The organism is Arthrobacter sp. Y3223151 (genome assembly GCF_059091125.1).
This window is the reverse complement of record NZ_JBNHGI010000008.1, coordinates 113,691-168,575: the sequence shown is the minus strand read 5'-3', so window position 1 is coordinate 168,575 and position 54,885 is coordinate 113,691. Positions and strand designations below refer to the sequence as shown.

At 68.9% G+C, this 54,885-nt stretch carries 45 protein-coding genes (1 of these 45 cut by a window edge); 22 read left to right on the top strand and 23 right to left on the bottom strand.

The features are described from left to right. The 6 genes from AC5RUP_RS12640 to AC5RUP_RS12615 form a co-directional block, all read left to right on the top strand. Window positions 1-1,219: HNH endonuclease (locus tag AC5RUP_RS12640; RefSeq protein WP_494158603.1), on the top strand; the 1,219-nt coding region annotated here is incomplete at its 5' end. Between the two features lie 126 nt (window positions 1,220-1,345). Further along, window positions 1,346-2,005, top strand: a complete 660-nt coding sequence (locus tag AC5RUP_RS12635) for a DedA family protein (RefSeq protein ID WP_494132589.1) — start codon at window positions 1,346-1,348, stop codon at window positions 2,003-2,005. Window positions 2,006-2,565: 560 nt separating this feature from the next. Then, entirely contained in the window at window positions 2,566-2,955 is a 390-nt protein-coding gene (locus AC5RUP_RS12630) for a GntR family transcriptional regulator (protein ID WP_494067165.1), read from the top strand. Then, a complete protein-coding gene (locus tag AC5RUP_RS12625) occupies window positions 2,952-3,878 on the top strand; it encodes an ABC transporter ATP-binding protein (RefSeq protein WP_494154801.1) in 927 nt (308 codons plus the stop codon). Before AC5RUP_RS12630 ends, AC5RUP_RS12625 begins: the two co-directional genes overlap by 4 nt. Further along, window positions 3,875-4,564, top strand: a complete 690-nt coding sequence (locus AC5RUP_RS12620) for a hypothetical protein (protein WP_494154802.1) — start codon at window positions 3,875-3,877, stop codon at window positions 4,562-4,564. Before AC5RUP_RS12625 ends, AC5RUP_RS12620 begins: the two co-directional genes overlap by 4 nt. A gap of 110 nt (window positions 4,565-4,674) precedes the next feature. After that, complete coding sequence (locus tag AC5RUP_RS12615; protein ID WP_494067162.1) at window positions 4,675-5,691, top strand: 3'-5' exonuclease; 1,017 nt, start codon at window positions 4,675-4,677, stop codon at window positions 5,689-5,691. Between the two features lie 40 nt (window positions 5,692-5,731). Here the strand turns inward: AC5RUP_RS12615 and AC5RUP_RS12610 are convergent, their stop codons facing one another. Together AC5RUP_RS12610 and AC5RUP_RS12605 are read right to left on the bottom strand one after the other, a co-directional pair. After that, window positions 5,732-6,658 (bottom strand): SDR family NAD(P)-dependent oxidoreductase, encoded by a 927-nt coding sequence (locus tag AC5RUP_RS12610; RefSeq protein WP_494158602.1) that lies wholly within the window; start codon window positions 6,656-6,658, stop codon window positions 5,732-5,734. Between the two features lie 4 nt (window positions 6,659-6,662). Further along, on the bottom strand, window positions 6,663-7,736 hold the full coding sequence (locus AC5RUP_RS12605) for an ADP-ribosylglycohydrolase family protein (protein WP_494158605.1): 1,074 nt from the start codon (window positions 7,734-7,736) through the stop codon (window positions 6,663-6,665). A 266-nt stretch (window positions 7,737-8,002) separates the two neighbouring features. Here AC5RUP_RS12605 and AC5RUP_RS12600 point away from each other — a divergent pair, with 266 nt between their 5' ends. From AC5RUP_RS12600 to AC5RUP_RS12585, 4 genes are all read left to right on the top strand, one after another. Next, entirely contained in the window at window positions 8,003-9,049 is a 1,047-nt protein-coding gene (locus AC5RUP_RS12600; protein WP_494158601.1) for an MIP/aquaporin family protein, read from the top strand. Window positions 9,050-9,140: 91 nt separating this feature from the next. Beyond that, the gene (locus AC5RUP_RS12595; protein WP_494154938.1) at window positions 9,141-10,301 is read left to right on the top strand and encodes an exonuclease SbcCD subunit D; all 1,161 of its coding nucleotides are present in this window, start codon (window positions 9,141-9,143) and stop codon (window positions 10,299-10,301) included. Further along, window positions 10,298-13,336 (top strand): AAA family ATPase, encoded by a 3,039-nt coding sequence (locus AC5RUP_RS12590; RefSeq protein ID WP_494158600.1) that lies wholly within the window; start codon window positions 10,298-10,300, stop codon window positions 13,334-13,336. The genes AC5RUP_RS12595 and AC5RUP_RS12590 overlap by 4 nt, the downstream gene beginning before the upstream one ends. A gap of 82 nt (window positions 13,337-13,418) precedes the next feature. Then, on the top strand, window positions 13,419-14,732 hold the full coding sequence (locus AC5RUP_RS12585; RefSeq protein WP_494154954.1) for an MFS transporter: 1,314 nt from the start codon (window positions 13,419-13,421) through the stop codon (window positions 14,730-14,732). Between the two features lie 86 nt (window positions 14,733-14,818). Here the strand turns inward: AC5RUP_RS12585 and AC5RUP_RS12580 are convergent, their stop codons facing one another. After that, complete coding sequence (locus AC5RUP_RS12580) at window positions 14,819-15,532, bottom strand: IclR family transcriptional regulator (RefSeq protein WP_494067155.1); 714 nt, start codon at window positions 15,530-15,532, stop codon at window positions 14,819-14,821. Between the two features lie 356 nt (window positions 15,533-15,888). Here AC5RUP_RS12580 and AC5RUP_RS12575 point away from each other — a divergent pair, with 356 nt between their 5' ends. Then, window positions 15,889-17,271, top strand: a complete 1,383-nt coding sequence (locus tag AC5RUP_RS12575; protein WP_493979756.1) for an MFS transporter — start codon at window positions 15,889-15,891, stop codon at window positions 17,269-17,271. Between the two features lie 96 nt (window positions 17,272-17,367). On the opposite strand, the gene AC5RUP_RS12570 is transcribed toward AC5RUP_RS12575, so the two are convergent. Beyond that, a complete protein-coding gene (locus AC5RUP_RS12570; RefSeq protein WP_494158599.1) occupies window positions 17,368-18,036 on the bottom strand; it encodes a phosphoribosyltransferase in 669 nt (222 codons plus the stop codon). A 370-nt stretch (window positions 18,037-18,406) separates the two neighbouring features. Here AC5RUP_RS12570 and AC5RUP_RS12565 point away from each other — a divergent pair, with 370 nt between their 5' ends. Then, window positions 18,407-19,966 (top strand): MFS transporter, encoded by a 1,560-nt coding sequence (locus AC5RUP_RS12565; protein ID WP_494154466.1) that lies wholly within the window; start codon window positions 18,407-18,409, stop codon window positions 19,964-19,966. 5 nt (window positions 19,967-19,971) lie between these two features. Here AC5RUP_RS12565 and AC5RUP_RS12560 read toward each other — a convergent pair whose 3' ends face one another. From AC5RUP_RS12560 to AC5RUP_RS12540, 5 genes are all read right to left on the bottom strand, one after another. Beyond that, window positions 19,972-20,820 (bottom strand): Rieske (2Fe-2S) protein, encoded by an 849-nt coding sequence (locus AC5RUP_RS12560; protein WP_494154467.1) that lies wholly within the window; start codon window positions 20,818-20,820, stop codon window positions 19,972-19,974. 181 nt (window positions 20,821-21,001) lie between these two features. Beyond that, a complete protein-coding gene (hpaD, locus tag AC5RUP_RS12555) occupies window positions 21,002-22,099 on the bottom strand; it encodes a 3,4-dihydroxyphenylacetate 2,3-dioxygenase (protein ID WP_494154468.1) in 1,098 nt (365 codons plus the stop codon). Between the two features lie 29 nt (window positions 22,100-22,128). After that, the gene (gene hpaE, locus AC5RUP_RS12550; protein WP_494025654.1) at window positions 22,129-23,658 is read right to left on the bottom strand and encodes a 5-carboxymethyl-2-hydroxymuconate semialdehyde dehydrogenase; all 1,530 of its coding nucleotides are present in this window, start codon (window positions 23,656-23,658) and stop codon (window positions 22,129-22,131) included. 107 nt (window positions 23,659-23,765) lie between these two features. Then, entirely contained in the window at window positions 23,766-24,455 is a 690-nt protein-coding gene (locus AC5RUP_RS12545) for a GntR family transcriptional regulator (protein ID WP_494067150.1), read from the bottom strand. Then, window positions 24,431-25,903, bottom strand: a complete 1,473-nt coding sequence (locus AC5RUP_RS12540; protein ID WP_494154961.1) for a fumarylacetoacetate hydrolase family protein — start codon at window positions 25,901-25,903, stop codon at window positions 24,431-24,433. Before AC5RUP_RS12540 ends, AC5RUP_RS12545 begins: the two co-directional genes overlap by 25 nt. Window positions 25,904-26,226: 323 nt before the next feature. Between AC5RUP_RS12540 and AC5RUP_RS12535 the strand changes: the two genes are divergently transcribed. Next, window positions 26,227-28,068 (top strand): HNH endonuclease signature motif containing protein, encoded by a 1,842-nt coding sequence (locus AC5RUP_RS12535; RefSeq protein ID WP_494158598.1) that lies wholly within the window; start codon window positions 26,227-26,229, stop codon window positions 28,066-28,068. A gap of 138 nt (window positions 28,069-28,206) precedes the next feature. On the opposite strand, the gene AC5RUP_RS12530 is transcribed toward AC5RUP_RS12535, so the two are convergent. The 6 genes from AC5RUP_RS12530 to AC5RUP_RS12505 form a co-directional block, all read right to left on the bottom strand. Further along, the gene (locus tag AC5RUP_RS12530) at window positions 28,207-29,202 is read right to left on the bottom strand and encodes a serine/threonine-protein kinase (protein ID WP_494154241.1); all 996 of its coding nucleotides are present in this window, start codon (window positions 29,200-29,202) and stop codon (window positions 28,207-28,209) included. Between the two features lie 88 nt (window positions 29,203-29,290). Next, the gene (locus AC5RUP_RS12525; RefSeq protein WP_494092338.1) at window positions 29,291-30,097 is read right to left on the bottom strand and encodes an alpha/beta fold hydrolase; all 807 of its coding nucleotides are present in this window, start codon (window positions 30,095-30,097) and stop codon (window positions 29,291-29,293) included. 2 nt (window positions 30,098-30,099) lie between these two features. Beyond that, window positions 30,100-30,432 carry a biotin/lipoyl-containing protein gene (locus AC5RUP_RS12520; RefSeq protein WP_493979765.1) on the bottom strand — a complete coding sequence of 111 codons (333 nt, stop codon included), beginning with the start codon at window positions 30,430-30,432 and terminating at the stop codon, window positions 30,100-30,102. Then, window positions 30,425-31,399 (bottom strand): alpha-ketoacid dehydrogenase subunit beta, encoded by a 975-nt coding sequence (locus AC5RUP_RS12515; protein ID WP_494154244.1) that lies wholly within the window; start codon window positions 31,397-31,399, stop codon window positions 30,425-30,427. Before AC5RUP_RS12515 ends, AC5RUP_RS12520 begins: the two co-directional genes overlap by 8 nt. 118 nt (window positions 31,400-31,517) lie before the next feature. Next, window positions 31,518-32,564 (bottom strand): thiamine pyrophosphate-dependent enzyme, encoded by a 1,047-nt coding sequence (locus AC5RUP_RS12510; RefSeq protein ID WP_494158597.1) that lies wholly within the window; start codon window positions 32,562-32,564, stop codon window positions 31,518-31,520. A gap of 181 nt (window positions 32,565-32,745) precedes the next feature. Further along, entirely contained in the window at window positions 32,746-34,152 is a 1,407-nt protein-coding gene (locus tag AC5RUP_RS12505; RefSeq protein ID WP_494158596.1) for an amino acid permease, read from the bottom strand. A 100-nt stretch (window positions 34,153-34,252) separates the two neighbouring features. On the opposite strand from AC5RUP_RS12505, the gene AC5RUP_RS12500 reads away from it, so the two are divergent. Then, a complete protein-coding gene (locus tag AC5RUP_RS12500) occupies window positions 34,253-34,726 on the top strand; it encodes an Lrp/AsnC family transcriptional regulator (RefSeq protein ID WP_493979767.1) in 474 nt (157 codons plus the stop codon). On the opposite strand, the gene AC5RUP_RS12495 is transcribed toward AC5RUP_RS12500, so the two are convergent. Together AC5RUP_RS12495 and AC5RUP_RS12490 are read right to left on the bottom strand one after the other, a co-directional pair. Then, window positions 34,665-35,255: a hypothetical protein gene (locus AC5RUP_RS12495; RefSeq protein ID WP_494158595.1), complete on the bottom strand. Its 591-nt coding sequence runs from the start codon at window positions 35,253-35,255 to the stop codon at window positions 34,665-34,667. The genes AC5RUP_RS12500 and AC5RUP_RS12495 overlap by 62 nt on opposite strands. A gap of 73 nt (window positions 35,256-35,328) precedes the next feature. Continuing rightward, window positions 35,329-35,541: a hypothetical protein gene (locus AC5RUP_RS12490; protein WP_494155040.1), complete on the bottom strand. Its 213-nt coding sequence runs from the start codon at window positions 35,539-35,541 to the stop codon at window positions 35,329-35,331. An 853-nt stretch (window positions 35,542-36,394) separates the two neighbouring features. Between AC5RUP_RS12490 and AC5RUP_RS12485 the strand changes: the two genes are divergently transcribed. The 6 genes from AC5RUP_RS12485 to AC5RUP_RS12460 all read left to right on the top strand — a co-directional run bounded on the left by AC5RUP_RS12485 (window position 36,395) and on the right by AC5RUP_RS12460 (window position 43,150). Next, complete coding sequence (locus AC5RUP_RS12485) at window positions 36,395-37,102, top strand: NUDIX hydrolase (protein WP_494012390.1); 708 nt, start codon at window positions 36,395-36,397, stop codon at window positions 37,100-37,102. 103 nt (window positions 37,103-37,205) lie between these two features. Continuing rightward, the gene (gene nadA / locus AC5RUP_RS12480; protein WP_494131774.1) at window positions 37,206-38,534 is read left to right on the top strand and encodes a quinolinate synthase NadA; all 1,329 of its coding nucleotides are present in this window, start codon (window positions 37,206-37,208) and stop codon (window positions 38,532-38,534) included. After that, window positions 38,531-40,237, top strand: coding sequence for an L-aspartate oxidase (nadB, locus tag AC5RUP_RS12475; protein ID WP_494158594.1), 1,707 nt, complete (start codon window positions 38,531-38,533; stop codon window positions 40,235-40,237). Before nadA ends, nadB begins: the two co-directional genes overlap by 4 nt. Beyond that, window positions 40,234-41,136 (top strand): carboxylating nicotinate-nucleotide diphosphorylase, encoded by a 903-nt coding sequence (gene nadC, locus AC5RUP_RS12470; protein ID WP_494155140.1) that lies wholly within the window; start codon window positions 40,234-40,236, stop codon window positions 41,134-41,136. Before nadB ends, nadC begins: the two co-directional genes overlap by 4 nt. Then, on the top strand, window positions 41,133-42,275 hold the full coding sequence (locus tag AC5RUP_RS12465) for a cysteine desulfurase family protein (protein ID WP_494158593.1): 1,143 nt from the start codon (window positions 41,133-41,135) through the stop codon (window positions 42,273-42,275). The genes nadC and AC5RUP_RS12465 overlap by 4 nt, the downstream gene beginning before the upstream one ends. Before the next feature lie 98 nt (window positions 42,276-42,373). Further along, entirely contained in the window at window positions 42,374-43,150 is a 777-nt protein-coding gene (locus tag AC5RUP_RS12460) for a hypothetical protein (RefSeq protein WP_494158592.1), read from the top strand. 86 nt (window positions 43,151-43,236) lie between these two features. On the opposite strand, the gene AC5RUP_RS12455 is transcribed toward AC5RUP_RS12460, so the two are convergent. From AC5RUP_RS12455 to AC5RUP_RS12430, 6 genes are all read right to left on the bottom strand, one after another. Further along, complete coding sequence (locus AC5RUP_RS12455) at window positions 43,237-43,695, bottom strand: MarR family winged helix-turn-helix transcriptional regulator (protein WP_494131769.1); 459 nt, start codon at window positions 43,693-43,695, stop codon at window positions 43,237-43,239. Next, window positions 43,688-44,797 carry an LLM class flavin-dependent oxidoreductase gene (locus AC5RUP_RS12450; protein WP_494131768.1) on the bottom strand — a complete coding sequence of 370 codons (1,110 nt, stop codon included), beginning with the start codon at window positions 44,795-44,797 and terminating at the stop codon, window positions 43,688-43,690. The genes AC5RUP_RS12455 and AC5RUP_RS12450 overlap by 8 nt, the downstream gene beginning before the upstream one ends. A 120-nt stretch (window positions 44,798-44,917) precedes the next feature. Continuing rightward, on the bottom strand, window positions 44,918-46,057 hold the full coding sequence (locus tag AC5RUP_RS12445; protein ID WP_494154728.1) for an FUSC family protein: 1,140 nt from the start codon (window positions 46,055-46,057) through the stop codon (window positions 44,918-44,920). A gap of 32 nt (window positions 46,058-46,089) precedes the next feature. Continuing rightward, the gene (locus tag AC5RUP_RS12440) at window positions 46,090-49,392 is read right to left on the bottom strand and encodes an efflux RND transporter permease subunit (RefSeq protein ID WP_494158591.1); all 3,303 of its coding nucleotides are present in this window, start codon (window positions 49,390-49,392) and stop codon (window positions 46,090-46,092) included. A 42-nt stretch (window positions 49,393-49,434) separates the two neighbouring features. Next, window positions 49,435-50,928, bottom strand: coding sequence for a malate:quinone oxidoreductase (locus AC5RUP_RS12435; RefSeq protein WP_494154449.1), 1,494 nt, complete (start codon window positions 50,926-50,928; stop codon window positions 49,435-49,437). A gap of 203 nt (window positions 50,929-51,131) precedes the next feature. Further along, window positions 51,132-52,811, bottom strand: a complete 1,680-nt coding sequence (locus tag AC5RUP_RS12430; protein ID WP_494131764.1) for an ABC transporter substrate-binding protein — start codon at window positions 52,809-52,811, stop codon at window positions 51,132-51,134. A 127-nt stretch (window positions 52,812-52,938) separates the two neighbouring features. Between AC5RUP_RS12430 and AC5RUP_RS12425 the strand changes: the two genes are divergently transcribed. Both AC5RUP_RS12425 and AC5RUP_RS12420 read left to right on the top strand, forming a co-directional pair. Beyond that, window positions 52,939-54,669 (top strand): ABC transporter ATP-binding protein, encoded by a 1,731-nt coding sequence (locus AC5RUP_RS12425; protein WP_494154450.1) that lies wholly within the window; start codon window positions 52,939-52,941, stop codon window positions 54,667-54,669. After that, window positions 54,659-54,885 carry the 5' portion of a hypothetical protein gene (locus AC5RUP_RS12420; protein WP_494091384.1) on the top strand. The gene runs 85 nt beyond the window's last position, so the window shows 227 of its 312 coding nt (coding positions 1-227); its start codon is at window positions 54,659-54,661; its stop codon lies beyond the right edge, outside the window. The genes AC5RUP_RS12425 and AC5RUP_RS12420 overlap by 11 nt, the downstream gene beginning before the upstream one ends.

Genomic DNA, 54,885 nt, shown 5'->3' with positions numbered 1-54,885 from the left:
CCCGGAGCACCGGGCCCGCGTGGACCGGGAACTGGCCGGCAACCGGGACCGGCTGCACGGGCTCGGGAACCGGGCGCTGCGGGCCGAAGCCAAGCGCCTGGCCTACCGGCTCGATCCCCGCTCGGTGGTGGAGCGGGCGGCGAAGGCCGAAGCGGACCGGCATGTGTCCTCCCGGCCCGAGCCCGACACCATGGTCTCCGTCCGGACCCTGCTGCCGGTCATCCAGGGGGTGGCGGTGATGGCAGCCCTGCACCGGGAGGCGGACCGGCTGCGCACCATGGGCGACCCCAGGTCGCGGGGCCAGATGATGGCCGACACCGTGTTCGAACGCGTCACCGGGCGCAGCACCGCCGACCCCGCCCGGCTGGAAATCCAGTTGGTGATGACCGACCGCACCCTGCTCCATGGCCAGAACGAACCGGCCTGGCTGACCGGGCACGGCATCGTCCCGGCCCGCTACGCCCGCAACCTCGCCCGCCCGCCAGAACCGCAGGCACCGGCACAACCACCGGCAACCACCACCGACGGCAGCCCGCCCGGCCGGAACGCTGCCGACCCCGGCCGCCTGGACAGCAAGCTGCCGGCGGCAGGACCAATAGGTTGCAGCCCGCCGGGTGGGGTCGGGCAGAAGGCGCCGCCGGCCGGGACCGAACCGGGGTGGAAGACCGCCCGCGAGCAGGCCCAACGCAACAAGGTGTTGAAACAGGCCAGCGTGGAGGACATCTGGGTCCGCCGCCTCTACACCGCCCCGGGGACCGGGCAGCTGTTGGGGATGGACTCGGCCGCACGGAAGTTCCCCGACGGGATGCGCCGGATGATCCACGCCCGCGACGCGGTCTGCGTCAAGCCCTGGTGCGACGCCCCGATCCGGCACATCGACCACATCGTGCCCTGGTCACACGGCGGCAAAACCACCATGGCCAACGGCCAAGGACTGTGCGAACAATGCAACCAGTCCAAGGAAGCCGAAGGCTGGTCCAGCCGCCCTATTGACGGACCGCACCACGCGGTGGAGACCACCACACCCACCGGACACACCTACACCTCCACCCCGCCACCACTACCAGGCACACTCGCTGCAGGTGGTGCCTTTAGGTCCGCGTTCGCCGTCGAAGCGGCTCTAGGGGAGCAGACTGGGCGGGCACGCCGTCGTCGACGCTTCCGACTGATGTGTAGGCGCAGTTCCGCACATCCAGCAAAGACGGCAAGGAACTTATAGCTGCGCGGATTGCGAGCGAACTGCACCTCTTCGGGTGCTTGACCGCCCAGACCCGACGCCCGGTTCGGTCTTGATGGGGGCGGTAAGGCAGACTTGTACACGATGAGCACGCTGATCCCCTCCTTGATGTCCGGTCCCCGCCCTGCCCAGTCCGCAGATAATACCTCTGCCCTCACCGGGGTGGCCGAGTGGGCCGTGGGGCTGATGGAAGGCATCGGGGCACCAGGCGCGGGTCTGGCGATCGCGCTGGAAAATCTTTTCCCGCCGCTGCCTAGTGAAGTAGTGCTCCCGCTGGCAGGCTTCACGGCCAGCCGCGGCAACTTCAGCCTTGTCGAGGCGCTGGTATGGACCACGCTGGGTTCGATTATCGGCGCGTGGGTGCTTTACGGGCTGGGCGCTTGGCTGGGCCGAGGGCGCATGCGCGCCATCGCCGATAAGCTTCCGCTGATCGATTTGGAAGACGTGGACAAGGTGGAAGCCTGGTTCAACCGCCATGGGTACAAGGCAGTCTTCTTTGGCCGTATGATCCCGATCTTCCGCAGCCTGATTTCCATCCCCGCCGGCATCGAGCGCATGCCAATGGGCAAGTTCCTCTCACTGACCGCAGCCGGGAGCCTGATCTGGAACAGCATCTTTGTGCTGGCCGGCTTCTACTTGGGGGAGAACTGGCACATCGTGGAGGAGTACGCCGGCGTCTTCCAGAAGATCGTGATTGTCGTCGTCGTTGTTGCGGGTCTGTACTGGTTGACCACCAGGATCCGCAAGATCAGGAACCGGCGGGCGTAGGTAGCTGCTAAGGGCTGATCCTCCCATCGGTCAGCTTTGTTGACGGCCCTGTAGACCATCCGCTCCGCCGCCAGCTCCTCCGCACCAAGATTCCCGCCCTAGCCTCTAGTGGCGCCCCACCGGTCCTTGCGGCGACGGACGCCACTCCGCTGACACCCCGCTGCCCTCACACCTTTGGCGGGCCGCCGGCCGCCGCCGTGCTCCCCTCACGCCATTGGCGGGCCGCCGGCCGCCGCCGTGCTGCCCTCACGCCATTGGCGGGCCGCCGCCGCCATCGTGCTGCCCTCACCTTTGACGGGCGGCCCGATCGCCACCGTGCTCCCTCACATCCTTGACTGGCCCCGCGCCGCCACCGTGATGCCCTTGAGGTACACCGCCGCGGTGTTGACGAGTCCTGCCTGACGTCCGCCCCGGGAGCTCCGTTTCGAGCCGGCCGGAAGCCGGCGCCACCCGCCACCCTCGCGTATTGACACATACTCCACCTGTTGTATGGTTAGCTACATAAGTAATGAACCCCTTCACCGAGCAAGCGGTGCAATGGGCCGGGAGAAGGAGCGGCAGTGATCGACGACTCGAAGCCGATCTTCCTCCAGATCGCCGAACGCATTGAGAACGACATTGTGGACGGGACGCTGGCCGAGGAAGGCCAAGTGCCGTCCACCAATGAGTTCGCCGCCTTCTACCGGATCAATCCCGCCACCGCGGCCAAAGGCGTCAACCGCCTGGTCGATGACGGGATTCTGTACAAAAAGCGGGGGATCGGCATGTTCGTAGCCGCCGGAGCCCGCTCCCGCTTAGTGGCCCGCCGGCGCGACGACTTCTACCGCGAGTACGTTCAGCCGATGGCCCGGGAAGCACGAAAACTGGGTATCAGCACCGAACAGCTGACCGCAATGCTCCACCGCACCGAGTCCACCAGCGACATGACAGAGGGAAGCGTGTCCCCATGAACTACCAGAACACACCCGCCATCGAACTGAGGCAGGTGAGCAAGTCCTACCGTGATGCCAAGGCACTGGACAACGTCAGCCTGCGTCTGGAGGGCAACCGGATCTACGGGTTGCTGGGCCGAAACGGCGCCGGCAAGACCACCCTGATGTCGGTGCTCACCGGCCAAGGCTTCCAGAGCAGCGGTGAAGCACTGGTCTTCGGGCAGCAACCGTATGAAAACGACGCCGTGCTGTCCCGGATCTGCTTCATCCGGGAATCACAGAAGTACCCGGACGATTTCACCCCCCGGCAGGCGTTCAAGTCCGCCGCCCTGTTCTTCCGGAACTGGGACCAGGCCTACGCGGACCGGTTGGTCGAGGATTTCCAGCTCCCGCCCAAGCGGCGGATCAAGAAGCTTTCCCGCGGCCAGCTCTCCGCCGTCGGCGTGATCATCGGGCTGGCGTCCCGCGCGGAGATAACATTCTTCGACGAGCCGTATCTGGGGCTCGACGCCGTGGCCCGCCAAATCTTCTACGACCGGCTGGTCGAGGACTTCGCCCACCATCCGCGCACCATCATCCTTTCCTCGCACTTGATCGACGAGGTTGCGAACCTGCTGGAGCACGTCGTGCTGATCGACCGCGGCCGGATCATCATGGACGACGACGCCGAAGCAATCCGCGGGACGGCCTTCACCGTGGCCGGCAGCGCCGCAGCCGTCAGGTCCTTCGCGGCGGGGCGCAAAGTGCTGCACCGTGAATCGCTGGGCTCGCTGGCCTCGTGGACCATCGACGGCAGGCTCTCGGACGCCGACCGCGCCCAGGCTGCGGAACTCGGAGTGGACTTGGCGCCGGTGTCGCTCCAACAACTGGTAGTGCGGAAGACCACTGCGGCAACCGATGCCGTCGCCAATGCCGACTCAGAGCTGGAGGTCCTGAAATGAACCGCGTCATCAATGTAGCGCGCATGCAGTTGATCAATAAGTGGACCTTCCTGGGTATCCCCGCCGTGATCCTGCTGGGTTCGTTCCTGGTTACCCTGGCCATCTGGGCGATGATCCCTGCCAGCGGCCAGACGTTACACTCCGGGACGGCGCAAGCGGTGATGTGGTACTTCTTCGCGCTGGGCATCCAATCGCTGACCATGACGTTCCCGTTCTCGCAGGCGATGAGCGTGAGCCGCCGTACCTTCTACCTCGGCACCGTCGGCCTGTTCGCCGTGGTCGCCCTGGCCGTCAGTGTCCTGTACTACCTGCTGGGACTGCTGGAAGTTGCCACCGGCGGCTGGAGCTTCAACGGCCGGCTGTATGCCCTGGGCTGGATCGCCGACAGCAGCCCCGTGGTGCAGATCCTGTTCTACTTCATCGTCATGGTGGCGTTGTTCATGATCGGTTTCTGGTTCGCCACCATCTACAAACGCTGGCAGGCGACCGGGATGTTAATCACATGGGTCGCGATCGCCGTGGTCCTGATCGGCCTGCTCGGCCTGATCGCACGGCAGGGGTGGTGGCCGGCCGTGGGCGGGTGGCTGGTGGCCCAGACCCCGCTGAGCACCTCCGGCTGGACGGCGCTGTTCTGCGCGGCCCTGGCGGGCGGGTCCTACCTGACCCTCCGGCGGGCCACCCCCTGACCAAGCCTTAACGCGCCTGCAGGACGGCGGCCCCAGCGCTCGTGCCGGGGCCGCCGTCGGCGCGTGTTGCGGGCGCAGAACCGTCCGTGCCGTCGCTTAGGGTTGAACGCGTGGCAGTTGACTTCACGGCAATCGATTTCGAGACGGCAAACGGGTTCCGGGGCTCACCATGCTCCGTCGGCTTGAGCAAGGTCCGTGATGGCCGGATCGTCGAGGAAGCCTCCTGGCTGATGCGGCCGCCGGAGGGCTTCGACAACTTCGACCGGCGCAACGTCCAGATCCACGGCATCACCGCGGGCATGGTGGCGGGTAAGCCGCGTTTCGGCGAGATCTTCGCCGACCTGGCAGCCTTCATCGGCTCCGACGTGCTGGTCGCCCACAATGCCGCCTTTGACATGGGCGTGATCCGGTCCGCTCTGGAGGTCTCGGAACTCTCCGGGCCGGCCTACGACTACGCCTGCACCGTCATCCTGTCGCGGCGCAGCTACTCGCTGGTGTCCTATTCCCTGCCGTTCGTGGCCGAGGCCGCAGGCGTGCCGCTGCACAACCACCACGACGCCGTGGCGGACGCGCGGGCCTGCGCCGGCATCATGATCGACATCGCCGGCCGGAACTCGGCCGGCAGCATTCCCGAGCTGCTGACCGCGATGCAGTTGCGCGCCTCGCGCCTGGAGGCCTACCTCCACGGCAGTGCGGCGGTGTCCAAACCCACCCGGACCGCGCTCGAGCGGCAGTCGATGAGTGCGGCCGGGGGCGCGGCGCCGTCGTCGGCCTGGACCTACTGGCCGGACGAGGGGGAGAACCCCGAGCCCAACCACGCTGCCGACGATTCCCACCCGCTGTACGGCCAGACCGTGGTCTTCACCGGCAATCTGGGCCTGTCCCGGCAGGAGGCCAAGAACCGGGCGGCGGAGCTGGGGGCCCGGCCGGCCAGCAACGTCACCCGGAAAACCACCGTGCTCGTCGTCGGCGACGGTTTCGTCGCCTCCGACCTCAAGAGCGGCCGCGTCACCGCCAAGGCCCACAAGGTGCTGCAGCTGCACAGCAAGGGCCAGCAGATCGAGGTGCTCTCCGAAGGCGAGTTTTTGCAGATGATCGGGGGACGCTGGCCCGCGCACAGCGCCTGACCCGCGGCCGTCGACCGACCGCCGTCGACGGCCGCCGGAGTCAGAGCCGGAGGCCTACCCCGGTCAGTTCCTCGGACAGGTCGATCAGCCGGGAGGCGGCGTTGCGCTCGCGGGCGTGCCGCCGGGGCACGACGACGGCGGTGCGTCCGGTCAGCTGGAACGGTCCGTCCGGTCCCCAGTAGTCGCCGTTGCGGACCTCCTCGCCGGCTGCCGCGTGCACCAGCGGCCTGGCGCCGGCGTCCTTGCCCTGCGCCACCAGCCCGAAAAGCGCGCGTTGCCAGCCCGCCGCCGGACGCGACAGCTGCAGGCCCGGCCGGTCCGGGGTGAAGTATTTGCGCGCGTACCCGGGATGGGCCACCACGGAAGAGACCGGCGACCCCGCCGCGTCCAGCCGGTTCGCCAGCTCGAATCCGAAACTCATCACCGCCAGTTTGGACAGCGCATAGGACCGGTAACTGGAGTACCGGGCCGGCAGAGCGACCCGGGAAAAGTCCGGCCGGACCCAGCGGTGGCTGATGCTGCCCACATGCACCACGCGGCCGCGGCTGCGGCGCAGCACGGGCATCAGCCCGGCGACGAGCGCGAAGTGGCCCAGGTGGTTGGTGCCGAACTGCAGTTCGAAGCCGTCGGTAGTGAACTGCAGTTTCTGCGAACCGATCACCCCGGCGTTGGCCAGCAGGGCATCGATCCGCCCCCGCTCGGCAAGCTCGCCCGCCGCCTGCCGGACCGAGGCCAGATCGGCAAGATCCAGCTCCTGGAAGTGCACGTCCGCGCCGGGCACCGTGCGGCGGATGGCTTCCATGGCTGCCCGGGCGCGTGCCGGATCACGGGCAGCCATGACCACCGTGGCTCCCGCCGCGGCCAGCTGTTCACTGGCGAAGTAGCCGAGGCCGGCGCTGGCACCGGTCACGAGGATCGTCTTCCCGTCCTGCCGGGGCAGCGCGGGGGCAGTGCGGTCGTGGTGCACGGGCTCAGCCCTGGGTTTGCGCCAGGAAGCGCTCCGCCATGCCGAGGATGACGTCGGGGGCCTCCAGCGCGGCCAGCCATTCGGCGGGGAGCGCCGCCTCGCCGTAATGGGCGCCCAGGAGGTTCCCGGCGAGGCTGGCGGCCGAGTCGCTGTCGCCGTCGTGATTGATGGCCGCGGCGACGGCCCGGCGGAAGTGGTGCTCCGCCGTCGTGCTGTCCGCCGTCGCCAAGACGGCGTAGAGGGCGATGGCCAAAGCTTCCTCGGCCACCCGGCCCAGGCCCAGCGTTTCGGTCAGCACGGCCGGCTGCACGGGGCCGCGGGCCGACAGCTCGATGGCGGCGCGCAGCCGCCCGGCCAGCTCGGCGGCGGCCGGGTCCTGCTCGGTGCGGGCCAGCATGGCCACGGCGGCGCCGGGCAGCGTGGCCTGTTCGTGCACCAGCAGCCGGATCAGCGTGGCGAACGTTGCCGCGCTCTGCTGCGCCGTCGGATGGCCGTGGGTGAGCGCCGAGCCGTCCGTGGCCAGCCGCTGGACCGTTTGGTCGTCGACGAACGGCAGCAGCCCGAACGGAGCCGACCGGACCACCGTGCCGCAGTCCTTCGAGTCCCGGTTGACCGGGCGCGCCCGCGTTCCCATTTCCCCGGTGGCCAGGCCGGACAGGCAGTCGGCGCCGGGGTCGCGGCGGGCGTGCAGCACCTCCTGTTCGTCGATCCAGCGCGGCTGGGGTTCCGGCGCGTTGTCCGGAAAGCGGCCTTCCTGGGTGGCGTACCAGCGCAGGTAGGCCAGCCAGAGGCAGGCGGCTTCGTCGGCGGCGGTCCCGGCATTGGCCCATTCCAGCGCCTCGGTCAGCCCGTCGAGGGTATACAGCGTCAGCTGCGTGTCGTCGGAGAAGTGGCCGGGCTCCGCCAGCTGGGAGAAGTCCCGCAGCCCGTCCGCCCCGAAGCGCCCGGCGATCGCGTCGAAGGAGTCGAATTCGACGCCGGCCCCCAATTGGTCCGCCAGGGCGCCTCCGAGCAGGCAGCCGCGCACCCGCGAGGCGAAGTCCGGCACCGCGTGGGCCGTCGTCTCCGGCTGGGTCACGGGCGGCGGCGGCACGGCGCCGGGAGCGGGCTGGATGGCGCCGGGAGGGGGCGGCGCGCTGCCGGCGAAGTCCGGTGCGTCGGCGGAGGGGGAACCGGGGAGCGGGGCATCGTTAGTCACGACTACCAGCTTAGGCGTGGGACCGGGCCTTTCGCCGGGCATCCTTCCCGGGCAGCACCCAGCGTTTTCACAGACCCCAATGCCAGAGTGGAGTAGTTTTGAGTAACCCGCCGGCTGCTGGCCGGCCCTGCAGAAGGACAGTATCCATGGCAGCAGCCCACCCCGCGTCACCGGCTCCGGCCGTCCACGCCGCCCCGCCCCGGCTCGGCGAGGGGCGCAGCTACTCGGCCCGCATCGGCGCCGAAGTGGCAGGTTCGTTCCTGCTCTTTTTCGGCGCCCTGGGGATCGGCATGTTCAATCCGCAGGGCGGCTTCGGCGTTCCCTTCGGCTTCGGCCTGGCGGTCGTTGCCGGCATGCTTGCGTTCGGCCACGTCTCCGGCGGCCACTTCAACCCGGCCATCACGCTGGGCAGCGCGCTCGCCGGCCGGACCTCCTGGAAGTCGGTGCTGCCCTACATCCTGGCGCAGCTGGCAGGCACCTCGCTGGCCGCCGTCGTGCTCTGGGTGATCATGGGCAGCCACCCGGTCAGCGCTCAGTCGGCGGGCGTGTTCACGTCCATCTCCAACGGCTACGCCGGCGGCGGTGAACTGGGCTTCTCGATGGCGGGGGTGTTCCTGGCCGAGACCATCGCCACCGGGCTGCTCGTGGCGGTCTACCTCGGTGCCACCTCGTCCCTGGACCGGCTCCGCAGCGCCCCGTACGCGGTAGGGCTTGCGTTCGGCGTGCTGACCGCCGTGATGCTCCCGATTTCCAACGCCGGGCTGAACCCCGCCCGCTCCACGGCCGCGGTGTATTTCGCGGACGGCAGCCCGCTGGGCGAACTGTGGCTGTTCTGGGCGGCCCCGCTGCTCGGTGCGGTGATCGCCGGGCTGCTTTACCGCAGTGCCGAACTGGTGCCGGGGGCGCGCAAGGCCACCAACGACGGCGATGCACGGGCTGCAACGACCGGCGAGCCTGTGGAGGGGAAGACCGCCGCCGGCGGGGCTTCCGCCGGCACGGTGTCCACCGGAGGCGCGGCCGGATCCGTGGCCGCCGGCCCGGTACCCGCCGGATCCGCGGCCGGACGTGAGGTTCCTGACGTTGCGGTGGAGGACCAGCCGGACGAGCCGGTGCCGGCGGACAATCAGGGCGCCGCCGAAGCCCGCGACTTCTTTGACCGCAAGCCGAACCGGACACGCCCGGACGGCGAATAACCACAAAGCCCCGCGCAACGGCACGTCCCGATTTCGGGACGTGCCGTTGCGCTTGTCCGAAACTGTCCCAGCCGCCGGATAGTTTGGAAATATGAGGTTACTGCACACGTCCGACTGGCACCTGGGCCGTTCTTTCCACGGCGTCGGGATGCTGCAGGCGCAGCACGCATTCGTGGAGCAACTCCTGCAGACAGTGCGCGAGGAGAGCATCGACGTGGTGCTCATCGCGGGCGATGTGTACGACCGCGCGCTGCCCGGTGTAGATGTGGTCAACCTCTTTTCCGATGCCTTGTCGCGCATCCGCGGTGCCGGGGCAACGGTGATCATGACCAGCGGCAACCACGATTCGGCCACCCGGTTGGGCTTCGGCTCCGGCATCCTGGCCCACGGCGGGGTCCATATCCGCGCCCGGCTGGACCAGCTTGCGGACCCGGTGGAGCTGGACCTGGACGGTGCGACCCTTGCCGTGTACGGGATCCCGTACCTCGAGCCGCGGCTGTGCGCGGAGGAGCTGGGCGCGGAGGCTCCCAGCCACACCGCCGTCACGCGGTCGGCGCTGGACCTCGTCCGAGCGGACCTTGAGCAGCGGAGGGCCGGCGGCGCCGTGCATTCCCTGGTCATGGCGCACACCTTTGCCAGCGGCGGCGTCACCTCGGACAGCGAACGGGACCTGAGCATCGGGGGAGTGGGAGCGGTCCCGCTGGATTTGTTCGACGGCCTCGACTATGTGGCGCTGGGCCACCTGCACGGGCGCCAGGCGCTGAGCGAAACCGTGCGCTATTCCGGCTCACCGCTGCCTTATTCGTTCTCCGAGGCCGGACACGAGAAGGGCGGCATCATCCTCGAATTCACCGCGGACGGGCTCGCGTCGGTGGAAAACGTCAGCTGGCCCTCCCCGCGCAAGCTCGCCGTGCTCAAGGGGACCATGCAGGACCTGCTCGAATCGGCGGACCACGCCTGGGCGCAGGACGCCTATTGCCAAATCACGGTCACCGACGACGAACGCCCGGCGAAGGCGATGGAACGGCTGCGGGCGCGCTTTCCCGACACGCTGGTGCTCAACTTCGAACCCGCCTCCGGGCCGCGCCGCGACAGCATGAGCTACAGCCAGCGCATCGCCAAGGCACAGGACGACCTGGAGGTCTGCTGCGGTTTCCTGGACCACGTCCGCTCCCGCCCGGCCGGCGAAGCCGAACGCGCGCTGCTGGCCGATGCGTTGGCCGCCGTGCAGGCAGCGGAGGCCGCGGCATGAGGATCCACCGGCTTCAAATGCAGGCCTTCGGGCCGTTCGCCGCGCGGGAAACCATTGACTTCGACGAGCTGGGAGCGCAGGGGCTGTTCCTGCTCAACGGGCCGACCGGGGCCGGCAAGACCAGCATCCTGGACGCCATCTGTTTTGCGCTGTACGGGTCCGTTCCCGGCGCGCGCCAGCAGGGCAAGCGGCTGCGCAGCGACCACGCCGAACCCGGGACCGAGCCGGAAGTCGTGTGCGAATTCTCCGCCCGCGGCAGACGGTTCGAAGTGACCCGCAACCCGCAGTGGGAGCGGCCCTCGTCCCGGGCCCGGTCCGGGTCGGTGACGGAACAGGCGCGCACGCTGTTGCGCGAGAAGATCAACGGCGCCTGGGTCCAGAAAAGCGGCCGCAACGACGAGGCCGCGGCCGAACTGCTGGCCGTCCTGGGCATGAGCCTGGAACAGTTCACCAAGGTGGTCCTGCTGCCCCAAGGCGACTTTGCGGCGTTCCTGCGCTCCGACGCCAGGGAACGTCGGCCGCTGCTACAGCGCCTGTTCGCGACCGACCGCTATGAGGCGGTGGAGCAGGTCCTGGCGGACGAAGCGGCCAAGGCCCGCTCGGACTACCAGGCCGCGGTGGCAGGATCCGACCACCTGCTCGCGCGGGCAACAGAGGAAGCAGCCCGGCATCTGGCCGCCGAGGACATGCCGGACCAGTCAATGCCTGCCGCGGACCTGCTCGCCACGCTTGAGTCCTCGATGGCGTCCGCGGCCGGCTCCGTCCGCGACTTGGCCGAGCGCGGACAAGATGAGCTGGGCCGGCTGCGGGAAACCATCGCCCGGCACGAGCGGGCGCTGGCCGACCACGCGGAATTGGCGGCGCTGGAGAAACTGGCAGCCGAGCACCGCAACGGCGCCGACGGCCACGCCGCGCTGACCGAAACCCTGGCGTCGCACCGGTCCGCGGAACTGCTGGCGTCGCCCATCCGGCACCGGGATCAGGCTGCACTCGCTGTGGAACGTGCCGGAAAAGAATTCTTGGACCGGATCGACGAGGCCGAAGCCCATCCGCTCTTCCCAACGTTCGTTTCCCGCCGCCCCGACCCCGATGCCGCGGGACAGGCGCTGCTCGAGGAGGCGGCGGCACAGCTCTCCGCCGAGCTCGGACGAATCCGAGCCCTGCTGCCGGAAGAGCAGCGGTTGCAGGCGGCCACTGCCGACGTGCGGCGGTTGGAACAGCACGCGGGCCGATTGGCCAAGGACATCGGTGCCGCGGAAACAACCCGGGAACGGCTGGCTGAAGTCGGCCGCGGGCTGCAGGATGAACTGGCCATGCTGTCGGCAGCGTCCGACGACGTCGGCCTGCTCACCGAGCGGCTGGAACAAGCCCGGCAGCTGCGCGACACCGTGGCCGACTACGGCGCCTGGCTGGCCAAGACCGACGAGGCCCGGCGGAACCGCGATGCGGCGCACGCCAGGCAACTTCGGCTCAAGGAAGCCTGGTTGTCGCTGTTGGAACAGCGCCTCGATCAGGCCGCAGCGGAGCTCGCCGCCAACCTTGCAGAGGGAGACCCCTGTCCGGTGTGTGGCGGAACAGAACATCCGCAACCGGCCGCGGCCGCCGGCGGGCATCTGGTCACCCGCGAACAGGAAACAGCAGCCCGGGAGGACCACGCGGCGGCGGAAGCCACGTACTCCAAGGCCCGCGAGGCGTGCGCGGCACTGGAACAGCAACTTTCGGCCCTGGCCTCCCGCGGCGGCGCGACCGACGCCGCCGAAGCGGCCGCCGCCGTCGCCGCCGCCCGTGCCCGTTTGGACGAAGCCGTCGCGGTGAGGGAACGGCGCACAAAACTGCAGGAACGGGCGGCCGCCACGACTGAGCAGCTCGACGAGAACGGCCGGCAGCTGTCGGCTCTGGCCGTGGCCAAGGCCTCCGCCGATTCCGACCTCAAGGCCGGGAGGGAACGCGTGCAGGAACTCGAGCAGAAGCTGCGCGAGGCCGGTCCGGCCGGAGGCAGCCTGCACGAACAAGCGGCCTCGCTGTCCCGCCTCGACCAACTGCTGGCCGCTGCCCTGGACGTTTTGGGACAGCACCGCCACTGTGGCAACGCGTTGGAGCAGGCCGACGCCGATCTGGCCTCGGCCATCGGGCAGTCCAGCTTCGCCTCCGAAGACGAAATCCGGGTGTCCCTGCTGGCACCGGCACAGCTGCAGGAACTGCAGCGGCGCCACACTGCCTACGTCGAAGCAGGCCAGCGGCTGCAGGTGCTGGAGTCCTCCGAAGCCGTCGTCCGTGCCCGCACGGCGCTTAAGAAGGGCGAAACGCTGCCGGGGACCGCGGAACTGGACGCGGTACGCGGGGAAGCCGCGGTCCTGGACGGGCTGGTGCAGGAGCACCACGTGCGGCACGGTGTGCTGACTGCGTCGCAGCAACAACTTGCCAGCTACCGCCGGCGTTTCGACGAGGAACAAGTCCGCTTGGCCCCGATCGCGGAACGGCACGAGCTTCTGCAGTCAGTGGCGGACACGGTCAGGGGACTGGGCGAGAACGAACGCAAGATGACGCTCACCACCTACGTCCTGGCTGCGCGTCTCGAGCAGATTGCGGCGGCGGCTTCCGAACGTCTGATTGCCATGACCGACGGGCGGTACACGCTGGTCCACGACGACTCGAAGTCCGGCAACAAGAAGTCGGGCCTGGGATTGCACGTCAGCGACGAATGGACGGGGCAGCGGCGCGACACCTCCACCCTGTCCGGCGGCGAATCCTTTATGGCCTCGCTCGCGCTGGCACTCGGCCTGGCCGACGTAGTGCAGGCAGAGGCAGGCGGCGTGGACATCGAGACGCTGTTCGTCGACGAGGGATTCGGCAGCCTGGATGAGCAGGCGTTGGAACAGGTCATGGATGCGTTGGAGGGACTGCGCGACGGGGGCCGGGTCATCGGCCTGGTCAGCCACGTAGCGGAGATGAAGCAGCGCATCGGCGCTCAGCTCCAAGTCACGAAGGGGCGCCACGGCTCCTCCGTCCGCACCGTGCTCACCGGGGCCGCCTGACCACCGGTATGATGGTTGTGTTATCCGGGTTGTGCGCATCGGGAGGCGGGACGATGCGCGGTTCGAACCAACGGAAAAACCGATGACTGCTTCTGATTCCGGCGCGCCCGCCCAGCAACAAGCCCCCGGCAACGACACCTCCGGCCGCCGACGTCGCAAGACCCGAAACCCCTTCGGCCGCTACGCGCGGCTGGCACGGATGGCCGGAGCCTCTTTTCTGGCCATCGGGTTCCTTGCCCGGCTGCCGCTGGCGATGCTCACGGTCGGCGCCCTGACACTGGTCACCGTCAGCACCGGATCCTACGCCTCGGGCGGTTTCGCAGCGGGTGCCGTCGGCATCGGCTCGGCCGCCGGCGCGCCGCTCTTCGGCTATCTTGCCGACCGGGTCGGTCAGCGGCCCGTGCTGCTGGTCGCGGCTGCCGCACACACGTGTGCCATCGTCGTGCTGCTGACCTGCGTCTACATCGGAGGCAGTGGAGCCGGCCCCGTGGCCGTACTTGCCGCGTCCTTCGCCGTCGGGGCCACCTGTCCCCAGGTCGGCCCGCTGGCGAGGGTGCGCTGGATGGCGATGACCCGCAAGGACAAGCCGGTATTGGACACGGCGCTGTCCTACGAGAGCACCGCCGACGAACTGACGTTTGTGCTCGGACCGGCCCTGGTCGGGCTGCTCGCGGCGCTGATTGCCCCGTGGCTGCCCTTCGTGCTGGCCGCCGCCCTGACCGTGACGATGGTGACCGCCTTCGCCGTCCACCCCACCTACCGTGTGGTCGTCCCGGTGACGCCCGGACTGGTCAAGGCACATCCCGGAGCCGCCGCGGCGGCCTCGCCGGTGCGGATCAATTGGCCGCTGGTCGCCATCCCCGTGCTGGGGATGGTGGCCATGGGCGTGTTCTTCGGCGCAACCCAGAACGCCCTGAGTGCCTTCGGCGGCAGCTTCGGCGCGGCCGACACCGCCGGTTTGCTGTATGCGCTGCTGGGCCTGACGTCGGCCTTCGGTGCGCTGTCCGTGGCCTACTGGCCCGCACGGTGGAAACATTCGAGCCGCTGGGTCGTGTGCGCGGCGGCGATGACGGCGTTCTGCGTCCTGCTGCTGCTGCCCGCCGAAGTGCTGCCGATGATTCTCGTGCTGCTGGTGGTCGGCGTGCCCGTCGGACCCACCATGGTCACCATCTACGGCATCGGAAGCCTGGTCGCTCCGGATGAGCGGCTCGGCACGGTGATGACGCTGCTCGCCAGCGGCGTCGTCCTCGGCTCTGCCATCGGTTCGGCGGTAGCCGGTGCGCTGGCCGAGAACCTGGGACACTCCGGCGCGTTCCTGGTGTCGATTGCCGCCTCAGCCATGCTGCTGGTGCTTGGCCTGGTCGCTGCCGCCGTCGTCCGGCGCCGGGACGCCTGACCGCCGAGGCGCCTGACCGCCGCCCGCCTGATGCGGGCCGCCCGCCTGCTGCCGCAGCCATTCGCCGCCGCGGGGCGGGGCCGGGCTCAGTGCAGCTCCGCCTCGATGACCGCGGCTGAGCGCTTCAGTGCCTCCGCAATTTGCTCATCAGGAGTGTCGGTCCGGATATAGACCACGGCCACGGCAGCCGGGAGCTGGCCCGGGACGGTGACCGGCACGGCCACCGACGAGACGCCGGGGATGACCTCGTCATGGCTGATGGCATACCCGGCATCCTTGGCGAGCCGGGCCTCCGGGCGGATCGGCTGTCCCGGAGCATGCTGCTCCCACTGGTCCCGGGTCAGGGCCGACTGGATGGCGATGCCCGGGGCTCCCGCCGCGAAGGAATGCCGGGTGCCCGGACGCTGCACCAGCGCCGTCGTATGCCGCGGCTCCACGGTCAGCAGCGTCACGCAGTCGTGCTGGTCCCAGACCGCGATAAAGGCCGTCATCATCAGGTCGTTGGCCAGTGCTGTCAGCTCCGGCAGCGCCGCCGACTGCAGGTCCCGCGAAACACCCCGGGCGAGGGCGGCCAGGCCCGGCCCCGCCTGCACCCTGCCGGCCGAATCGCGCATCAGCAGCGAATGGTCCTCGAGCGTGCGCAGGATCCGGTAGGCGACCGACCGGTGCACTCCCAACGCGTCGGACAACTCGGCGATCGTCATCGGCGACGGCGCCTCCGCCAGGATCTCCAGGGCCCTGATGCCGCGCGACAGGGTCTGCGAGTGCGCCGGGGCGGGTTTGATGGGGGTCTGGCTCATCGGTACATCCTCTGGAAAAGTCCTGCACGGGAGTTGCGGCGGGAACCGGCCACAGTGCTTGTGCCGGTTCTCACAGGTCCCATTGTTCTATATCGGGACAAAGCGTCCAACTATAGAACGCCACGGGCGGTGCTGCCGGCTACCGCTAGGCCTGCGCCGCCACCGGGGCTGCCCGTGGTCCGCGCGGGGAGGCGCCGTTCCTGCAAGGGGGAGCGCGGTTCTGCCGCAATCCGGTAGACGGGGCGTTATGGAAATGATATGGCGGCGCTATGTGTGGCCCGTCACTGTCCGGTAGTATGGCTCCAGTCACATTACCGACCGTTCGGTAACCGTTCTGTGAATTCAACGGAGAAAATATGTCAACGTCAGAAGAGCTGGCAGGCAACCTCAGCCCAGCAGCCCGCCGTGAAGAGCGCAAGGTGCTCGCCGGCACCTTGGTCGGCACCACTATCGAGTGGTACGACTTCTTCATTTACGCGCAAGCCGCCGGCCTGGTGCTGGCTACGTTGTACTTTGCGCCGCTGTCCCAGGAGAGCGCCGGCCTGGCGCAGATCGTAGCCTGGGCGTCGCTGGGTATCAGCTTCCTGTTCCGCCCGCTCGGCGCCATTGTCGCCGGCCATCTCGGCGACCGGATGGGTCGGAAGCTGATGCTGGTCTTTACGCTGATGCTGATGGGCGTGGCGACGGCGCTGATCGGTCTGCTGCCGACCTACGACCAGATCGGCATCACGGCTCCGATCCTGCTGGTGGTGCTCCGTATCCTGCAGGGCTTCTCGGCCGGCGGTGAATGGGGCGGCGCTGCCCTGATGTCCGTCGAGCACGCGCCTATCAACAAGCGCGGCTTCTTCGGCGCCTACCCGCAGATCGGTGTTCCCTGCGGCATGATCCTGGCCACCGGCGTGATGTGGCTGCTCACGACCGTGATGAGCGAGGAGCAGTTCCTGGCCTGGGGATGGCGTATTCCGTTCCTGTTCTCAATCGTGCTGATCGTGGTCGGCTACATCATCCGGCGCGCCGTGGACGAGTCCCCGGTGTTCAAGGAGATGCAGGACCGCAAGAAGGAATCTGCGGCCCCGCTGCGCCTGCTGTTCCGGCACAACTGGAAGCAGGTCATCCTCACCGCGCTAATCTTCATTGCCAACAACGCCGCCGGCTACCTGCTGATCGCGTTCTTCGCCTCGTACGCCACCAAGGATGTCGAGGCCGGCGGCCTGGGCATGCACCGCCCGTCCGTGCTCCTGGCGACGACCCTGGCGGCCTTCGGCTGGCTGGCCTTCACCATGTACGGCGGCATCCTCTCCGACAAGATCGGGCGGATCCGCACGTTCCAGATCGGCTACGTCTGGGTGCTGCTCTGGCAGATTCCGATGTTCATGCTGATCGACACGGCGAGCATCGTGCTGATGGGCATCGCCATGTTTGTCCTGACCATCGGCCTGGGCCTGTCGTACGGTCCCCAGTCCGCCCTGTACGCGGAGATGTTCCCGGCCAACGTACGGTACTCCGGCGTCTCCATCGGCTATGCCATCGGCGCCATCCTCGGCGGCGCGTTCGCCCCGATGATCGCCGAACTGCTGCTGGGCCAGACCGGCAGCACGATTTCGATCGGCATCTACATCATGGTGCTGTGCGTGATCTCGCTGGTCGCGGTGTCCGTGGTCAAGGAAACCAAGGGCGCGAACCTTCGGGCCATCGACCCTGAGATCGAGCACCTAAAGCGGCATCCCGAGGCGCACTGACCTCTTCCAAGCAGCGCCAGCTCAGGGCAGCGGGCCGCCGTCGGGTAATTGCACCCGGCAGCGGTCCGCTGTTCTTTAACCTGCCGGCGGCAGCCGCTACCGGGGCAGGGCTGCCAAGACCTCGTCGTCGCTGACCTGGCCGAAGTACTGGTAGGCCTCGCCGACGGCCCTGAAGTTGCGCGGCTGGCGCAGGCAGATCACGGCATCGGCCAGTTTCTCGAGCTCGGCACAGGCCTGCGGCGGACCCACCGGCACCGCGACGACGATCTCGCGGGGGTCGCTCTGCCGGACGGCGTTGATCGCGGCCTTCATGGTGGCGCCGGTGGCCAACCCGTCGTCGCAGAGGATGGTGGTCCGGCCGCGGACCTCTGCCGTCCGGCCCTGGAGATACGCTTCCTGCCGCCGCTTCAGTTCCGCACGTTCCCTGTCCTGGACCTCCTGCAGCCGCTGTTCGCTGTAATTGCGGCGGCGCAGTTCTGCCAGTATCGGTTCCACCATGACGACGGCGGTGTGCCCGCCGTGGGCGGCCAAGGCACCGAAGGCGACCTCCGGCTGGCCCGGGATGCCTAGTTTGCGGACGATGAGCGCGTCGAAGTCGGCGGCCAGTTCTTTGGCCAGCACCGCGGCCACCGGGACGCCGCCGCGCGCCAGGCCCAGCACGGTGACGTCGTCGCGGCCGCGGTATGCTGCCAGCTCGGCCGCCAGTTGCCGGGCGGCATCGGGCCGATCGGCGAAAGGGGCAGGTGCTCCGCTCGACAGTCCCACGGTTTCAGTATCCTCTTGCGTTTCCCGGGTCGCGAGGGGGAGCGGACGCCCGCCGCGGCGGCGGAACGCAACCTGGCGGAAGGTCGCCGGCCCGACGAAACGGCTATAGCTCAACAGTTCTGATAGACCGCTTAACCTGCATGGGTAGTTCTCCCCATCGCGGGCCGGTTGCCCGAGGGATATGCTCGTGACAACGGTGGGGCTCGGAACGGGGGCCCGCATCGCTTCGGCCGGACTTGGGTCCGGGCGTGGAAGAGCCGGACCCGCAGGATTCCCCCAACGCCTGCCGCTCCGGCTCTTTCGTTTAACGCGGCTGTCGCCCAGGCTCCCACGGTTTGGCAGCGGACCCGTCCCGGCGTATGAATGGTAGGTGACCCAAGCCTCCGACTCCGTTCCAGAGAACCGTTCCGCGCCCCGACCGGCCAGCCCCGACGGCGTCGAGTCCGGCTTCGTGCCGGACCCCGGCCGTTGGCGGATCCTGGCCGTGCTGCTGGTGGCCATCTTCATGTCGCTGGTGAGCGTCAGCATCGTCAACGTGGTGCTGCCGTCCATCCAAATCGGGCTGGGCGCGTCGGACTCGGACCTGCAGTGGGTGCTCTCCGGCTATGCGCTGACTTTTGGTGTGGTGCTGGTGGCCGCCGGCCGCGCGGGCGATATTTTGGGCCGCGGCCCGCTGTTCATCGCCGGCGTCGCGCTCTTCACGCTTTCCTCGGTGGCCGCCGGACTCGCTCCGGACCCGCTCAGCCTGAACATCACGCGCTTTGTGCAGGGCCTGGGGTCGGGCCTGCTGAATCCGCAGGCGGTGGGGATGATCCAGCAGTATTTCCGCGGGGCGGAACGCGGCCGTGCCTTCGGGGCGCTCGGCAGCGTGATTGGCGTTTCGGTTGCCGTCGGGCCCCTCCTGGGCGGAATGATCATTGAGTTCGCCGGTGTCCAGGACGGGTGGCGCTGGACCTTCCTCGTGAATGTACCGGTCGGGGTCCTGGCCATCGTGCTGGCGCTGATGTGGTTCAAGCCGCGGCGCAGAGAGGTTGACTCTCCCGGGGCAGAAGACCGCGAAGGCGCCGGCGGCGAACCCCGGGCAGCCAAGCCCGAACGTGACCTCGATCCCGTCGGCGCCGTGCTGCTGGGCCTGGCCGTGCTGGCGCTGCTGCTGCCCTTCGTCGAACGCGGGAGCGGTGCATGGATCTGGCTGCTGCTTCCCGGCGGCGCGGGACTGCTGGCGCTGTGGGCGTGGTGGGAACATGCCTACCGCCACCGCGGGCGCAGCCCGATGGTCGACCTGCGGATCTTCCGTACCCACAGCTTCTCCGCCGGGTCCTTGATCGCCGGCCTGTACTTCATGGGCGTGACCAGCGTCTGGGTGCTGGTGGCGCTCTACATCCAGCAGGGGCTGGGCGGCAGCGCGCTGGAGGCGGGGCTGATCGGGCTGCCCGCCGCGCTGATCGGCGCCTATTCGTCGCACTGGTCCGGCAAGCGGGTGCTGGAGCGGGGGCGGCAGATGATCGTCGTCGGGATCCTCTGCGCGTTGCTGGGGCTGGCGCTGACCATCGCCGTCATCCAACTGGAGGCAGCCGGGCTGCTCAGCATCTGGTGGATGCTGCTGACGCTGTCGCTCATCGGCATGGCGCAGGGCCTCATTATCACCCCCAACCAGACGCTGACCCTGGCCGACGTGTCGTTGGAGTACGCGGGGAGCGCCGGGGGAGTGCTCCAGACCGCGCAGCGCATCGGCACCGCCGTGGGCATCGCGGTGATCACCGCCGTCGCCTTTTCCGTCCAGGCCCAATCAGGCTGGACCGGGGCGATCACCGCCGGACTGGCCGTCACCGCCGCGTCCGTTGTTGCCACGCTCGTCATCGCCGGAACCGACGCCCGCCGCGCCTCCCGCGCCTCCCGCGGGTCCACGCCGCGGTCTCCGCGGGGCTGAGCCGGTCAGCTCAGCCGGACCTCGACCTGCCCCTCGCGGACGCGTGTTTCGTAGGCCGGCTGCTCGGAGCTGGCTGGGCCCCTGACGATGCTGCCGTCAGCCAGGCGGAACCGGCTGCCGTGCCAGGGGCAGGTGATGCACCCGTCGTCGACCTGTCCCTCAGCCAGCGGCCCGCCCATGTGGCTGCAGACGCTGTCCAGCGCCCGGACGGTGCCATCGCTGCGATACAGGACCAGCGACACGTCTCCGGCGTGCGCCAGCTGCGGCCGGCCCTCGGCCAGTTCGCTCTCCGCCAGGACGGGGGTCCACTCGACGGGACCTTTCCGCCACGCCGTGTGGTTGACGTTGACGCCGCGCGCGTAGCTCAGGTGACCACCCAGGTAGCCGCCGGACATCACCAGCCCGAAGCCGCCCAGCGCGAGCACCTTGGCCAACCCCCGGCGCTCGCCGCGGCGGGCCAGGAAGGAGGCGGCGAAGCACACCAGCGCCGCCGAGTTTGATGCGGCGTGCACGATGCCGAGCCGGCGGTCCTCGCCCTGGGTATCCGACCAGTCGTTGAGCCCGGCCCAGGCCGTGGGTACGGCGGTGAGGATTCCGGCGGCGACCAGGAGGTCGGCCGCGGGCTCGGAACGGCGGCCGCCCACCGTGTCCAGCAGCGTGGACATGGTCCAGGCCCCGATGGGAAAGTCGGTCAGGAGCGGATGCAGCGGATGACCCACGAAGCTGCCGCTGAGAATGTTCCGGACGGGCCGGGGACTAACCAGCCTGCCCACCAGTCCGGCCACGGGCTCGGCAATCTTGTCCAGAGCCTCGGTTCGTTCTATCCGTGCAACGACGGTGCGGAGAATATTCACGCCGTTTCCCCCATCCCCTGGAACGGTCGGCACCCGGGACGGCCCAGTCGGCCGGGCGCCGGCACCGCATTTAGGTGCCAGTGTGGCATCCGGCGGCGGGGCGGGCAAGGCCACAGACGCCGCTGGGCGGCTTCCCAGCGGAAGCCGCCCAGCGGCGTCGTCATGTGGTCGAGGACCGGGACTAGACCTGGTTGCCGATCTTGAAGCCCTTCGACGCCTGGCCGCGGAAGGTGCCGTCCTCGTCGTCCTCACGGGTGAAGGAGAACCCGTCGGCGCCGATGGTCACCTCCATCTCGGAGTTGTCGGTGCGCTCGACGACTTCCTGCGGGTTGCCGTCAAGGTCCAGCACCAGAGAGGCCTCGGTGTACCAGGACGGGACCACCGGGTTGCCCCACCAGTCGCGGCGCTGGTTGTCGTGCACGTCCCAGGTGATAACGGGGTTGTCCGGATCGCCGGTGTAGTAGTCCTGGGTGTAGATCTCCACGCGGTGGCCGTCCGGATCCAGGATGTACAGGTAGAACGCGTTGGAGACGCCGTGGCGGCCCGGGCCGCGTTCGATCCGGTCGGACATGCGCAGCGCGCCCATCTTGTCGCAGATCTGGATGATGTTGTGCTTCTCATGCGTGGAGAAGGCAACGTGGTGCATGCGCGGGCCGTTGCCGCCGGTCAGGGCGGTGTCGTGCACGGTGCCCTTGCGGTGCATCCAGGCGGCGTAGGTCACGCCGTCGGAGTCCTTGATGTCCTCGGTGACGCGGAAGCCCAGGTCCTCCAGGTACTTGCGGCCGCGCGGGACGTCCGGGGTGACCTGGTTGAAGTGGTCCAGGCGCACCAGTTCGCCGGCGGAGTAGAGGTCGTAGCGCATGTGCAGGCGCTCCACGTGGTCCACCTCGTGGAAGAACTCGTACGGGAAGCCCAGCGGATCCTCCACCCGCAGCGAGTCCCCGATGCCCTTGACGAAGCCTTCCTTGCGGCGCTCGGTCCGGCAGCCCAGCTCCTTGTAGTAGGCCTCGGCGCGGTCCACGTCCTCCGGGGAACGCACGCGGTAGGCGAAGGCCGCCACCGCGGCGATCGGGCCCTTGCGCAGCACCAGGTTGTGGTGGATGAACTCTTCGAACGAGCGCAGGTAGATCGCCTCGTCGTCTTCGTAGGTCACGTGCAGGCCCAGCAGGTCCACGTAGAAGGCGCGCGACTTCGCCAGGTCGGTGACCACGATCTCCATGTAGGCGCAGCGCAGGATGTCCGGGGCCGGAACCGAGGGCTTGGGGATTTCGTTGCTCATAATTCTCTCCTTCGAGCGGTAGGGGTAGGTTAGGCGTCCGGGATGGCGGCGGCGTCTTCGGCCTTGCCGAAGACCGGGTTGTGCACCTCGCCGAGGTTGATGTGCACGGCCTGCTGGTCGGTGTAGAAGTCGATGGAGCGGTAGCCGCCCTCGTGCCCCAGGCCGGACGCCTTCACGCCGCCAAACGGGGTGCGCAGGTCGCGGACGTTGTTGGAGTTCAGCCACACCATCCCGGCCTCGACATTCTGGGCGAAGTTGTGGGACCGCTTCAGGTCGTTCGTCCAGATGTAGGCGGCCAGACCGTACTTGGTGTTGTTGGCCAGTTCGAGGGCCTCCTCGTCCGTGTCGAACGGGGTGATGGCCACGACCGGCCCGAAGATTTCCTCCTGGAAGATCCGGGCGTCCGGTGCCACGTCGGCGAAGACGGTGGGCTGGATGAAGTTGCCCTCCGGGAACTCCGCGGGGCGGCCGCCGCCGGCGGTCAGGCGGGCCTCCTGCTTGCCGATTTCCACGTAGGACATGACCTTCTCGAAGTGCTCCGGGTGGACCAGGGCGCCGACCTCCGTCGTCTCCTCGTGCGGGAGGCCGACCTTGACCCGCTTCGCCTGGGCGGAGTAGCGCTCGACGAATTCGTCGTAGATGCTCCGCTGGACCAGGATGCGCGAGCCCGCGGTGCAGCGTTCGCCGTTGAGGGAGAAGACGCCGAAGATGGTCGCATCGATGGCGGCCTCCAGGTCGGCATCCTCGAAGACGACGGCGGGGGACTTGCCGCCCAGCTCCATGGACAGGCCCTTCAGGTACGGGGCGGCGTTCGCGAAGATGATCTGGCCCGTGCGGGACTCGCCCGTGAAGGAGATCAGCGGAACGTCCGGGTGCTTGACCAGGGAGTCGCCGGCGAAGCCTTCCTCGCCGTAGCCGTGGACGATGTTGAAGACGCCCTCGGGCAGGCCGGCTTCTTCGAAGATCCCCGGCCACAGGGACGCGGAGAGCGGGGTGAACTCGGCCGGCTTCAGGACCACGGTGTTGCCGGTCGCCAGCGCCGGGCCGAGCTTCCAGGACTCCAGCATGAACGGCGTGTTCCATGGCGTGATCAGGCCCGCGACGCCGATGGGCTTGCGGTTGACGTAGTTGGCCTGGCGGCCGGGAACCTTGAAGGCGTCGTCGTGCTGGGCGACGATGAGGTCGGCGAAGAAACGGAAGTTCTCCGCCGCACGCTGGGCCTGGCCCAGGGCCTGCTTGATGGGCAGCCCGGTGTCGAAGCACTCCATCTCGGCCAGTTCCTGGCCACGGGACTCGACGATGTCGGCGACCTTGTGCAGCACGCGGGAGCGCTGGCGCGGCAGCATGGTGGGCCAGGGGCCGTTCTCGAAGGCGTCCTTGGCGGCGGCAACGGCCGCGGCGACGTCGGCTACCTTGCCGGAGGCAGCCTTGATGTACGGCTTGTTGGTGACCGGGTCCAGCACGTCGAAGGTGTCGCCGTCGATGGAGTCGACAAGCTTGCCGCCGATGTAGTGCTGCAGGTGGGTGGGCAGGTTGTCCGGGACAAAGTGCTCGGCCATGATGGTCCTTTCCATGGGGGTTGAATGGTCGGTAGTCGGTGAGGTCTGGGCTGTGTGTGGTGCTTGGCCGCCGACGGCGGGGTGTCGCCGTCGGCTGCGGGCACGGCCTACAGGGGCGAGGGCGGCAAACCGTCCGCGGCCAGGTAGGCGTTGAGCGTGTTGGTCCGGTGTGCCCGGGCCGCCTTCTCCACCTCGCCGGTGCTGGCACCGGCGTCGATCAAATCCAGCAGATGCTCGTGTTCCTCGACGGAGGAGCGGGCGCGGCCGGGGATGTGGCTGAAGCTGGAGGCCCGCATGGCGTTGAGCCGGTTCCAGCCCCGGTGCACCAGGTCCAGGATGTGCGGGTTCGGGCAGCGTTCGTACAGCCCGGCGTGGAACCGGTCGTTGAGCTGGGTGAACCGGCGCGGATCGAAGTCCTCCAGGCAGCGGCGCAGCTCGGCGTTGACCGCGCGCGCCTCGGCCAGGTCGACGGCGGAGAGCAGCGGCGCGGCCAGGGCCGTCGCCGCGCCCTCGATCACGGCCAGCGTCTGCATGGTGTGCAGGTACAGCTCGGCGTCGACGGCCGCGACCGTCGCCCCTATGTTGCGCTCGAACGTCACCAGGCCCTCGGCCTCCAGCCGGCGGATCGCCTCGCGCACCGGCACGGTGCTGCAGCCGAGCTCCGCCGCGATGGTCCCGAGGACCAGCCGGTAGCCGGGCACCAGCTCGCCCTTGGCGATCCGCTCGTGCAGCAGCTCGTAGGCCTGTTCCGACTTGCTGGGGGCCAGGGTGGTCACTTCGGCTGCTCCGCGACCCATGCCTCGTAGCGTGCGCGCCATTCGGCGTTCATCGGGAACAGGCCTTCGATCTTGTGGCCTTCCTTGACCATCTCGAAGACGAAGCTGTCCTGGCGTTCCTGTTCGACGACCTCGTCCGCGATCTCGGCGGCCAGGGCCGGCGGGATCACGAGGATGCCGTTGTCGTCGGCGACGATGATGTCACCGGGCTGGATGGTGGTGCCGCCGCAGGCGACCGTCACGTCGGTGTCCCAGGGCACGTGCTTGCGTCCCAGCACCGCCGGGTGGGCGCTGTTGTAGAACGTCGGGATGTCCAGCGCTGCGACCTCGGAAAGGTCGCGGACGCCGCCGTCGGTAATGATGGCCTCGGCGCCGCGCACTTGGGAGCGCAGGGCGAGGATGTCGCCGAGGGTTCCGGAGCCCTTCTCGCCCCGGGCCTCCATGACCAGGATCTCGCCCGGGCCAAGCGCGTCGATGATGCGCTTCTGCGCGTTGTAACCGCCGCCGTGTGACTTGAACAGGTCCTCGCGGTTGGGTACGTAGCGCAGGGTACGGGCGGTGCCGATGACCTTCTGGCCCGGCTTGGTGGCCAGCAGTCCGTCGACGCTGACATTGTTCAGCCCGCGCTTCCGCAGCGCGCCGGAGATGGTGGCGGTGGCGACCGACAGCAGCTTGGCCTTGACGTCCTCGGTCAGCGCGGACTTGCCGGTGATTGCCGGCGCCAGCCCGGCCGCTTCCTCGCTGCCGAAGGCATCGATTCGGTCGGTGTCGGTGATCTTGGGGGTGTTGCCGAAGGACGCGAATTCCGCATCGCCCTGGGTGACCGTGGTCGAGAGGCGGCCGGTGCTCAGCCCGGCGGCTTCGTCGGAGACCTCGACCTCGACGACGTCGCCCGGCACGATCACGGAGGAGCCGGCCGGAGTTCCGGTGAGGATGACGTCCCCCGGGTGCAGCGTCATCAGTTGCGAGAGGTCGGCGACAATCCGGGCGAAGGAGAAGATCAGGCCCGCGGTGGTGTCGTCCTGGACCACCTCGCCGTTGACCCAGGTGCGGATCCGGAGGGCGTCCGGGTTGACCGACGCCGCGGGCAGCAGGGCCGGGCCGATCGGCGTAAAGCCGTCGCCGGACTTGGAGCGGACATTGGAGCCCTTGTCCGCGTACTTGATGTCGTAGACGCCCAGGTCGTTGCTGGCGGTCACGTGGCCCACATGGTCCCAGGCTTCTTCGATGCTGATGCGGCGGGCAGGCTTGCCGATGATCAGGGCAATCTCGCCCTCGAAGGCCAGCAGTTCGGTGCCCGCGGGGCGCTCCACGGTGCCGCCCGAGAGGGCCAGCGAGGAGGAAGCCTTCATGAAGTAGGAGGGGTGCGCCGGAACCCGTCCGCGCTGTGCCGCCCGGGAGTTGTAGGACAGGTGTACGGCCAGCACCTTGCCGGCGTCCTCCAGGATCTGGGTATCCACCGTTTGCAGCGTGCCCGCGGACTGGGTGACGTTGGCTTCGGACAAAGCATCCTCCTGTGAAGTACGAAATCGTATATGATCCATCATGGCCTGTGGCGAGAGCCACGTCAAGGTACGTGGGTTTGTTGTTGGTCGGCGGACTCTCGGTAGTTGGTGGCTGTGCCGCGCGCCTTGGTTGGCGCCGCAGTAATCAGCGCTCCTCGCAGTCGGGGCGCACGCCGATTCCCGGTTGGCAGGTTTTCCCTAACCGGGTCTCAAAATGCCGTGCCACTATTCCTACACAATGAGGCCTTTTGATGGCTATCGAATGTGTGTACGAATAAAATTGTGGTATGGCTCTTGCACCGTTGGACCGCACCGGGGAGATCGAAGCATCTCTGGTCCAGGCGTTTGTCCTGCTGCAGGATGCCGCCGACCGCTTACCGGCCGAGGCGGTGTCCCTGTCTACCCGGGACCTGGCCAACACAGTGGCGGCGGTCGAGGGCGTTTCGAAGCTCGTGGAGTTCCTGCAGGCGGTCGGCGCCCACGCGGTGGAGCGGGCGGACATCGCCGCCAACGGGGAACACTCGACGGCAGGACTCGGAGCAAGCGCCGCCGCCGGCGCAGAGCCCGGTGACGCAGCTTCGGGGACGGAGGGGGCGGGGGAGTGGGCGGACCCGGCGGCGGCGATCAGCACCGGCGGCGCGGACGCCGCTGCCCCGGAGGGGTCCGGGTCGCAGCAGGTGCGGCGCCGCCGCAAGACGGAGTTCGCGAACACGGCGGAGTATCTGCGCTCCCGGTTGGGGGTCGGGATTGTCGAGGCGCGGCGCCGGCTGCGGGTCGGCAAGGCGATCACCGCGCCGGTGCGGTTGGACGGGGAACCGGGTGCGCCGGCGTTGCCGGTCTTGGCCGAGGCCATGGCCGGCGGGGAGGTCAGCGGCCAGGCCGCGGCGCTGGTGGTTGATTCCCTGGACCGGGCCCGCCACGCCGGCACTCCGGAGGCGTTGCAGGCGATGGAAGCGTCGCTGGTCCGGCAGGCCGTGGACGCCGATGCGGACACCCTGGTGATGGTGGCCAGGACGTGGGAAACCGCTGTCGACCAGGACGGTGCCGAACCGTCCGAGGAGGAACTGCGGGCCCGGCAGGGCATGTTCTACCGCGGCCGGCGCCGCGGGCTGCACCAGTTCGTCATCAACACCACCGACGCCCAGTACGAAGCCCTCGCCACCGTGATGAACAGCGCCGCCAACCCGCGGATCCGCCCCGACGCCATCGAAACCGCCGCCACCGACCCTGCCGCCGACAGCCCGTCCGACGCGGGCCCGGCCGGTTCTGGGGAGTCCCACACCGCAGGCGGCGGAACCACGGTCGCCGGCACGGCCAACGGCGGCGGTAACCATGATGTTCCCGGAACCGGAACCGGAACAGGCACCGGTCCCAGCGCCGGTACCACGGAGGTAGGCAGGGGCGGAGCCGGTGCCGCTGAGGCTGACCGCGGCGACATAACCGGCGTGAGGGGCGATCTGTCCTCCGGGGCCGAAGCCGGCAGCGATAGTTTCGCCGGTGTGGATCCGGCCGTGGTGGAGGCGATGGATGAGGCCACCCGGGCGCAGAAGCTGCTCGCGGGCCTGGTCGGGGCCTGCCGGATCGCGCTGAACACCGGCAGGCTTCCGGACTCGGGCGGGCACCGCACCCAGGTGATCGTCACCACCGGATACGACCAACTGGCCGGACTGCTCTCCGGCGGCGGCAGCGCGGTCTTCAACGGCCCGGTCTCGGCCACCACGGTCCGGCGCATGGCCTGCGACGCCGAGATCATCCCGGCCGTCCTCGGATCCGAGGGCGAGATCCTGGATTTGGGCCGGTCGCAACGGTTCTTCAACCGCGCCATCCGCCGGGCACTGGTCGCCCGGGACAAGGGCTGCGCCTTCCCGGGGTGCAGCATGCCCGCGTTCTGGACCGAAGCGCACCACATCATCCCCTGGTGGGCCGGCGGCCGCACCGACGTCAACAACGGGGTGTGCCTGTGCCTGCTCCACCACGACCTGATCGAGCAAGGCAACTGGCAGATCAACGTCGTCGACGGCATCCCCTGGTTCACCCCGCCGGACTACATCGACCCGCGCCGCAAACCGCTGCGCAACTCCTACTGGCATACCCACATCCCACCCCAACCACTCCAAGCTGCAACATGACAGCTTGAGCCCTGCAGCGGGGCCAGCTCAACCCACGGGGATCCGGTTTCACCCTCGCTGAGAGCGTGGTTACCCCACGCTGGGAGCCTTGTTCAACCCTCGCTGAGAGCGTGGTTACCCCACGCTGGGAGCGCGGTGCTAACCGACGCTGGGGGCGCGGTTCGGCGGCGCGGGGATTGCCACGTTCCCGGTGATGTGCCCACCGGTACGCTCTTCGGGTGCCCCGGCCGTGTCCGATCCGATCACACCGTTCACCAGTGCTGCAGGGGAGGGGAGCACGGAGGCGGAGGCCACAATTTGGTCGGGCAGCGGCCCTTCGGCCAGGTTCCGCAGCCTCAGGGCCACCTCGTGGGCGGTAGGACGAGCCTCCGGGTCACGGCGGGTCATCCGGGTCAGCAGGTCCGCCCATTCGGGATCCATCGATGCTGGCATCTCCGGGTCCCGCAGCAGGCGGGCGACCGCTGCCTCCATAGGTGTCCCCGGGAAGGCCTTGCGCTGGGTAAGGCACTCGAAGAGCACCAGGGCCAACGAGTAAACATCGCTGGCGCCGGTAACTTTTTCGCCGACGGCCTGTTCCGGGCTGAGGTAGTTCGCCGTTCCGATGGTCGCGCCCTGGGCAGTGGCCATGCTGGATTCGACCATCCGGGCGATGCCGAAGTCAGAAAGTTTGGGGTGGTGCCGGGTGTCGTTCGGGCTGCCGTTGGCCAACAGGATATTGGCCGGCTTCACGTCACGGTGGATCACACCCTGATCGTGGATGTAGTTCAGTGCATCGGCGAGATCGGCACCGATTTGGGCTGTGTCCACGGAGGTTAGCGGGCCGCTCCGCAGCCTGCGCCGGAGATCGGCCCCTTCGATCAGTTCCATCACCAGGTAACTGGTGGTGGCGCCGTCGGCCGCCGTGTGCAGGCCCGCATCCAGCAACGTCACCAAACCCGGGTGGTTCAGCGTGGCCAGCAGCAGGGTTTCGGTGTGCTGCCGCCGGTACTCGTCATCGTCCGGCGTCGTCGGTGCGAACATTTTGACCGCCACCTCGCGGCCCAAAGATTCGTCTACGGCCCGGTACACGGACGCTGCCCCGCCGGTGCCTATGAGCTCCCGTGTCCTGTAGCGCCCGCCCAGGAATACCTCCATCAAGCCTCCACGCCCCAGGAATTTAATCTCATCGGTAATTGTACCGACCAAAAGGGCCGTTCACGGCACCGAAAAAATGCGCGAACGGTCAATCAGCGAGGAATTCGATGGCGGCGGTCTTGAAGGCCCGGGAGGTCACGGCATTGGCGTGCGTGCGCGCGGGCAGCCACATCAACTCCGCGGCGTCGGAAAGCGCAGCCAGCTCCGGCGCGGTGACAGCCAGGTCGTCCTTGTCGCCGGCGACCAGGAGCACCGGCATCCTCGGCACGGCCTCGGTCGGTACGAAGGGTTCGGTCTTGATCGCCTCGATCATGGTCATCAGCGCGAAGATGTCGTTAGACGGCACCAGCTTGGCCATCCGCAAGAGCTCAGCGGTGTTGACGTCCTCGATGGGCGTCCCGTCGGCCAGGAAGCGCTGGGCAGCGTGCAGGTCGAAGTCCGCCAGGGGGTCGCTGCTGCCGGGCCCGCCGAGCACCATCCGCCGGACCAGTTCCGGCTGGGTGGCGCCGAACTCCCAGGCCAGCCGAGCTCCCAGGGAGTACCCGATCAGGTCAACCCCGGTGTCGGGATCGTTCTCTTTCAGCGGACGGACCTTGGCGTCCTGGACCAGCTGCAGCAGGTCGGCGCGGATCCGGCTGGGGGCGTAGGCATCCATTTCTTCCGGAGCGGCGCTTTCGCCGTGGCCGGGAAGGTCCACCGTGACCACGCGCCGGCCGGCCTGTGTGAGCGCCGTGATCCACCCGGCGTCCTCCCAGTTGAGCTTGCTGGAGGAGGCGAAACCGTGCAGCAGGATCACCGGACGGCGGGGGCCCTCGGTCCCTTCGGCGGCCTCGTGCACCTGGACGTGCAGGCGCGGGTCGAGGCCTTCTACGGTGTGCTGCGGGTTGTTTCCCATGCTCAGTCCTCGTCGTCGAGCGCCGCCGTCAGGCGGACGCGGCGCTTGGGCGCTTCTTCCTTCGGTACGGTGCCCACAATACCGGCGGTGTCATCGGGAACCTCGAAAACGATCAACGGTTCGCCCACCTTGATGATGTCGCCGGGTTCACCATGGATTTTCACCACTTTGCCCGCCTGCGGGGAGGGCAGTTCAACGGCGGACTTGGTGGTCTCCACCTCGACAAGCGGGTGGTTGCGCTCGATCTGCTCGCCCTCGGAGACGAGCCATTCCAGCACGGTTGCCTCGATCAGGCCCTCACCAAGATCCGGCAGGGGGAACGTAATTTCAGCCACGGCGATACTCCAATACTCGCTGGATCCCGAACAGGATGCGGTCAATGTTGGGTACGTACTCGTCTTCCAGGTCTCCCGAGGGGTACGGTACGTCGAATCCGGTCACCCGCTCAACAGGTGCCCGCAGGGTGTTGAAGCAGCGCTCGGTAATCAGCGCGGCCACTTCCGCACCCAGGCCGGAGGTCAGCGGCGCCTCGTGCACGACGACGGCGCGGCGCGTCTTGGCCACGGAAGCGGCCAGTCCTTCGGCATCGATGGGCTTCAGCCAGCGCAGGTCCAGCACCTCGAGCTCGATGCCGTCCTCGGCGGCGAGCTCGGCGACCTGCAGGCAGCGGGCCACCATGGCGCCCCAGGCGACCAGGGTCAGGTGCTTGCCTTCGCGGACGATCCGCGAGCCTTCGGGGGAGTAGCCGTCCGGCTCGGGGAAGGTGTCCACCGGGCCCTTCTGCCAGTAGCGGGACTTCGGCTCCATGAAGATCACCGGGTCGGGCCGCGTCGCCGCGTGCTTGAGCAGGTGGTAGGCCTCGTTCGGGCTCGACGGCGAGACCACCTTCAGGCCGGGGACGTGGGCGAACAGCGATTCCAGCGACTCGCCGTGGTGCTCGGGAGCGCGGATGCCGCCGAAGCTGGGTACCCGCAACGTGATGGGCATCGGCATGGTGCCGCGGCTCCGGTAGTTCATCCGGCCCACCTGGCAGACAATCTGGTTGATCGCCGGGTAGGCGAACCCGTCGAACTGCACCTCGGGGATCGGGTGGTAGCCGGCCATGGCCAGGCCCACCGACATGCCGAGAATGCCGGATTCGGCTAGCGGGGTGTCGAAAACCCGTGCCTCGCCGAACTTCTTCTGCAGGCCGTCGGTGATGCGGAAGACGCCGCCGAGCAGTCCGACGTCCTCGCCCAGGACCAGTGCTTTGGGGTTGTCCTCCAGCACCTCTGCCAGCGCGCGGTTCAGTGCCTGCTGCATGGAGAGCTGTTCGACGGCGGTGACGTGGCCGGGTTCCACCACGTCCACGGATTCCTGCTGGGCGCTGGTTTCCGTGGTGTTGTCGATGGCGGCTTCAAGGTCGCTCAGGGTCTTGTGCTCAGACATGCTCGGACTCCTCCCGCCAGGCGCGTGCCTGGGCCTTCAGCGCGTGTGTGGGTTCCTGGTAGACAAAATCGAACATCTCCGTGCCGGGACGGGAACCAAGTGCCGCCACGCCGTCCCGGATCCGTTCCTCTTCCGCCTTGGCGGCCGCGAGCACCTCGGCGAAGAAGTCCTCGCCGGCGATGCCGTCGGCTTCCAGCCGGGCCCGCATGCGCAGCAGCGGATCCTCGCCGCCGTCGGCGCGTTCCTCGGCCAGGGTGCGGTAGCGGCCGGGGTCGTCGCTGGTGGAGTGCGGGCCCCGCCGGTACGTCATGGCTTCCACGATGGCCGGCCCGTGGCCCGCCCGTGCATGGCCGAGGGCGGCGGCCGTCGCCTGGTAAACCGCCACGGCGTCGTTGCCATCCACCTGGAGGGACGGCATGGCGTAGCCGGCGGCGCGGGCGGCAACGGAGCCGCCGGCCACCTGGCGCTCGGTCGGCACCGAGATCGCGAAGCCGTTGTTCTGGATGAAAAAGACCACGGGAGCCTTCATGACTGCGGCGAAGTTCATGGCTTCGTGAACGTCGCCCTGCGAGCTGGCGCCGTCGCCGAAGTAGGTGATGGCCACGCCGAGTTCTCCAGCCGGGGTGCCGGAAAGTGTCTGCCCGTGCGCCCAGCCGACGGCGTGCAGCACGGAGCCTGCCACGACGGCTTGGATCGGGGCAAAGCGGGTGGCCTGGGGATCGTACAGCCCGCCGTGCCAAGTCGCCTTGTGGGTGGACATGTACTCGACCATGTCCACGCCCACCGTCCGCGCCACGCCCATCTCGCGGTAGGTCGGGAAGACGAAGTCGCGGGACATGTCCAGCGCGTACCCGCTGCCCACCTGGGCGGCTTCCTGCCCGAGCTCCGGTGCGTAGCCGGGAATCAGGCCCTGGCGCTGCCACCGGATGGCCGATTCGTCCAGGTGGCGGACCGACACCATCAGCCGGTAGAGCTCCTTGAGGTCCTCGGCGGACAGGTCGGGCTGTGCCGACGGGTCCAGGGAAAGAACGCTGCTCATGCCTGCTCCTCCACGTAGTTATGGTGCCGCCGCGTCCCCGCGGGGAGGAGCGCGACGGCGTCAGTTGCTTACGGTGACACTAGTCACCCTACGTGGAGTGTGCAATCTGCCATGTGATCACCAAACAGTGTGCACAGTTAGTTGCCCCTGCTGGCGGTAGCTATAAGCAAAATGCGTGCTGCTAGCGGCGAGGTGAACTTTTAACAGGTGTTCGGCGTGCGGCGATTTTTGCAGCTGCAGCCATCGCGGCGATCAGCACCAGGGTCGAGAGCAGCTGGATTCCCGTTGTCGGGGAGAAGAAGCCAAGCACCAGGATTGCGGCCAGCAAGGCAAGGCCCGCGTACGTCATTGCCGGGAAGCCGCGCATCCGGAACGGCAGCTCCGTGCCTTCGCGGTCGGCCCGGCGGCGCAGCACCAGTTGTGACAGCAGGACCATCCCCCAGACCACCAGGCAGGTGGACCCGACGACGTTCAGCAACACCGGCAGGACGCGCTCGGGGAACAACAGCTCGAGCACGGCCGCCACAAAACCAAACGCCACGGACGCCATTACCGCTCTGACGGGAACCCGCCGGGTGCTGAGCCTCCTGAGGGAAGCGGGCGCCTCGTTCCGTTCCGAGAGGGAAAAGATCATCCTGGATGCGCCGTACAGGTTGGCGTTGAGCGCCGAGAGCAGCGCTACCGCGGCGACCAGGGTGATGGCCACATCCGCGCCGGGGATCTGGGCGATCGAGAGCACCGCGGCAAAGGGCGATGCCAGCGCCTCCGAATCCCAGGGCACCGTCAGCGCGATCACCAGCACCGAGCCGAAGTAGAACACCAGGATGCGCCAGACGACGGTCCGGATGGCCTTCGCCACGCTGGCTCCCGGGTTTTCCGTTTCCGCTGCCGCAACGGCGACGATCTCGGTCCCGCCGAAGGCGAAGATCACCACCAGCAGCCCGGCACCGATGCCGGCGATGCCGTTGGGGGCGAAGCCGTCCTCGCCGAAGATGACGCCCAACCCGGGCGACGGGACATTGGGCAGCCAGCCGAACAGCAGGGCCGCGCCGATGGCGAGGAACGCCAGGATGGCGATGACCTTAAAGATGGCGAACCAGAACTCGAATTCTCCGTAGTTGCGCACCCCGAACAAGTTGACCACGGTGAAGACCACCATGAACACCAGCGCGAGCAGCCAGACGGGCAGCGCCGGCCAGACCGTGGCCAGCAAGCCCGCGGCGCCCACTGCCTCGGCCGCGATCACCACCACCAGCTGCAGCCACCAGAGCCAGCCGATGGTGGCGCCGGCGGTGCGGCCCAGCGCCTTCTCGGCGTACGTCGAGAAGGCACCGCTGCTGGGGTTGGCGGCGGCCATCTCGCCCAGCGCCCACATCACGATGATCACCAACGTGCCCGCGAGCAGGTAGGAGATCAACACGGCCGGACCGGCGGCCTGGATGCCCGCTCCGGAGCCCAGGAAGAGCCCGGCGCCGATGGCGCTGCCCAGTCCCATCATGATCAGCTGACGCTGCTTCATCCCGTGGCCGAGCCCGGCGGGCGGTCGGGCGCTCGGGTCGCGGTGGTGAGTGGCGGTAAAACGCGGCATCGACTGTCCTGTCGTTTGGCGAAAGCAGCCCGTAAGCTGACAATTTGTCTAGCAGTGTCCCACAACTGGCGGCACCGAACCCGAAAGGACGCACAGCGTCATGCAGATCGACTCTCTCGATGCCGACATCGTCACGCTGTTCACGGAGGACCCGCGGATGTCTGTTCTGGAGGCGTCGCGGGTGCTGAAAGTAGCGCGTGCCACAGTACAGGCCCGGCTGGACAAGATGCAACGTGCCGGCGTGACGGCGGGCTGGGGGCCGCGGCTTTCGCCCGAGGCACTGGGATACGTGGTGCGGGCTTACTGTTCGTTCGTGATCCGCCAGGAGTCCGGGCACGACGCCGTGGCGGCCGCGCTCGCCGACATTCCGGAGGTGCTGGAACTGCACACCGTCTCCGGTGAAAGCGACCTGCTGGCTTGTGTCGTCGCCCGGTCGAACGCGGATCTGCAGCGCGTGCTCGACCAGGTCATGGCGACCAATACGGTGCTGCGTTCGTCGTCCGTGATCGTGCTTAACAGCCACTTCCGGGAGCGGACCCTTCCGTTGGTCCAGGCCGCCGCCGATCCCCGCTGACCCCGGAGGGAAGGGCGGCGCCGCCGTCGCCGTCGACGTCGACGTCGACGTCGACGTCCCGGACCACCGCAGCGCGGCCGAGCCCCGCGGCGGTGCCGGCAATCACTGCGAAAAGGGCCGGCAGCGGAGCCGTGCCCGGAGCCAGCAGGGCGGCGGTTCCCCACGTGAGCGCGGCCAGCCCTGCGGTAAATGCGAGCACATGCACCCACTGCCGGCGAACAGGGCGCAGCAGCAGGCCCAGCAGCAGCGCGAAGGGGGCGCCCAGCAGGGCGGCGAAGAAAAAGCCGATCGTCAGCAATAGGCCCCAGAAGCTCAGGGCAGCGGAGTTCGGCGACGACAGTTGGTCGATGATGCTCAGGGCCAGCGAGATGACGAACCACGCCCCGACCGCGACCAGCCAGCCCTTGATGAAGGCGTAGCGGCCAAGGATGACGCGATGGTGCGGCGGGCGTTCCTTCCTGCCATACCTGCGCCTGAGGATTTCGTTGTTGTCCGGTGGTACGAACCGCCGCCGTCCCCGTGGGTGCATGGCTGAAGCCTAACCCGGGGAGGCCGGCGCCACGCGGGCACGCCGGAATGCCGCTGTGCCTCCATTCGTGGTGTCAGTCGGAGGTTGTCGGCTCCGGCTTGTCCAGTCCGGCGAACGGCGCAAGGTCCCGTCGGAAGTTCTCGATGTCGCGTTCCGACAGCGCGGTGGCGCCGTAATCCAGCGTGATCGATCGAGGTGCCCACCCATGCTCCGCGGCTTCTGCGGCTGCCTTGCCGGACGGGTCGCGGGACACATCCAGCAGGGTGATCGACAGCCACTGAGCCACTGGGAATCTGTGTGTGCCGCTCCGCTCCACACCCAGTACTCGTCCGGATCATCGGTTCCGAAGCGCTCACGCTGTTCCCGCTGCCAGGTTTCTTCGTCGCCGTGCGGCGATGACTGGTGATCGAGAACCAGCGCATCGAAACCATGGCCTGCGAGTATCCCGTTCACTATGTCGACGATGCGCTGCCAGTCTTCAGGCGCCGGGGGAGCCGAACCGCTGATGCGGTTGGCGGAGTTGTAGGTGGAATACGCGGACTTGCCGCCGTACCCGTTTCCTTCCTGCGGATACCAGCCCGCTTCCCCGTCGCCCCGCCAGCGCAGCCCGTACTCTCTGCCGAGGGCGGATTCCACGTCGGACAAAAGGGCTTCCGCCAGTGATTCGGCCTGCTCTCGGGTAGGCCCAGACAGTATTTCTTCGGCTGAAATGTGGGCGTGGCCCGGATAATCACGCCAGTCCACAGTCGTCTCACGACCGCTCGTGTCGATGTAGGTGGTGGTGGGCGAGGCCGAACAACCAACGAGCAGGGCGACGGTCAAAAGCCAAAGACCCATGCGCCCGGTCCGCGCCCGCCGCGGGGGCCGTGCTGTCTGCATTCGAACCCTTCGAACGAGAGTTGCCAATGGCTTCCCACGGTAGCGGGGGAGAGAGCAGTTGCGGTACGGACACGCGTGTCAGTCGGTGGTCGGTTCCGGCTTGCGGGGAGAGGAGGGCGGGAAGCTTGTCCGTGCCGCCATGATCTCGGTGTCGTCACAATTCGCCGACATTGGGGTGCGATTGGGTCAACATGACCATAACCCGCTAGGATGAGTTCTAGTCAAAGTGACTTTTACTAGTCTTCAGGGAGGAGAGAGCCATGCCGATCCACGCGGCCAACGTGTCGGAGCGGGCGCAGCAGCCCCCCGAGCTGGCCATTTCCACGGTGATCTTCGCCCTCCGCCCGGACCCGGAGGCGGGTCGCCCCACCTTGTGGCTGCCGCTGGTCCGCCGCACCCGGCAGCCGTTCCGGGACCTGTGGGCGCTGCCCGGCGGTCCGCTAAGTGCGGCCGAATCTCTCCAGGACGCCGCGGCCCGGAACCTGGAGGAGACCACCGGCCTGCAGCCGAGCTACCTGGAGCAGTTGTACGCCTTCGGCGGCCTGGACCGCTCACCGGCGCAGCGGGTGGTCTCCATTGTCTATTGGGCGCTCGTGAAGCCGGACGAGGCGGCGCTGGCCCGCGAAACCGAGAACGTGCGCTGGGTCCGCGCCGATGAACTAGGCCAGCTGGCGTTCGACCACAACCAGATCGTGGATTACGCGCTGTGGCGGCTGCGGAACAAGGTGGAATACAGCTCCATCGCGTACGCCTTCCTCGGGTCCACCTTCACGCTGGCCCAGGTCCGCGAAGTGTACGAGGCCGTGCTGGGCAAGCAGTTGGATCCGGCCAACTTCCGCCGCCAGCTGCGGGCGACGCCGGACATCGAACCGACCGACGAGTACCTGCAGGGCGGCCGGCACCGGCCGCCCCGGCTCTACCGCTACACCGGGAGCGCCGCGCAGCTCAGGGGCAGCCCGCCCGCCTAGCCAGCTCCCCAGCCGCCCGCGGCAACCGCCGCCGCACCCGGCCCAAACCCACAGTCCGCCCCGGAACTCCCGACCTGACCCCTGCCCAACAACGGAGAACACCATGTCATCGGTCAACAGCACCATCCAGCTGATCACCCGCGAGGAAGCCCTTGCCGGCTCCCGCGCGCCCGCCGCCTCCACCTGCACGCCCGATCTGGCCAAGGGGCCGTGGGCCTTCGACACCGCCGCGGGCAGCGGTGCCTGGGCTCCCTCCTACGGGCCGGGCGCGTCGATGGCCGATCCGGCGCCGGCCGCCACCCCGCGGCAGGGCGAAATTCCAACAGAATACCGGCTGGCCGGCGACGCGGAGCTCGAGGAGCGGATCCTGGCCGCCAAGGCAAAGCTGGGCGACAAGCTGGTCATTCTCGGCCACTTCTACCAGCGCGACGAAGTGGTCAAGTACGCCGATTTCGTGGGCGACTCGTTCCAGCTGGCGCGGGCCGCCAAGGAAAAGCCGGAGGCCGAAGTCATCGTGTTCTGCGGCGTGCACTTCATGGCCGAAACCGCCGACATGCTCTCCGGAGAAGACCAGGCCGTGATCCTGCCGAACCTGGCCGCCGGCTGCTCCATGGCGGACATGGCGGACATCGACTCGGTGCAGGCCTGCTGGGACCAGCTGGCCGGCGTACTCGGCAGCGGTCCGGACGCGGACGGCAAGGTCCCGGTCATCCCGGTCACCTACATGAACTCGTCGGCCGCGCTCAAGGGGTTCTGCGGAGAAAACGGCGGGATCGTCTGCACCTCCTCCAACGCCGGAACCGTGCTGGAGTGGGCCTTCGAGCGCGCCCACCGGGTCCTGTTCTTCCCCGACCAGCACCTGGGCCGCAACACGGCCAAGGCCATGGGCGTGCCGCTGGAGCAGATGCCCATGTGGAATCCGCGCCAGCCCCTGGGCGGCAACGACGAGGCGACGCTGCAGGAATCCCGCGTGATTCTCTGGCACGGATTCTGCTCCGTGCACAAGCGCTTCACCGTGGACCAGATCGAGAAGGCACGCGCCGACTACCCGGGCGTCCGGGTGATCGTGCACCCGGAATGCCCCATGCCGGTGGTGGACGCCGCGGATGAGTCCGGTTCCACCGACTACATCCGCAAGGCCGTGGCCGCCGCCACCGAGCCGACCGTCTTCGCGATCGGCACCGAGATCAACATGGTCAACCGGCTGGCCGCCGAGTACCCGCAGCACACCATCTTCTGCCTCGACCCGGTGATCTGCCCGTGTTCGACGATGTACCGGATCCACCCGGGCTACCTGGCCTGGGTGCTGGAAGCCTACGCCGGCACCGGCCGGCTGCCCGGCGGTGAAGTCCTCAACCGGATCACCGTGCCCGATGCGGTGGCCGTCCCCGCCCGCGTGGCGCTGGAACGGATGCTGGCAGCCAAGCCGTGAACCGCGAACCGGACCGGCGCGTGGCGGTGCTAGGGTCCGGCATCGCCGGGCTCTACGCCGCCGCGCTCGCCGCGGAACGCCCGGACACGGCCGTCACCCTGATCACCAAGGGCAGGCTGGCCGAGTCCAACACCTGGCACGCCCAGGGCGGGATCACCGCGGTCACCGCGCAGGGCGCCTCGGCCGGGGACTCCGTGGCGGCGCACGTCGCCGACACCCTCGCCGCCGGTGCCTTCATGAACGACGACGGCGCCGTCCGCCTGCTGTGCGCAGGTGCGGCGGCGGAAATCGCCACCCTGGAAGCGTGGGGCGTGGCCTTCGACCGGGACGGCGGCGAACTGTCGCTCGGGTTGGAAGGGGCCCACTCCGCGCCGCGGATCCTGCACGCCGGCGGCGACCGCACCGGGGCCGGCGTCGCCGAAGTGCTGATCCGGGTGGTCCGCCGGCTGGCGGAGGCCGGCCGGCTGGAAATCCTTGAGCACACGATGGTGCGGCGGCTGCTCAGGGCCGGCGCGCGCGTGGCGGGCGTGGAGCTGCTGCACGCGGAATCAGGCGCCGTGACCGCGCGGCTGGACACCGACGTCGTGATCCTCGCGACCGGCGGTGCCGGGCAGCTGTACCCTGCCACCACCAACCCCGCCGCCGCCACCGGCGACGGCGCGGCGCTGGCCTGGGAAGCGGGTGCGGCGCTGGCCGACCTGGAGTTCATCCAGTTCCACCCCACCCTGCTGGACCCGGCGGCGACCGGCGGCAGGGCCTTCATGATTTCCGAGGCGGTGCGCGGCGAAGGGGCCGTGCTGGTGGACGCGGCGGGGGAGCGGTTCATGCCGGCGCTGCATCCGGACGCCGAGCTGGCGCCCCGCGACGTGGTCTCGCGCTGCATCCACACTCGGCTCCGGCGGCAGGAGGAAAACGGGCTGCTGCCGCAGGTCTTCCTGGACGCCACCGGGATAGAGCGGGGGAAGGGCGCCGGCTTCCTGGCCGCGAGGTTCCCGATGATCGACGCCACCGTCCGGTCGCTGGGCTTCGACTGGACGCGGCAACCGCTGCCGGTGCGTCCGGCCTCGCACTACTGGATGGGCGGCGTGCGGACCGACCACGACGGCCGGACCTCGGTGCCCGGGCTGTTGGCGGTGGGCGAGGTCGCCTGCACCGGCGTGCACGGGGCCAACCGGCTGGCCTCGAACTCGCTGCTGGAGGGCCTGGTTTTCGCCCGCCGCGCCGTGCGCGCGCTGGACCGGCCGGAGCACGTGCCGGTGTTCGGTGCCGTCCCGCTGGACGTCGGGACCCCGCCGGGCCGCCCGAGGCCTGCAGGGGCACGCGCCGGCCGGCAGGACGCACCGGCCGGTACCACGGCGTGTACCCGGCAGCAGATCCAGGCCGTGATGGCGGCCGCCGCCGGCGTGGTCCGCGACGGCCCGACGCTGCGGGAGGCCGCCCGGCAGCTGGGGCGCTGGCATGTGCCGGTCACGGACGCCGCCTCGGCCGAGGACGCCGCACTGCTGACAGTGGCCCGGCTGGTGGTGGCGGCCGCCGCCGCGCGGTGCGACAGCATCGGCGCCCACTACCGCAGCGATCACACCCACGCCCCGACGCACCGCCGGCACCTGGCCTATGTGAACGCCGCCGCGGTCCCCGCCCCCGCCGCCTTTTCCCCACCGTCTTCCCCCACATCCCAGCCAGTCCTGCAGGAGCAGCCATGAACCATAACCAGCCGATCGACCGGGCCGCCATGGAGCGGATCGTCGCCGGGGCGCTCGCCGAGGACGCGCCCTGGGGCGACGTCACCTCCGCCACGCTGATTCCGGCCGACGCCACCGCCATGGCGGAGCTGGCCGCCCGCGAGCCCGGCGTGCTCTCCGGCGGTCCGGTGCTGGCCGAGGTCTTCCGCCAGGTGGATCCGGGCGTGAGGGTGGAGCTGAAAGCCGACGACGGCGCCGCCTTCGAGGCCGGGGAGGTGCTGGCCGTCCTGACCGGAAACGCCCGCTCCCTCCTACTGGGCGAACGGGTGGCCCTGAACCTGCTGCAGCGAATGAGCGGCATCGCCACGCAGACCGCGGCCTTCGTCCGGGAGGTGGCCGGTACGGCCGCCCGGGTGGTCGATACCCGCAAGACCACGCCGGGCCTGCGGGCGCTGGAGCGCTACGCCGTGCGCTGCGGCGGCGGGCACAACCACCGCTATTCGCTCTCCGACGCCGTGATGGCCAAGGACAACCACCTGGCCGTGCTCACCGCCGACGGCAGCCGGGACCTGACCGAGGCGCTGCTCGAGGCGAAGGCCAGGCTCCCGCACACCGTCCACTTCGAGGTGGAGGTGGACAGGGCCGAACAGATCGAGCCGGTGCTGGCCGCCGGCGTGGACACCATCATGCTGGACAACTTCAGCCTAAACGGACTCAGCGCCGGCGTTGCGCAGGTGGCCGGCCGCGCCATCGTCGAGGCCAGCGGCAACGTGCGGTTGGACACCGTCGGCCGGATCGCGCGGACCGGGGTGGACGTCATTTCGTCCGGCGCGCTCACGCACAGCGTGCGATCGCTTGACCTGGGCCTGGACATCCGCATCGCGGCGGGGCAGGCGGCCGGAGGGGGGTCGTCGTCGTGATCTATCTGGATGCTGCGGCGACCGCCCCGGTGCGCCGCGAGGTGCTGGAGGCCATGTGGCCGGCCCTGACGCAGGACTTCGGCAACCCCTCGAGCCACCACACCGTGGGAGAGGCGGCGCTGCGGGCACTCGACTATGCCCGGGGCAAGGCCGCCGAGGTGCTGGGCTGCCGCCCCGGCGAGATCATCTTCACGTCCGGCGGGACCGAGTCCAACAACCTGGCGGTCAAGGGCATTGCGCTCGCCTCCCCGCGGGGCAGGCACATCGTCACCAGCGCCGTGGAACACCCCTCGGTGCTGGAGGCGGTCGACTACCTGGCCCGGTTCCATGGCTTCGAGGTCACCCGGGTGCCGGTCGATGCCGCGGGCATGGTCCGCGTCGACGATCTGGAGGCCGCGCTGCGCGACGACACCACGCTGTGCACGGTGATGTACGCGAACAACGAGGTGGGCACCATCCAGCCGGTCGGGCGCATCGGCAGGCTCTGCCGGGCGGCCGGTATCCCGTTCCACACCGACGCCGTGCAGGCGGCCGGCTGGCTGGACCTGGACGTCGCGGCGCTCGGGGCGGACGCGCTCAGCGTGTCCGGCCACAAGCTGGGCGCGCCCAAGGGCTGCGGGCTGCTGTATGTCTCCGGCCGGGTTCCGCTGGAGCCGGTGCTGCACGGCGGCGGGCAGGAGCGCGGCAGGCGGTCCGGCACCGAGAACGTCGCCGGCGCGGTCGCCGTCGCCACCGCGTTGTCGCTGGCCGGCGGCGACCGGGCGGCCGACGCCGACCGGCTCACGCGCTACCGCGACTACCTGATCGACACCGTCCTGCGGGAACTGCCCGGCACCATGTTGACCGGTCACCGCACCGAACGGCTGCCCGCCAGCGCCTCCTTCTGCTTCCCGGGAACCTCCGGCGAGGCCGTGCTGCTGGAACTGGAACGCCGCGGCGTGGTCTGCTCCAGCGGGTCGGCCTGCGCCGCCGGCTCGGACGAGCCGTCCGCGGTGCTGCTGGCGATGGGAATCGAACCGGCCGTGGCGCAGACCGCGGTGCGGCTGACGTTCACGGCCGGCGTGAAGGAAGCCGAGATCGCCCTGGCCGCCCGCTCCGTCGTCGCCGCGGTCCAGGAGGTCCAGGCGCTGCGGCGCTAAGGTTCCCGACGACGCCCCGGGACACGGCGGGGTCCTATACCGGACCGATGCTCCCGCTGGGTACGGTGGAGTCCTCACGGACCGGAGGGGAGCGCAGCATGATCAGGCGAAGGATGCTGGGCCGGGGTGCCGCCGCGGCGCTGTGCGTGGCGCTCGCGTCCGGCTGCGGCCTGCTGCCCGACGACGGCGGCGCGTCGGCCGGCGCGAGTGCGTCGCCGTCGGGTGCGGCCGGCGGGAATGCCGCCGGACAACCCGCGCCGCCGCCCGGTAAGGAGCCCGTGCGGAAAGCTACGATCGACGGCTGGAAGGTCTACACCGATCCGGACCGCATGCTCAGTTTCGAGGTTCCCGGCGAGTGGGTGGTGCAGCGGCAGGTCAAGCCCCGCCAGCCCTCGGACGACGGGCTGCACCTGGACATCCGGGACTCTTCCGGCAAGCTGGCCGCCGAGCTGCACACCCGGCTCAAGCTGCCCAAGGCCGCCTGCGAGGGCGGGGTCACCGAACTGCGCGTGCTGGTCAGCGAGCCGGCGAAGGTGCCCGCCGTGGCGTCCGACGACACGGTCGAGCCGCTGTTCGTCTACCGGACCCTGCTGGGCCACCGGTACTTCGGGTCGATGGGGCTGACCGACAAAACGGCCGGCGACGGCTTCCAGGCCTGCCTGGTGGAAAACACCGTCAACGGTCCGGACCCGGTCGGCACCTACTCCTTCGGCACGGCCGTCCGCCACGGCACTCCGGCGCCCGGCGACGAGACCGGGCTGCTGGATGCCTACGGCCTCATCGCGGAGGCGGAGAGCTACGTCTCCGGCAAGCACTTCAAGACGCTGCAGCAGGTCATCATGACCCTGCAGATCGCCGACGATCCGCCCGCCTGAGCCGGCGGGACTCCGGCGTTTCGGCCGGTGCGCAGGGGTGGGAAAAACCCGGAGGCCGGCGCCGCAGCGGCAGCCTCCGGGTGGCTTCAATCGTTCGCCAGGCCGGCCCGCAGCTTGTCGGTCAACTCCTGGAGCTGTCCGAATTCCTCCTCGGACAGCAGCGGGGCGAGCATCGAATGCAGGTGCTTGACGTGCTGCCGGCCGATCTCCTTCTGCAACGCGCGGCCCTCGTCGGTCAGCGAGACCTCGATGCCCCGCTGGTCGTTGCGCGCCGTGCGCCGGAGGACCAGGCCCTTCTTCTCCAAGCGGTCGACCATCCGGCTGAGGCTCGGCTGGCTGATCAGCAGCGCCTCGTTCAGCTCGTTCAGTCGGCTCCAGCCGCCCGGGCACCGGCTCAGGTTGAACAGGACGTCGTACTCGCGCATGGCGAGTTTCCTGAACTCGGGCAGCTGCTGCATCCGGCGCATCACCGCCACCTGGGTGCGGAACAGCGATTCCCAGGCCGCCGCCGTCGTCCTGATCTCAGGACCGGATGAATCAGCCACGGGACACCGACTCGGCGGCAGCTTCCTTGGCCTCGCGGGCGGCCTTGCGGCTGGCGTGGGTCGGGGCTTCCGGAACATGCGCCGGCTTGCGGGCGGCGAACTCCTTCTTCAGCACCGGCAGCACCTCTTCGCCGAACAGGTCCAGCTGCTCCAGCACGGTCTTCAGCGGCAGTCCCGCGTGGTCGATCAGGAACAACTGGCGCTGGTAGTCACCGAAGTAGTCCGCGAAGGCCAGGGTCTTCTCGATCACCTGCTCCGGGCTGCCGACGGTCAGCGGGGTCTGCGCGGTGAAGTCCTCCAGCGACGGTCCGTGGCCGTAAACGGGGGCGTTGTCGAAGTAGGGACGGAATTCGTTGACCGCGTCCTGCGAGTTCTTGCGCATGAAGAACTGTCCGCCCAGGCCCACGATTGCCTGGTCGGCGGTGCCGTGGCCGTAGTGCTCGTAGCGCTCGCGGTACAGGCCGATGAGCTGCATGTAGTGCTCCTTCGGCCAGAAAATGTTGTTGGCGAAAAAGCCGTCGCCGTAGTAGGCCGCCAGTTCCGCGATCTGCGGCGTGCGGATCGAGCCGTGCCAGACGAAGGGCGCAACACCGTCCAAGGGTTGGGGTGTGGAGGTGTAGTTGTGCAGCGGGGTGCGGTGCTTGCCCTGCCAGTTGACGACGTCCTCGTCCCAAAGCTTGCGCAGCAGGGCGTAGTTCTCCACCGTCAGCTCCAGCGAGTCCTGGATGTTCTTGCCGAACCAGGGGTAGACCGGGGCGGTGTTGCCGCGCCCCAACACCAGGTCCACGCGGCCGTCGGCCAGTTGCTGGAGCATGGCGAAGTCCTCGGCGATCTTCACGGGATCGTTGGTGGTGATCAGCGTGGTGGCGGTGGACAGCGTGATCCGCTCGGTCTGCGCGGCGATGTAGGCCAGCAGCGTGGTGGGGGAGCTGGAGAAGAACGGCGGGTTGTGGTGCTCGCCGATGGCGTAGACATCCATGCCGATGTCTTCGACCTTCTTGGCAATGGCGACCGACGCCTTGATCCGCTCGCGCTCGGTGGGCATGCGGTTGGTGGTCGGGTCCAGGGTGACGTCGCTGACGCTGAATACGCCGAGTTCCATAATGTACCTTTCGTGGTGCTTGCTGCGATCAGTTTACATGCATTTGCATTCACTGGTGTTAACGGCAGGCACGCGGATACATTCCGGGACAGCGTTGTCGGTTCGGTCACCGTGCCGCGGTTACCGGGCCTGGCCGCCCGAGGGGTCCTTCACGTGCCGGCCCAGCGCGGCCAGGATGCGTTCCAGGCTGACCGCCACGGATCCCGCCGCCGTCGCGGGGGACTCCGAAGTCACCGAGCCCGCGACTACCCCGGTGAGGCGGTGCTGTGCATCGCGCGCGGCCTTCAGTTTGTCCGGCAGGTCCTCCGCGGTCATGCTCCTGATTGCCTCGGCCGTGGCGTCCAGGGCGTTAGCCATCGGTGCCAGCACGGGGTCCGGAAGATGCAGGGTCTCGTCCCAAATCACGGCGCTGAGCACCTCGGTCATGTCCTGGGTATGGAAGGCGGCACGCTCCAGCGTGCGCAAATCCCGCCAATCGGTGTCCAGATCCCGGTCGTGGAACTTGCGCCGCGGATTGGCCTTGCGGCTTCGGTCGGCGGCCTGCACGGCCTGCCGCACCTGGTTGCCCAGGCGGGTGATGCTCTCGCCGTTCGTGGCCCAATCCTTGTGTTCCGGCGGCCAGTTCTCCCGTAGCGCCTCGGCCATGTCCTCCAGCTGCCGGGCGAGGTCGGACTGCAGCTGCTGCAGGCTGCGTCCCACCGCGCTGAAATTCAACGGCGGGAAGAGCAGGAAGTTCACCGCGATGCCGACGGCCACCCCCACCGCCATCTGCACCGCATAGCCGAGCGAGTAGTCGCCCGCATTGGACCCGCCCACCAGCAGGACGAACAGCGCGGCCATGGGAACCCATTCCCTGCCGGCCCCGAGCCGCGGCAGCCCCGCGACCAGCACGCCCAGGAACACCAGCAGGCCCACGGTGACGAAGTGCGGGCCGACCGTCAGGAGCAGGAGCATGGCCAGGCCGATGCCCAGCAGCAGCCCGGCCAGCGTCTCCACGGAGGTCTTGACGGAGTCGGCGACGGTGGAATACATGCTGATCAGCGCGCCCAGCGGCGCGTAGTAGGGGTACTGGTCCACTTCGCCGGGCAGCCGCAGGGCGATGAACCAGGCGATGGCGCACGCCAACGCGGTCTTGAACGCCAGCTGGACCCGGCGCCACCCGCCCATCTGCTGGCCGTATTTGCGCAGCGGGGCGGGGAGCCGGTCGGTGAGCCGGTCCAGGCGGCCCGGCCCGGCGGGCATTGTTTCCGGTTCTGGCATGTAAAGCACCTCCAGGTTCCGGGTTAGCCGGATCAGCGTCCGGCCGGAACCAGTTCTGCCTCGAGTGTATTGCGCTGGTGTTCCCGGCGCTCGCGCCGGCCTTCGACCAGCCGGTACAGCACCGGCACCAGCACCAGCGTCAGCGCGGTGGAGGACACCAGGCCGCCGATTACCACCACGGCCAGCGGCTGCGAGATGAAACCGCCCTCGCCGGTCAGTCCCAGCGCCATCGGCGTGAGCGCGAAGACCGTGGCGAGCGCCGTCATCAAGATGGGCCGCAGCCGGCGCCGCGCCCCGTGGGTGATCGCGTCCGCCACGTTCATGCCGGGCCGGCCGTCGTGCGGGCGCCGGTACTGGTTGATCAGGTCGATCAGCACGATCGCATTCGTCACCACGATGCCCACCAGCATCAGCATGCCGATCAGCGACGGCAGCCCCAGCGGAATCCGCGTGATGACCAGCAGCCCGATGGCCCCCGTGGCCGCGAACGGAATGGAGACCAGCAGGATCAGCGGCTGCACCAAAGACTTGAACGTCGCCACCATGATCACGTAGACAATGGCGACGGCGGCCAGCAGCGCCCAGCCCAACTGTTCGAAGGACTCGGCCTGCTGCGTGGCCGCGCCGCCCAATTCCGCCGTCACCCCGGCCGGCAGCTCGGTGCCGTCCAGGGCGGCCGCCACCTCGCCGCTGAGCGCCCCCAGGTTCTCTCCCTCCGGGGTCACGGAGACGACGGCGGTGCGTTCGCCGCCGCTGGCGCTGATCGACGTCGGCACGTCGGTTTCCTCCACCGTGGCCAGGTCCGTCAGCGGCACCGGCCCGGCCGCCGTGGGCACCTCGACGCCGCGCAGCTCCTCGACGCTGGAGAAGTCGCTGCCTTCCCCGATCAGCACCGGGAAGTCGGTGGTGCCGATCCGCACGGTGCCGCCGGGCAGCGGGCTGATCGTGGATGCCAGCAGGCCCGCGACCTGCTCCTCGTCCAGCCCGGCGGCCACGGCCTTGGCCCGGTCCACGGACACCTGGACCACCGGCTCGGCCGCCGAGAGGTTGCTGGAGACCTCTGCGGCCCCCGGCACCTCCCGCAGCAGCTCCACCAGCCGGTCGGAGGCGTCCCTCAGCTCCTGGGGCCCGTTCGCGGAGATCTCCACGTCCACGGTGCTGGAGGTGCCGAAGCCCCCGCCCTGGGTGCCGAGCGTGAATGTCGCCTCGCCGGGCAGCTTTTCGACGGCGGAGCGGACCCGGTCGCGCAGCGCCGCCTGGTCGATGCCTTCCTCGGTGATGACGGTGTACTGGGCCACCGAAGCACCCGCGGAGAGGAACGTCCCCAGGCCGCCGCCGGCGTTGCCCATGGTGACCTGGACCGCCTCGATCCCGTCCATCCCGGCCAGCAGCTCCTCGACCGGGGCGGCCGCCTCGTCGGTGGTCTCAAGGCTGGTCCCGGCCGGCATCTCCTGGCGCAGGCTGAAGCTGTTCTGTCCGCTGTCGCCGAGCAGGTTGGTCTGCAGCAGCGGCACCATGGCGGCGGTGCCGGCCAGCACCAGCAGGGCGGCCACGGTGGTGATCACCGGGTGCCGCTGCGTGCGGGCGAGCACCGGCAGGTAGCCGCGCTGCAGCAGCGAGCGGCGTTCCTTTTCGGAGGCCGCCGCACGCACTGCGGACGTGTCGGGGTGTCGCTCCGCCGCGGGGGATTTCACGAACCAGTAGGCCAGCACCGGCACGATGGTCAGCGACACCGCCAGGGACGCGAGCAGGGCCAGCGCGGTGGTGATGGCGAACGGCCGGAACAGCTCGCCGGCCAGGTTCCCGACGAACGCGATCGGCAGGAACACCGCAACGGTCGTCAGGGTGGATGCGGTGATGGCGCCGGCGACCTCCCGGACCGCCGCCAGGATGGCGTCGCCCTTGGGCTCGCCGTAGTTCAGGTGCCGTTTGATGTTCTCGACCACCACGATCGAGTCGTCCACGACGCGCCCGATGGCGATGGTCAGCGCGCCGAGGGTGAGGATGTTCAGCGAGTAGCCCAGCGCATTGAGGCCGATGAACGTGGCCAGCAGCGACAGTGGGATGGAGATCGCCGTGATCAGGGTGGAGCGCACGGAGAGCAGGAAGACCAGGATGATCAGCACCGCGAAGCCCAGTCCCAGCAGGCCCTCGGTGGTCAGGTCCTTGATGGACGTCTCGATGAACGGGGCCTGGTCGAAGACCGTGGTGATCTGCGCGCCGTCGCCCAGTTCGGCCTCCAGCTCGGACAGCAGCTCCCCGATGGCGTGGGAGATGGCCACCGTGTCGCCCTCCGGCGTTTTGGTGACGGCCAGGGCCAGCGTGAGCTCGCCGTTGGTCCGGGTGATGGAGGTCTGCTCGTCGTCGGCAATCTCGACGTCGGCCACCTCGCCGATGGTGGCCGGGTCGGCCGACGCGGGGTCCGGCACCTGGCCGGGCTGGTCCGGGGCGGGCACGGTGTCGGGCACGGGCACTTGGCCCGGCTCGGTCCCGCTGCCCGGCGGGGCGGGCTGGCCCTCGCCGGGGAACTGCCCGGGTGCCCGCCCCGCCTCCGGTGCGGAGGGCGCGGAGGGCCGCTCCGCCGTCGTCGTTTCGGCGGGGGAGAGCGGCAGGTTTTCGATGGCCGCCAGGCTGTCCAGCGGGCTGCCGATCTGCACGGAGAGGCTCTGGCCGTCCTGCTGCACGGCACCCGCGGGGACCAGGCCGCCGCTGTTGGCCAGGCTGTCCACGATGGCGGAAACGCCGACGCCGGCCTCCGCCATGGCATCGTCGTCCGGCACGATGGCGATGTGCCGGCCGGGGCCGCCGGAGACTTCGGCACCGCGCACTCCGGGGATGTTCTGCAGCCGGGGCACCGTGAGCCGGTTCAGCTCGGCGCTTAGCTCGCTCAGCGTCAGGTCGGAGGAGACCGCCATGAAGACGATCGGGAAGTCATCGATGCTGCCGGCCAGCGACAGCGGCGAGACGTCGTCGGGCAGTTGCTGGCGGACGTTGGAGATGGCACGGTCCACCTGGCTGCGCGCCCGGTCCAGGTTGGTGCCGTAGACGAACGTGAGGTTGACGGTGGAGAACCCGTTGCGCGACACCGCCGAGGAGGACTCGAGGCCCTCGACGGCGGTGAGCGCGCGTTCGAGCGGTTCGCTGACCTGCTTGTCCACTACCTCCGGCGACGCGCCCGGCATGGAACTGACAACCGTGATCCGCGGGAACTCGAGCGAGGGGATGAGTTCCTGCTTCAGCGAACCCATGGTGATCACGCCGAAGACGGCCACGAAGACCGTAATCAGCGCGATCAACGCACGATTCGCCAGGGACAGCGTTGCCAGCTTGTGCATGGCTTGAAGCTTAGTTCAGCGGTCGTACGGTGCGGACGGGGATCATGCCAGTTCGAGTACCCGGTCGGTGTCGGCGGTGATTTCGGCCAGCAGCGAGGGGTTCTCGTTCAGGTTCACGCCGTAGCCGGGGATCATGTCCTTCAGCTTGGATTCCCAGCTCTTGAACTCCAGCGGGAAGCAGCGTTCCAGCAGGCTGATCATGATCGGCGCTGCGGTGGACGCGCCGGGGGAGGCGCCGAGCAGGGCGGAGATGCTGCCGTCGGCGGACGCGATGACCTCGGTGCCGAACTGCAGGGCGCCGCCCCGCTTCGGGTCCTTCTTGATCACCTGGACACGCTGGCCGGCGGTGATCAGCTCCCACTGGTCGCCGGCAACCTCCGGGTGGAAGGCGCGCAGGGCCTCGTTCTTGCCTTCGCGGGTCTTGAGCACCTCGGTGACCAGGTACTTGACCAGGCCGAAGTTGTCCTTGGCCACGGCCAGCATGGGGACCAGGTTGCCCGGCCGCACGGACGTGGGCAGGTCCAGCAGCGAGCCGGTCTTGAGGAACTTCGGCGAGAAGCCGCCGTACGGGCCGAAGAGCAGGGAGCGCTTGCCGTTGACGAAGCGGGTGTCCAGGTGGGGCACCGACATGGGCGGGGCGCCCACGGAGGCCTGGCCGTAGACCTTGGCGTTGTGGGCGTTGATGACGGTCTCGTCGGTGCAGCGGAGGAACTGTCCGGACACCGGGAAACCGCCGTAGCCCTTGGACTCGGGGATGCCCGAGCGCTGCAGCAGGTGCAGGGCGCCGCCGCCGGCGCCGATGAACACGAAGCGGGCGTTGACCTTGGTTTTTTCGCCGGTGGCGTTGTTCCTGATCTCCAGGGTCCAGCGGCCGTCGGTGTTGCGGGAGACGTCCAGCACGCGGTGGCCGTAGTTCAGTTCCACGCCATGGGCGGTCAGGTAGCCCGCGAGCTTCCGGGTCAGGGAGCCGAAGTCCACGTCGGTGCCGCCGGCGACGCGGGATGCGGCCACGCGCTGCTGCGGATCGCGGCCTTGCATGATCAGCGGCGCCCACTCGTTGATGGCGGCGTGGTCTTCGGAGAACTCGATCTGCTCGAACAGCGGTTCCTGCTTCAGCGCTTCGTGGCGGCGCTTGAGGTAGTCCGCATGGTCATCGCCCCAGACAAAGCTCATGTGCGGCAGCGGGTTGACGAATTCCCGGGGCGACGAGATGTGGCCCTCGCGGATCATGTGCGACCAGAACTGGCGGGAGACGTTGAACTTCTCGTTGATGCCCACGGCCTTGGCGGTGGGAACCGAACCGTCCGCCGAGGCGGGCGTGTAGTTCAGCTCACAGAGCGCGGCGTGGCCGGTGCCGGCGTTGTTCCAGGGGTCCGAGGCTTCCAGGCCGACTTCGTCCAGGTTCTCGAACAGGCTGATGCTCCAGTCCGGCTGCAGCTGCTTGATGAAGGAGCCGAGGGTGGTGCTCATGATGCCGCCGCCAATCAGCGCGACGTCGACGTTCTTGGATGATCCCGAGGGAATGTTTGCAGTCAACTTCAATCTCCAATAGCAGCTGTGCCAGCAGTTAGAAGCCTAGCGCCCTGCGCCAGCGAGACTAAAATCTGCCGTCATCGATGTGACCCAACAGACAGACGCGGCGGGACCGGCCGCGTTACAATTTTCCCCCGGCCGCGGCCCGTCACCCGCGCACAGCGCGCCGCCACGCGGGCCCTGCGCCACCGGGCGCCGTCGCCCCGTCAATCCTGCCCCAGCTCGATCTTGTTGTAGACCTCGTCGAGCATCGGGCTGGCCGGGTAGCTCACCACCCGGGGCCCCATGGCCAGGGCGGAGATGGGGAACGCCAGCGGCACCGCGGGGACCGCCCGCGCCAGCTGCTCGTTGATGCTGTGGTAGGCCTGCACGCGGTCTTCGCCCTCGGGGAGGGTCTTGGCACGGGCTATCTTGCTGCGGATCTGCGCGCTGTCGTAGCCGAACTCCATCGACTTGCTGCCGAAGAGCGGCCCCACAAAGTTGTCCGGGTCGCGGTAGCTGCCGCTCATGCCGGACAGGTGGAGGGCATGGCCGGTGGAGCCCTGGATCGTGTCGAGGTAGCCCTCGTCCCAGGGGATCGGCACCGGCTTGATATTGATTCCGACGGCGGTGAGCTGGCGGCTCAGCTCCGCGTACACCTTTTCGGGGGTCGGCAGGTAGGCCCGCGTGACGCCCAGCGGATAGTAGAAGGTGAGTTCGGCGCCGTCGTACCGGGCGTCGGCCAGCAGTTCGCGCGAACGCTCCGGGTTGTACGCGTAGTAGGGGATGGTCTCATTGGTCACGCCCAGGCTGCGCGGGATGAACTGCATGGCCTCCTTGGTGCCCTGCAGGAAGAAGCTGTCGATCAGCGCCTGCCTGTCGATCGCGTGGGCGATGGCCTGGCGCATGGTGATGTCATCCAGCCCGTCGGCCGCCTGGTTCATGCCGAGGTAGACCACGGAGAACGGGTCACGCTGCAACACCTGCATGCCGGCCCGCGCCAGGTCGGCGTAAGTGGCCGGGGTGACCAGGTCGTAGCCGTCAATGTCCCCGGCTTCCAAGGCGCGCAACCGCGTCATCGGATGCGGGAGCGCCTTGAACACCACGGTGCGCACGTCGCCGGCGGCACCCCAGTAGCCCGGGTAAGCGGAGAGCACCACGCGGTCCCGCTCCCAGTTGGCAAACGTGAACGGGCCGGTCCCCACCGGGGCCTGGCCGTAGCGGGATACTTTATGGCCGCCGCGTTCCTCCGTCAGCCGGTCGGCCGCCCCGGCCTTCAGCGCCGCCGGCGAGGAGATGGCGAAGGCCGGCATGGCCAGCGATGCGACCAGGCCGGTGAACCGGCGGGTCAGGTTCAGCTGCACTTCCAGCGGGCCCACCACCTCGCAGCTGTGGTAGAGCGATTCGGCCTCGTCCTCTGCGAACGCGCCGAAGACCGACCGGAAGGCCAGCCCGCCTTCCACCGGCCGGGCGCCGCCGGGGAGCCGGTACCAGCGTTCGAAATTGGCGCGGACCGCTTCGGCGTCGAACGCCGTGCCGTCATGGAAGGTGACACCCGGGCGCAACCGGAAGCGGTAGGAGCGGCCGTCGTCCGCCTCGGTCCATTCGGAGGCCAGCCGCGGAGCCGGAACCCCGGTCGCCGGGTCCACCCCGACGAGTGTTTCGAGGACCTGCCGCGTCACCCGGTAGGACTCGGTATCCAGGGCCAGCGCCGGATCAAGGGTCACCGGGGCGGCGGCAATGCCCATGGTGAAGGTGGTGTCCGCGGGCGAGGCCGTCGGCGGCTCGCTGGCCGGGGCGGTTGACGGGGCGGGCCTGCCCGGTTCCGGGGTGCAGCCGGTGAGCAACACAGCCGCCGCCGCTGCGCCTGCCTTCAGCACGGTGCGGCGCGCGGTGGGTGGTGTCACGCTTCAGGCTCCTCGGGGCAGGCGGGGATGATCCCCAAGTCTAATCGACTCCCGGTATGGACCCCGCGCAGCGAATTCCCGATGAGAGATAGGCCACATCCGCACGTGTTTGGGGCAGGATGGGACCATGACCGAACATGCCGACGACGCGGCCCTGCTCGAGGTACGGGACCTGGCCGTTGCTTTCCGCACCACCTACGGGCAAGTCTCCGCGGTCGAGGGCGCCTCACTGCGCCTGGAACCGGGCAAGACACTGGCGATTGTGGGCGAATCCGGTTCCGGGAAGTCCACCACGGCGATGGCCGTGATTGGGCTGCTGCCGGACAACGGACGCGTGACCGCCGGGAGCATCCGCTTTGACGGCCAGGAGCTCGTGGGGCTGTCGGAGCATCGGATGCGCACCATCCGGGGCCGCCAGATCGGCCTGGTCCCGCAGGACCCGATGTCCAACCTGAATCCGGTCACCAGGATCGGCTCGCAGGTGGCGGAGACCCTGCTGGTTCACGGCATGGCGACCAGGCGGGACGTGGACCGGAAGGTCGTGGAGGTCCTGGAGGCTGCCGGACTGCCCAACGCCAGGGAACGCGCCAAGCAGTATCCGCATGAGTTTTCCGGCGGGATGCGCCAGCGCGCCCTGATCGCCATCGGCCTGGCCTGCCAGCCGCGGCTGCTGATCGCCGACGAGCCGACGTCGGCGCTGGATGTCACGGTCCAGCGCACCATCCTGGACCAGATCGAGTCGATGACCCATGAATTGGGGACGGCGGTGCTGCTCATCACCCACGACCTGGGGCTGGCGGCCGAACGGGCGTCGGAGCTGGTGGTGATGCACCGCGGCAAGGTGGTGGAGACCGGGCCGGCACGGCAGCTGCTGGAGGATCCGCAGCACCCCTACACCCGGGCGCTGGTGAAGGCGGCGCCCAGCGTCGCCGCGGTGCGCCTGATGCCGGGGGCGTTCACCGGCAACGCGGCCGTGCGGGCCGAACGGGCGGAGAAGGTCTTTCAGGAGCATGTCACCGAGGCTCCCGCGGCCGCCGAGGCGCAGAAGACGGACAACATCGTGGAACTGCGCGACCTGACCAAGGTGTACAAGATCCGCGGCCAGGCCGAAGACTTTTACGCGGCGAAGAACGTGACGCTCGATATCCCGCGCGGACACACCGTCGCCATCGTCGGCGAGTCGGGCTCCGGCAAGACCACCACCGCCCGCATGCTGCTCAAGCTGATCGAACCGACCAGCGGCACCATGACCTTCGACGGAATGGATGTGGCCAACCTGACCAAGGCGCAGTTGCGGGACTTCCGCCAGCGGGTCCAGCCGGTGTTCCAGGATCCGTATTCGTCCCTGAATCCGATGTTCACCATCGAGCGGATTGTCGAGGAGCCGCTGTCCACCTACAAGCGCGGCAGCGCGAGGGAACGCTCGGTCCGCGTGCGCGAGCTGATGGACGAGGTCGCGCTGCCGCAGAACATGCTGCGGCGCTACCCGTCCGAACTCTCCGGCGGCCAGCGCCAGCGCGTGGCGATTGCCCGCGCCCTGGCCCTGAAGCCCGAACTGATCATCTGCGACGAGCCCGTCTCCGCGCTGGATGTGCTGGTGCAGGCGCAGATCCTGAAGCTGCTGGGCGACCTGCAGGCGGAGCTGGGCCTGAGCTACCTCTTCATCTCCCATGACCTGGCCGTGGTGCGGCTGATCTCCGACTATGTCTGCGTGATGAAGGACGGCGAACTGGTGGAGGCAGCCAGCTCGGAGCAAGTGTTCACCAACCCGCGGCACCCCTACACGCGGCGCCTGCTGGCGTCCATACCGGGCAACGAACTGGACATTCAGGCGGAGGATCCGGAGATTGCGTCCTGAGGACACCGGGCCCGGGGCCGCCCCGGAGCCCGACGACCACCGGCCGGAAGGCTTCGGCTTCCGGACCGGAGTGCGCAGCGCCGCGGTGGCCATCGGCTTCGCGGTCTTCGTGCTGGTGATCGGCACGGTGCTGCTGGCGGTCGGCGCCGTCATCTTCATCGGCGAGGGCAGGTGGGGCGCCCTCTGGTGGCTGGCGGCGCTGGAAGTGCTGTTCAT

Excerpts from the sequence above, each read along its gene's own strand:
- AC5RUP_RS12635 (WP_494132589.1), top strand. The coding sequence starts at position 1,346 with ATGTCCGGTCCCCGCCCTGCCCAGTCCGCAGATAATACCTCTGCCCTC.
- AC5RUP_RS12625 (WP_494154801.1), top strand. The coding sequence starts at position 2,952 with ATGAACTACCAGAACACACCCGCCATCGAACTGAGGCAGGTGAGCAAG.
- AC5RUP_RS12620 (WP_494154802.1), top strand. The coding sequence starts at position 3,875 with ATGAACCGCGTCATCAATGTAGCGCGCATGCAGTTGATCAATAAGTGG.
- AC5RUP_RS12600 (WP_494158601.1), top strand. The coding sequence starts at position 8,003 with ATGGCAGCAGCCCACCCCGCGTCACCGGCTCCGGCCGTCCACGCCGCC.
- AC5RUP_RS12595 (WP_494154938.1), top strand. The coding sequence starts at position 9,141 with ATGAGGTTACTGCACACGTCCGACTGGCACCTGGGCCGTTCTTTCCAC.
- AC5RUP_RS12590 (WP_494158600.1), top strand. The coding sequence starts at position 10,298 with ATGAGGATCCACCGGCTTCAAATGCAGGCCTTCGGGCCGTTCGCCGCG.
- AC5RUP_RS12585 (WP_494154954.1), top strand. The coding sequence starts at position 13,419 with ATGACTGCTTCTGATTCCGGCGCGCCCGCCCAGCAACAAGCCCCCGGC.
- AC5RUP_RS12580 (WP_494067155.1), bottom strand. The coding sequence starts at position 15,532 with ATGAGCCAGACCCCCATCAAACCCGCCCCGGCGCACTCGCAGACCCTG.
- AC5RUP_RS12575 (WP_493979756.1), top strand. The coding sequence starts at position 15,889 with ATGTCAACGTCAGAAGAGCTGGCAGGCAACCTCAGCCCAGCAGCCCGC.
- hpaD (WP_494154468.1), bottom strand. The coding sequence starts at position 22,099 with ATGAGCAACGAAATCCCCAAGCCCTCGGTTCCGGCCCCGGACATCCTG.
- hpaE (WP_494025654.1), bottom strand. The coding sequence starts at position 23,658 with ATGGCCGAGCACTTTGTCCCGGACAACCTGCCCACCCACCTGCAGCAC.
- AC5RUP_RS12545 (WP_494067150.1), bottom strand. The coding sequence starts at position 24,455 with ATGGGTCGCGGAGCAGCCGAAGTGACCACCCTGGCCCCCAGCAAGTCG.
- AC5RUP_RS12535 (WP_494158598.1), top strand. The coding sequence starts at position 26,227 with ATGGCTCTTGCACCGTTGGACCGCACCGGGGAGATCGAAGCATCTCTG.
- AC5RUP_RS12530 (WP_494154241.1), bottom strand. The coding sequence starts at position 29,202 with ATGGAGGTATTCCTGGGCGGGCGCTACAGGACACGGGAGCTCATAGGC.
- AC5RUP_RS12525 (WP_494092338.1), bottom strand. The coding sequence starts at position 30,097 with ATGGGAAACAACCCGCAGCACACCGTAGAAGGCCTCGACCCGCGCCTG.
- AC5RUP_RS12515 (WP_494154244.1), bottom strand. The coding sequence starts at position 31,399 with ATGCAGCAGGCACTGAACCGCGCGCTGGCAGAGGTGCTGGAGGACAAC.
- AC5RUP_RS12510 (WP_494158597.1), bottom strand. The coding sequence starts at position 32,564 with ATGAGCAGCGTTCTTTCCCTGGACCCGTCGGCACAGCCCGACCTGTCC.
- AC5RUP_RS12505 (WP_494158596.1), bottom strand. The coding sequence starts at position 34,152 with ATGCCGCGTTTTACCGCCACTCACCACCGCGACCCGAGCGCCCGACCG.
- AC5RUP_RS12500 (WP_493979767.1), top strand. The coding sequence starts at position 34,253 with ATGCAGATCGACTCTCTCGATGCCGACATCGTCACGCTGTTCACGGAG.
- AC5RUP_RS12495 (WP_494158595.1), bottom strand. The coding sequence starts at position 35,255 with ATGCACCCACGGGGACGGCGGCGGTTCGTACCACCGGACAACAACGAA.
- AC5RUP_RS12485 (WP_494012390.1), top strand. The coding sequence starts at position 36,395 with ATGCCGATCCACGCGGCCAACGTGTCGGAGCGGGCGCAGCAGCCCCCC.
- nadA (WP_494131774.1), top strand. The coding sequence starts at position 37,206 with ATGTCATCGGTCAACAGCACCATCCAGCTGATCACCCGCGAGGAAGCC.
- nadC (WP_494155140.1), top strand. The coding sequence starts at position 40,234 with ATGAACCATAACCAGCCGATCGACCGGGCCGCCATGGAGCGGATCGTC.
- AC5RUP_RS12460 (WP_494158592.1), top strand. The coding sequence starts at position 42,374 with ATGATCAGGCGAAGGATGCTGGGCCGGGGTGCCGCCGCGGCGCTGTGC.
- AC5RUP_RS12450 (WP_494131768.1), bottom strand. The coding sequence starts at position 44,797 with ATGGAACTCGGCGTATTCAGCGTCAGCGACGTCACCCTGGACCCGACC.
- AC5RUP_RS12445 (WP_494154728.1), bottom strand. The coding sequence starts at position 46,057 with ATGCCAGAACCGGAAACAATGCCCGCCGGGCCGGGCCGCCTGGACCGG.
- AC5RUP_RS12440 (WP_494158591.1), bottom strand. The coding sequence starts at position 49,392 with ATGCACAAGCTGGCAACGCTGTCCCTGGCGAATCGTGCGTTGATCGCG.
- AC5RUP_RS12425 (WP_494154450.1), top strand. The coding sequence starts at position 52,939 with ATGACCGAACATGCCGACGACGCGGCCCTGCTCGAGGTACGGGACCTG.